Origin of the sequence: Streptosporangium sp. NPDC023963 (assembly GCF_040639135.1) — a bacterium.
Lineage (GTDB): Bacteria > Actinomycetota > Actinomycetes > Streptosporangiales > Streptosporangiaceae > Streptosporangium.
This window is the reverse complement of record NZ_JBEZZK010000009.1, coordinates 229,712-284,938: the sequence shown is the minus strand read 5'-3', so window position 1 is coordinate 284,938 and position 55,227 is coordinate 229,712. Positions and strand designations below refer to the sequence as shown.

60 protein-coding genes (2 of these 60 only partly in view) are annotated in these 55,227 nt (G+C 70.6%); 24 read left to right on the top strand and 36 right to left on the bottom strand.

The genetic code is table 11. From position 1 onward, the window contains the following. From AB0F88_RS26660 to AB0F88_RS26595, 14 genes are all read right to left on the bottom strand, one after another. Window positions 1-93, bottom strand: the start of a protein-coding gene (locus tag AB0F88_RS26660; protein ID WP_362689479.1) for an ABC transporter ATP-binding protein. The gene continues 1,818 nt to the left of window position 1, outside the view; only the first 93 of its 1,911 coding nucleotides appear in the window; it begins with the start codon at window positions 91-93; its stop codon lies off the left edge, out of view. After that, window positions 86-1,888, bottom strand: a complete 1,803-nt coding sequence (locus AB0F88_RS26655) for an ABC transporter ATP-binding protein (protein ID WP_362689476.1) — start codon at window positions 1,886-1,888, stop codon at window positions 86-88. Before AB0F88_RS26655 ends, AB0F88_RS26660 begins: the two co-directional genes overlap by 8 nt. A gap of 295 nt (window positions 1,889-2,183) precedes the next feature. Further along, window positions 2,184-3,464 carry an ATP-grasp domain-containing protein gene (locus AB0F88_RS26650; RefSeq protein ID WP_362689473.1) on the bottom strand — a complete coding sequence of 427 codons (1,281 nt, stop codon included), beginning with the start codon at window positions 3,462-3,464 and terminating at the stop codon, window positions 2,184-2,186. A 38-nt stretch (window positions 3,465-3,502) separates the two neighbouring features. Then, the gene (locus AB0F88_RS26645; RefSeq protein WP_362689470.1) at window positions 3,503-4,774 is read right to left on the bottom strand and encodes an ATP-grasp domain-containing protein; all 1,272 of its coding nucleotides are present in this window, start codon (window positions 4,772-4,774) and stop codon (window positions 3,503-3,505) included. After that, window positions 4,774-5,931, bottom strand: a complete 1,158-nt coding sequence (locus tag AB0F88_RS26640) for a GNAT family N-acetyltransferase (protein ID WP_362689467.1) — start codon at window positions 5,929-5,931, stop codon at window positions 4,774-4,776. Before AB0F88_RS26640 ends, AB0F88_RS26645 begins: the two co-directional genes overlap by 1 nt. 7 nt (window positions 5,932-5,938) lie before the next feature. Continuing rightward, entirely contained in the window at window positions 5,939-7,243 is a 1,305-nt protein-coding gene (locus tag AB0F88_RS26635) for an ATP-grasp domain-containing protein (RefSeq protein ID WP_362689464.1), read from the bottom strand. 65 nt (window positions 7,244-7,308) lie between these two features. Continuing rightward, window positions 7,309-7,656 carry a carboxymuconolactone decarboxylase family protein gene (locus AB0F88_RS26630; protein WP_362689461.1) on the bottom strand — a complete coding sequence of 116 codons (348 nt, stop codon included), beginning with the start codon at window positions 7,654-7,656 and terminating at the stop codon, window positions 7,309-7,311. A gap of 71 nt (window positions 7,657-7,727) precedes the next feature. After that, entirely contained in the window at window positions 7,728-8,990 is a 1,263-nt protein-coding gene (locus tag AB0F88_RS26625) for a M28 family metallopeptidase (RefSeq protein WP_362689458.1), read from the bottom strand. Window positions 8,991-9,056: 66 nt separating this feature from the next. Further along, window positions 9,057-9,233 carry a hypothetical protein gene (locus AB0F88_RS26620; RefSeq protein ID WP_362689455.1) on the bottom strand — a complete coding sequence of 59 codons (177 nt, stop codon included), beginning with the start codon at window positions 9,231-9,233 and terminating at the stop codon, window positions 9,057-9,059. A gap of 133 nt (window positions 9,234-9,366) precedes the next feature. Next, entirely contained in the window at window positions 9,367-10,404 is a 1,038-nt protein-coding gene (locus AB0F88_RS26615) for an inorganic phosphate transporter (protein WP_362689452.1), read from the bottom strand. After that, entirely contained in the window at window positions 10,386-11,135 is a 750-nt protein-coding gene (locus AB0F88_RS26610) for a hypothetical protein (protein WP_362689449.1), read from the bottom strand. The genes AB0F88_RS26615 and AB0F88_RS26610 overlap by 19 nt, the downstream gene beginning before the upstream one ends. A 199-nt stretch (window positions 11,136-11,334) precedes the next feature. Further along, a complete protein-coding gene (gene gpmI, locus AB0F88_RS26605; protein WP_362689446.1) occupies window positions 11,335-12,876 on the bottom strand; it encodes a 2,3-bisphosphoglycerate-independent phosphoglycerate mutase in 1,542 nt (513 codons plus the stop codon). Beyond that, window positions 12,873-14,198: a 3-phosphoshikimate 1-carboxyvinyltransferase gene (gene aroA, locus AB0F88_RS26600; protein ID WP_362689443.1), complete on the bottom strand. Its 1,326-nt coding sequence runs from the start codon at window positions 14,196-14,198 to the stop codon at window positions 12,873-12,875. Before aroA ends, gpmI begins: the two co-directional genes overlap by 4 nt. Window positions 14,199-14,293: 95 nt before the next feature. Further along, window positions 14,294-14,563, bottom strand: coding sequence for a hypothetical protein (locus AB0F88_RS26595; protein WP_362689440.1), 270 nt, complete (start codon window positions 14,561-14,563; stop codon window positions 14,294-14,296). 878 nt (window positions 14,564-15,441) lie between these two features. Between AB0F88_RS26595 and AB0F88_RS26590 the strand changes: the two genes are divergently transcribed. Both AB0F88_RS26590 and AB0F88_RS26585 read left to right on the top strand, forming a co-directional pair. Beyond that, window positions 15,442-16,404, top strand: coding sequence for a helix-turn-helix transcriptional regulator (locus tag AB0F88_RS26590; protein WP_362689437.1), 963 nt, complete (start codon window positions 15,442-15,444; stop codon window positions 16,402-16,404). A 196-nt stretch (window positions 16,405-16,600) separates the two neighbouring features. Next, complete coding sequence (locus AB0F88_RS26585) at window positions 16,601-16,957, top strand: metalloregulator ArsR/SmtB family transcription factor (protein ID WP_362689434.1); 357 nt, start codon at window positions 16,601-16,603, stop codon at window positions 16,955-16,957. A 51-nt stretch (window positions 16,958-17,008) separates the two neighbouring features. Here the strand turns inward: AB0F88_RS26585 and AB0F88_RS26580 are convergent, their stop codons facing one another. Both AB0F88_RS26580 and AB0F88_RS26575 read right to left on the bottom strand, forming a co-directional pair. Then, complete coding sequence (locus AB0F88_RS26580) at window positions 17,009-17,392, bottom strand: metalloregulator ArsR/SmtB family transcription factor (RefSeq protein WP_362689431.1); 384 nt, start codon at window positions 17,390-17,392, stop codon at window positions 17,009-17,011. A gap of 94 nt (window positions 17,393-17,486) precedes the next feature. Further along, entirely contained in the window at window positions 17,487-17,696 is a 210-nt protein-coding gene (locus AB0F88_RS26575; RefSeq protein ID WP_362689428.1) for a heavy-metal-associated domain-containing protein, read from the bottom strand. A 286-nt stretch (window positions 17,697-17,982) separates the two neighbouring features. Here AB0F88_RS26575 and AB0F88_RS26570 point away from each other — a divergent pair, with 286 nt between their 5' ends. Next, complete coding sequence (locus AB0F88_RS26570) at window positions 17,983-18,747, top strand: class I SAM-dependent methyltransferase (RefSeq protein ID WP_362689425.1); 765 nt, start codon at window positions 17,983-17,985, stop codon at window positions 18,745-18,747. A gap of 583 nt (window positions 18,748-19,330) precedes the next feature. Here the strand turns inward: AB0F88_RS26570 and rpmF are convergent. From rpmF to rpmG, 5 genes are read right to left on the bottom strand one after another with little or no spacing between them, the layout of a single operon-like run. Next, window positions 19,331-19,495, bottom strand: coding sequence for a 50S ribosomal protein L32 (gene rpmF, locus AB0F88_RS26565; RefSeq protein ID WP_362689422.1), 165 nt, complete (start codon window positions 19,493-19,495; stop codon window positions 19,331-19,333). Window positions 19,496-19,498: 3 nt separating this feature from the next. Then, window positions 19,499-19,798, bottom strand: coding sequence for a 30S ribosomal protein S14 (gene rpsN / locus AB0F88_RS26560; protein WP_362689419.1), 300 nt, complete (start codon window positions 19,796-19,798; stop codon window positions 19,499-19,501). Further along, window positions 19,798-20,034 (bottom strand): 50S ribosomal protein L28, encoded by a 237-nt coding sequence (gene rpmB, locus AB0F88_RS26555; RefSeq protein ID WP_362689416.1) that lies wholly within the window; start codon window positions 20,032-20,034, stop codon window positions 19,798-19,800. Before rpmB ends, rpsN begins: the two co-directional genes overlap by 1 nt. Next, window positions 20,034-20,273, bottom strand: coding sequence for a type B 50S ribosomal protein L31 (locus AB0F88_RS26550; RefSeq protein ID WP_362689413.1), 240 nt, complete (start codon window positions 20,271-20,273; stop codon window positions 20,034-20,036). The genes rpmB and AB0F88_RS26550 overlap by 1 nt, the downstream gene beginning before the upstream one ends. A 4-nt stretch (window positions 20,274-20,277) precedes the next feature. Next, complete coding sequence (gene rpmG, locus AB0F88_RS26545; protein ID WP_362689410.1) at window positions 20,278-20,442, bottom strand: 50S ribosomal protein L33; 165 nt, start codon at window positions 20,440-20,442, stop codon at window positions 20,278-20,280. Between the two features lie 121 nt (window positions 20,443-20,563). Here rpmG and AB0F88_RS26540 point away from each other — a divergent pair, with 121 nt between their 5' ends. Then, on the top strand, window positions 20,564-21,715 hold the full coding sequence (locus tag AB0F88_RS26540; protein ID WP_362689407.1) for a GTP-binding protein: 1,152 nt from the start codon (window positions 20,564-20,566) through the stop codon (window positions 21,713-21,715). A 120-nt stretch (window positions 21,716-21,835) separates the two neighbouring features. Further along, window positions 21,836-22,018, top strand: a complete 183-nt coding sequence (locus AB0F88_RS26535; RefSeq protein ID WP_362689404.1) for a hypothetical protein — start codon at window positions 21,836-21,838, stop codon at window positions 22,016-22,018. A 123-nt stretch (window positions 22,019-22,141) separates the two neighbouring features. On the opposite strand, the gene AB0F88_RS26530 is transcribed toward AB0F88_RS26535, so the two are convergent. Continuing rightward, window positions 22,142-22,666: a hypothetical protein gene (locus tag AB0F88_RS26530; RefSeq protein ID WP_362689401.1), complete on the bottom strand. Its 525-nt coding sequence runs from the start codon at window positions 22,664-22,666 to the stop codon at window positions 22,142-22,144. Between the two features lie 537 nt (window positions 22,667-23,203). Beyond that, window positions 23,204-24,403 carry an aromatic acid exporter family protein gene (locus AB0F88_RS26525; protein ID WP_362689398.1) on the bottom strand — a complete coding sequence of 400 codons (1,200 nt, stop codon included), beginning with the start codon at window positions 24,401-24,403 and terminating at the stop codon, window positions 23,204-23,206. Window positions 24,404-24,592: 189 nt separating this feature from the next. On the opposite strand from AB0F88_RS26525, the gene AB0F88_RS26520 reads away from it, so the two are divergent. The 7 genes from AB0F88_RS26520 (at window position 24,593) to AB0F88_RS26490 (ending at window position 30,396) form a co-directional block, all read left to right on the top strand. Next, on the top strand, window positions 24,593-25,549 hold the full coding sequence (locus AB0F88_RS26520) for a cyclase family protein (RefSeq protein ID WP_362689395.1): 957 nt from the start codon (window positions 24,593-24,595) through the stop codon (window positions 25,547-25,549). Window positions 25,550-25,655: 106 nt separating this feature from the next. Further along, window positions 25,656-26,027 carry a MerR family transcriptional regulator gene (locus tag AB0F88_RS26515; protein WP_362689392.1) on the top strand — a complete coding sequence of 124 codons (372 nt, stop codon included), beginning with the start codon at window positions 25,656-25,658 and terminating at the stop codon, window positions 26,025-26,027. 151 nt (window positions 26,028-26,178) lie between these two features. Further along, window positions 26,179-27,330: a site-specific integrase gene (locus AB0F88_RS26510; protein ID WP_362689389.1), complete on the top strand. Its 1,152-nt coding sequence runs from the start codon at window positions 26,179-26,181 to the stop codon at window positions 27,328-27,330. A 114-nt stretch (window positions 27,331-27,444) separates the two neighbouring features. Further along, window positions 27,445-27,876: an MEKHLA domain-containing protein gene (locus AB0F88_RS26505; RefSeq protein ID WP_362689386.1), complete on the top strand. Its 432-nt coding sequence runs from the start codon at window positions 27,445-27,447 to the stop codon at window positions 27,874-27,876. A 225-nt stretch (window positions 27,877-28,101) separates the two neighbouring features. After that, a complete protein-coding gene (locus AB0F88_RS26500) occupies window positions 28,102-28,806 on the top strand; it encodes a ThuA domain-containing protein (RefSeq protein WP_362689383.1) in 705 nt (234 codons plus the stop codon). After that, window positions 28,791-29,882 carry a Gfo/Idh/MocA family oxidoreductase gene (locus tag AB0F88_RS26495; protein ID WP_362689380.1) on the top strand — a complete coding sequence of 364 codons (1,092 nt, stop codon included), beginning with the start codon at window positions 28,791-28,793 and terminating at the stop codon, window positions 29,880-29,882. The genes AB0F88_RS26500 and AB0F88_RS26495 overlap by 16 nt, the downstream gene beginning before the upstream one ends. A gap of 22 nt (window positions 29,883-29,904) precedes the next feature. Beyond that, window positions 29,905-30,396 carry a hypothetical protein gene (locus tag AB0F88_RS26490; protein ID WP_362689377.1) on the top strand — a complete coding sequence of 164 codons (492 nt, stop codon included), beginning with the start codon at window positions 29,905-29,907 and terminating at the stop codon, window positions 30,394-30,396. Window positions 30,397-30,504: 108 nt separating this feature from the next. Here the strand turns inward: AB0F88_RS26490 and AB0F88_RS26485 are convergent, their stop codons facing one another. Further along, the gene (locus AB0F88_RS26485) at window positions 30,505-31,347 is read right to left on the bottom strand and encodes an alpha/beta hydrolase (RefSeq protein ID WP_362689374.1); all 843 of its coding nucleotides are present in this window, start codon (window positions 31,345-31,347) and stop codon (window positions 30,505-30,507) included. A gap of 400 nt (window positions 31,348-31,747) precedes the next feature. On the opposite strand from AB0F88_RS26485, the gene AB0F88_RS26480 reads away from it, so the two are divergent. Continuing rightward, complete coding sequence (locus AB0F88_RS26480) at window positions 31,748-32,503, top strand: helix-turn-helix domain-containing protein (RefSeq protein ID WP_362689371.1); 756 nt, start codon at window positions 31,748-31,750, stop codon at window positions 32,501-32,503. 306 nt (window positions 32,504-32,809) lie between these two features. Here the strand turns inward: AB0F88_RS26480 and AB0F88_RS26475 are convergent, their stop codons facing one another. Next, window positions 32,810-34,066: an NAD(P)/FAD-dependent oxidoreductase gene (locus AB0F88_RS26475; RefSeq protein WP_362689368.1), complete on the bottom strand. Its 1,257-nt coding sequence runs from the start codon at window positions 34,064-34,066 to the stop codon at window positions 32,810-32,812. Between the two features lie 53 nt (window positions 34,067-34,119). Here AB0F88_RS26475 and AB0F88_RS26470 point away from each other — a divergent pair, with 53 nt between their 5' ends. Continuing rightward, on the top strand, window positions 34,120-34,812 hold the full coding sequence (locus AB0F88_RS26470) for a TetR/AcrR family transcriptional regulator (RefSeq protein WP_362689365.1): 693 nt from the start codon (window positions 34,120-34,122) through the stop codon (window positions 34,810-34,812). Between the two features lie 413 nt (window positions 34,813-35,225). On the opposite strand, the gene AB0F88_RS26465 is transcribed toward AB0F88_RS26470, so the two are convergent. After that, entirely contained in the window at window positions 35,226-35,765 is a 540-nt protein-coding gene (locus AB0F88_RS26465; protein ID WP_362689362.1) for a DUF1062 domain-containing protein, read from the bottom strand. Window positions 35,766-36,234: 469 nt separating this feature from the next. Between AB0F88_RS26465 and AB0F88_RS26460 the strand changes: the two genes are divergently transcribed. Next, a complete protein-coding gene (locus AB0F88_RS26460; RefSeq protein WP_362689359.1) occupies window positions 36,235-37,041 on the top strand; it encodes an MBL fold metallo-hydrolase in 807 nt (268 codons plus the stop codon). Between the two features lie 133 nt (window positions 37,042-37,174). On the opposite strand, the gene AB0F88_RS26455 is transcribed toward AB0F88_RS26460, so the two are convergent. Further along, window positions 37,175-37,546 (bottom strand): YciI family protein, encoded by a 372-nt coding sequence (locus AB0F88_RS26455; RefSeq protein WP_362689356.1) that lies wholly within the window; start codon window positions 37,544-37,546, stop codon window positions 37,175-37,177. Window positions 37,547-37,784: 238 nt separating this feature from the next. On the opposite strand from AB0F88_RS26455, the gene AB0F88_RS26450 reads away from it, so the two are divergent. Together AB0F88_RS26450 and AB0F88_RS26445 are read left to right on the top strand one after the other, a co-directional pair. After that, the gene (locus tag AB0F88_RS26450) at window positions 37,785-38,402 is read left to right on the top strand and encodes a TetR family transcriptional regulator (RefSeq protein WP_362689353.1); all 618 of its coding nucleotides are present in this window, start codon (window positions 37,785-37,787) and stop codon (window positions 38,400-38,402) included. A gap of 108 nt (window positions 38,403-38,510) precedes the next feature. Next, the gene (locus AB0F88_RS26445; RefSeq protein ID WP_362689350.1) at window positions 38,511-40,088 is read left to right on the top strand and encodes an MDR family MFS transporter; all 1,578 of its coding nucleotides are present in this window, start codon (window positions 38,511-38,513) and stop codon (window positions 40,086-40,088) included. A gap of 328 nt (window positions 40,089-40,416) precedes the next feature. Here AB0F88_RS26445 and AB0F88_RS26440 read toward each other — a convergent pair whose 3' ends face one another. After that, entirely contained in the window at window positions 40,417-40,719 is a 303-nt protein-coding gene (locus tag AB0F88_RS26440; RefSeq protein ID WP_362689347.1) for a helix-turn-helix transcriptional regulator, read from the bottom strand. Window positions 40,720-40,939: 220 nt separating this feature from the next. Here AB0F88_RS26440 and map point away from each other — a divergent pair, with 220 nt between their 5' ends. Further along, window positions 40,940-41,722, top strand: a complete 783-nt coding sequence (map, locus tag AB0F88_RS26435) for a type I methionyl aminopeptidase (RefSeq protein WP_362689344.1) — start codon at window positions 40,940-40,942, stop codon at window positions 41,720-41,722. 58 nt (window positions 41,723-41,780) lie between these two features. Here the strand turns inward: map and AB0F88_RS26430 are convergent, their stop codons facing one another. Next, on the bottom strand, window positions 41,781-42,947 hold the full coding sequence (locus AB0F88_RS26430; RefSeq protein ID WP_362689341.1) for an erythromycin esterase family protein: 1,167 nt from the start codon (window positions 42,945-42,947) through the stop codon (window positions 41,781-41,783). A 477-nt stretch (window positions 42,948-43,424) separates the two neighbouring features. Here AB0F88_RS26430 and AB0F88_RS26425 point away from each other — a divergent pair, with 477 nt between their 5' ends. Next, window positions 43,425-43,790, top strand: a complete 366-nt coding sequence (locus AB0F88_RS26425) for a DUF4158 domain-containing protein (protein WP_362689338.1) — start codon at window positions 43,425-43,427, stop codon at window positions 43,788-43,790. A 219-nt stretch (window positions 43,791-44,009) separates the two neighbouring features. On the opposite strand, the gene AB0F88_RS26420 is transcribed toward AB0F88_RS26425, so the two are convergent. Together AB0F88_RS26420 and AB0F88_RS26415 are read right to left on the bottom strand one after the other, a co-directional pair. Further along, entirely contained in the window at window positions 44,010-44,984 is a 975-nt protein-coding gene (locus AB0F88_RS26420; protein WP_362689335.1) for an alpha/beta hydrolase, read from the bottom strand. Then, window positions 44,981-45,919: an NAD-dependent epimerase/dehydratase family protein gene (locus AB0F88_RS26415; RefSeq protein ID WP_362689332.1), complete on the bottom strand. Its 939-nt coding sequence runs from the start codon at window positions 45,917-45,919 to the stop codon at window positions 44,981-44,983. Before AB0F88_RS26415 ends, AB0F88_RS26420 begins: the two co-directional genes overlap by 4 nt. 120 nt (window positions 45,920-46,039) lie before the next feature. Between AB0F88_RS26415 and AB0F88_RS26410 the strand changes: the two genes are divergently transcribed. Then, window positions 46,040-46,612 (top strand): TetR/AcrR family transcriptional regulator, encoded by a 573-nt coding sequence (locus AB0F88_RS26410; protein WP_362689329.1) that lies wholly within the window; start codon window positions 46,040-46,042, stop codon window positions 46,610-46,612. Between the two features lie 241 nt (window positions 46,613-46,853). Here the strand turns inward: AB0F88_RS26410 and AB0F88_RS26405 are convergent, their stop codons facing one another. Then, window positions 46,854-47,963: an epoxide hydrolase family protein gene (locus tag AB0F88_RS26405; protein ID WP_362689594.1), complete on the bottom strand. Its 1,110-nt coding sequence runs from the start codon at window positions 47,961-47,963 to the stop codon at window positions 46,854-46,856. Window positions 47,964-48,076: 113 nt separating this feature from the next. On the opposite strand from AB0F88_RS26405, the gene AB0F88_RS26400 reads away from it, so the two are divergent. The 3 genes from AB0F88_RS26400 (at window position 48,077) to AB0F88_RS26390 (ending at window position 50,684) form a co-directional block, all read left to right on the top strand. Next, window positions 48,077-48,556, top strand: coding sequence for a MarR family transcriptional regulator (locus AB0F88_RS26400; RefSeq protein ID WP_362689326.1), 480 nt, complete (start codon window positions 48,077-48,079; stop codon window positions 48,554-48,556). 194 nt (window positions 48,557-48,750) lie between these two features. Next, complete coding sequence (locus AB0F88_RS26395) at window positions 48,751-49,320, top strand: WHG domain-containing protein (protein WP_362689323.1); 570 nt, start codon at window positions 48,751-48,753, stop codon at window positions 49,318-49,320. Between the two features lie 179 nt (window positions 49,321-49,499). After that, the gene (locus AB0F88_RS26390) at window positions 49,500-50,684 is read left to right on the top strand and encodes a GDSL-type esterase/lipase family protein (protein ID WP_362689320.1); all 1,185 of its coding nucleotides are present in this window, start codon (window positions 49,500-49,502) and stop codon (window positions 50,682-50,684) included. A 143-nt stretch (window positions 50,685-50,827) separates the two neighbouring features. On the opposite strand, the gene AB0F88_RS26385 is transcribed toward AB0F88_RS26390, so the two are convergent. After that, complete coding sequence (locus AB0F88_RS26385; RefSeq protein WP_362689317.1) at window positions 50,828-51,733, bottom strand: LysR family transcriptional regulator; 906 nt, start codon at window positions 51,731-51,733, stop codon at window positions 50,828-50,830. A 131-nt stretch (window positions 51,734-51,864) separates the two neighbouring features. Between AB0F88_RS26385 and AB0F88_RS26380 the strand changes: the two genes are divergently transcribed. After that, window positions 51,865-53,169: an aspartate aminotransferase family protein gene (locus AB0F88_RS26380; RefSeq protein WP_362689314.1), complete on the top strand. Its 1,305-nt coding sequence runs from the start codon at window positions 51,865-51,867 to the stop codon at window positions 53,167-53,169. Window positions 53,170-53,213: 44 nt separating this feature from the next. Here AB0F88_RS26380 and AB0F88_RS26375 read toward each other — a convergent pair whose 3' ends face one another. The 3 genes in view from AB0F88_RS26375 to AB0F88_RS26365 are tightly spaced (at most 57 nt apart) and all read right to left on the bottom strand, a layout consistent with a single transcriptional unit that may run on beyond the window. After that, entirely contained in the window at window positions 53,214-53,537 is a 324-nt protein-coding gene (locus AB0F88_RS26375) for a DUF4387 domain-containing protein (RefSeq protein ID WP_362689311.1), read from the bottom strand. Further along, window positions 53,530-54,936 (bottom strand): acyclic terpene utilization AtuA family protein, encoded by a 1,407-nt coding sequence (locus tag AB0F88_RS26370; RefSeq protein WP_362689308.1) that lies wholly within the window; start codon window positions 54,934-54,936, stop codon window positions 53,530-53,532. Before AB0F88_RS26370 ends, AB0F88_RS26375 begins: the two co-directional genes overlap by 8 nt. A 57-nt stretch (window positions 54,937-54,993) precedes the next feature. Further along, a protein-coding gene (locus tag AB0F88_RS26365; RefSeq protein ID WP_362689305.1) for an NAD(P)-dependent oxidoreductase crosses the window boundary here: on the bottom strand, window positions 54,994-55,227 show its final stretch. It continues 765 nt past the right edge of the window; 234 of the gene's 999 nt are visible here — the last part of the coding sequence; its start codon lies beyond the right edge, outside the window — the gene reads right to left on this strand; its stop codon occupies window positions 54,994-54,996.

Here is a 55,227-nt window from a genome sequence, read left to right as displayed (position 1 = left end):
GAGGTAGGGAAGGAAGCGACGCACCGCCCGGCGCAGCGTCTGGTTGACCTCGCCCGGGTCGAGGGGTGCGGGTGGGGAGGCGATCTCAGCCATTGCCCTGGGCTCCTTCCTGTACGCCGGCGGGCGTCAGCGGCCGATCCGCCGCGTCGTCGCCCGTCGTGCCGCCCGTCGTGCCGCTCGCTGTGCCGCCCGTCGTGCCGCTCGTGGAGCCGGCCCGGTCGCCGGTCGCGTCGCCGGTGAGGGACTCGGGGGGCACCAGCACGCCGTTCTTGAGCGCGATGACGCGGTCGACGTAGCGGGCGACGGCGGGTTGCTGGGTGGCGATGATGAGCGTGCGGCCCTGCCGGACCCGCACGATGGTGTCGAGCAGCTCGGCCTCGGTCTCGGCGTCGAGGTTGGCGGTGGGGTTGTCCAGCAGCAGGACGGCGGGGTCGACCAGCAGGACGCGGGCCAGGCCCACCCGCTGGCGCTCCCCGGCCGAGAGGTCCACCGCGTCGGCGGCCAGCGTCCGGGTCAGCGGGAAGTCGCCCAGACCGGCGGCGTGTGCCGCGTCGGCGATCTGCTGCGCCGTCGCATCGGGGCGGGCGAAGCCGATGTTGTCGGCGAGTGTCCCCTCGAAGATCCATTGCCGTTGCGGCAGGGACACCACCTGTCGCCGTACCGATTCCAGGTCGTAGTCGCGCACGTCGACGCCGTCGTAGGCCACGACACCGGCCTGGGTGTCGCGCAGCCGGGCGAGCACGTGCAACAAGGTCGTCTTGCCGCCGCCGGTCGGCCCGATCAGCGCGACCGCCTCGCCGGCCCGCACGGTCAGGCTGACGTCGTCCAGGACGCGCCGTTCGCCGATCTCGACGACGATTCCGGTGGCCGACAGCGCACCGTCGGGTGCCGGCATGGACCGGGTCCGCGGCTCGACGGTCAGCACGGGCCGGGCGTCGACGATCCGCAGCAGCCGCTGCGCGATGACCACCGAGCGGAAGATCCCGTTCGCGTGCATGGTCACCATGTGCATGCTCATCTGGACCATCATGATCAGCGCGGTGAGCGCGACGAGGCTGCCCACGGTGATCTGGCCGTCGACGACCGCGCTTCCCCCCAGCCACAGGGCGATGGGGGTGGGCAGCGCGCCCACGACGTTGAGGATGGCCTCCCACCGGCTGTAGGTGGTCTTCATGCTGCCCCTGCGCGCCGAGAGCTCCTCGTTGATCTTCTGGAGCCGGCCGGAGGCGGCGTCCTCGCGGCCGAAGGACTTCACCACCCCGATGTTGGACAGGGACTCCCCCACGCCGGAGAGCAGGTTGGTGAACTGCCCTTTCACCTCGCCGAACACGCGCGACAGGCGTCCCTGGACGGTCAGATTGCCGATGATCACGATCACCAGGGGGATGGAGGCGACCAGCGTGGTGCGCACGTCGATCAGCAGCGCCACCAGGTACATCACCGAGGTGACGAGGATCTGGTTGAGCAGTTCCAGGATCCCGCCGTTGGTGAGACCGCGCACGAAGACCGCGTCGGAGACCAGGCGGGTCAGCGCCCGGCCGCCGGAGGCCTCGGCCGTGTCGGCGGGCCCCAGGCGCAGGAGCTTGCGAAAGAGGTCGTGGCGCAGGTCGTTGACGGCCCTGCTCGCGACGTTGAAGCGCAACTGCTTGCCCAGGTGCAGCAGCGCGGCCGAGAGCGCGCCGACGGCGAGGATCCCCAGGGCGATCCCGAGCAGCAGGCCGGGGTCGCCGCCCAGCACTCCGGCGTCGATCGCGACGCGGATGATCAGGGGAATGGCGATGGTGCTCAGCAGCCCGGCCAGCATGGTGGCCGTGGCCACGATCATCGCGCCGCGATAACGCAGCGGGTAGCCGTAGATGAAACGTAGCGCGTGAAGTGACTCTTTCACGTTCCTCTTCCTTCTGGCCGGGCCTGCGGCGTGCGGCGCGGTCCACGCCTTACCGGGTGCGGACCGCGCCTGATCACACGTGGTGGCCGTGGCCTAGTCGCAGCACGCACAGGCGCAGCTGCATTCGGCGCCGTCTTCCGCGGCGTCCTCGATACCGCTGGTCTCACAGCAGCCCGAGCCGATCATGTCTTCTGCCATGACATCCTCCCGACTGATTTGATAATTCCAAGATTATCGAATCAGATCGCCTGTGCCCAGTCAAGGGACCGTCGCGCCCCTGCCGGGCCGGTGGTCGTCAGCAGCAGGAGGTGTGTGGCTTGTCGACCTGCTTTTCGGCGTTCTCCAGTGGCTCGACCCGCAGGTCCAGCTGTTTCATGATTCGTTCGTGGTCGCGGGCGACCTCCTCGCGGCTGGTGCCGGCCACCACGATGCGGCCGAAGGTCCCGCCGCGCGGATGGTTGATCGCCAGGACCGCCTCCCCCGGCCTGACGTCGATCTCGATCACCGGCGCCACCGGGGACTCCAGGCCCTCGACCGCGCGCAGGGCCTGCGGCCGGTACCACAGCGTCCCCTCCTGCTCGAAGACGATGCTGTGGTACATCCCGATGGCGGCCTTGGGGGGGTCGGGCTGGATGTGCCGGCCCAGGGCGGCCTCCACCGCCGCGAGCGTCAGCTCGTAACCGGTGGTCGCTGCGATCAGTGCGACGCCCTGGCCTCCGGAGACCCGCGGGTTGACCTCGACGACCTTCGGCCCGTCGTCGGTGAGGATGAACTGCAGCAGCGCCACCCAGTTGTCGAGCCCGAGGGCGGCCAGGACCCGTTCGCTGAGCTCGCCGAGCCGGGCCTGCTCCCCCTCGGCCAGGGCGCTGGGGAACCAGCCTCCCAGCTTGACGAATTTCGGCGGCGGCCCGACCTCGCCGGTGAACACGTACAAGATCTCCGTCCGGCCGCCCGCGCGGGCGGCGAACACGCCGATCTCGGGACCGACGAGGTACTCCTCGACGAGCGCGCTGTCGCGGCCGCCGTCCAGGATGTCGCTCACGGCCGCGAACACCTCGTCGGCGTCGGCGCAGTGCATGAGCCCGGCGGCGCTGGAGGCGTCCCGGGGTTTGACGATGACGGGCAGGCCGATCTCCTTGGCGGCGATCACCCCCTCCTCGGCGCCGCGGACGACGCGGTGGCGTGTCACGGCGATGCCGGCCTCGGCCAGGCAGCGGTGGGTGGCCGCCTTGTCGTTGCAGTTCCAGGCGGCCTGGCTGGTGATGCCGGTGCTCAGTCCCAGCCGCTCGCCCAGCATGCCGGCCAGCGGGACGAGGCGGTCGATCTGGCTGACCACCGCGGTGAACGGCCGCAGGGCGTGCACGCGCCGGACCTCGGCCAAGACCCCCTCCCAGTCGTCGAAGTCGACCTCGATCGGGATGTCGGCCGCCGCGAGGAGGTCGAAGGGGATGGCCTCGTCGGCGAAGCCCACCTCGTATCCGGTGCGCTCCTTGAGCATCGTGACGGTGCGCCGGCCGCCCAGGACGAGTACTCGTGTCCTGTCGCCCGGCGCGTGCGGTCCTGCGTTGTCTGACACGTGGAGGTCACCGTCCTCATATGGGGTGTCTCATGGGTCTAGGTCGTGGCCTGGTCGATGTGTGGCCGGAGGGTGTCGAGGATGCGCCGGTAGGCGGGCTCCAGCCGGGCCTCGGTGTCGGCGTAGACGACGACGCGCCCGTAGGTGCCGCCGTCGGGGTGGTCCAGGGCCAGCACCGCTTCCCCGGGGTCGACGTCCATGCTGACCACCGGCGAGGGGGCCTGCTGTCGCGCGTCGGTGAGCGCCCGCGGGTCGTAGGCGACGCGTCCGGAGGCCTCGAAGGTGACGCAGCGGTAGCGGGCGTAGCGGGCCGTCGGCGCCCGGCGGGTGACGGGCCGGCCCAGTGCCACCTCCGCCGCGGCCCGGACCATGTCCACGCCGCAGACCGCCTCGGTGATCGCGCACAGCAGCCCGCCGGGAGGACGGGCGCCGACGTTGACGACCATCGGGCCCGCAGGGCCCAGCCGGACCTGGGTGTGGGCGATCCCGTCGTCGAAGCCGAGCGCGCGCAGGGCCTTCGCGACGAAGCGGCCCAGGTCGTGTTCGCCGCGCTCGCCCAGCCCGCTGGGGAAGTCGTAGCCGACCTCCAGCGGCCGCGGCCCGGGTGCGGTGTGCTGGGAAAGGATACTGATCACCTCGGTGACACCGCCTGCGGTGACGCTCTGCACCGCGTATTCCGGCCCGTCGACGTACTCCTCGACGAGAAGGTTGGGGGAGCTCTCCTCGCGCAGTGCCGTGACCGCCTCGGCGACCTCGTCCGGGTCGCGGCACAGCCGGGTGCCCCGGCCCGCCGCCGCGGTGATCTTCTTGAGCAGCACCGGGTGGCCGATCCGCCGGGCGGCGGCGTGGGCTTCGCCCTCGTCGGCGACGACGGCGTAGGCCGGTCCCGGAATGTCCGCGGCCTGCAGGGCCAGGCGCATGCGGAGCTTGTCGTGGCAGTTCAGCGCCGCTGCCAGGGCCAGCCCGGTCACGTCCAGGCGGGCGGCGAGGAAGCTGGCCAGGGGAAGGTGTGCATCGTAGACGCTCAGCACGGCCTCGACGGGGTGGGTCGCGTGCAGCCGTCGCAGCGCGGCCTCGGCCGTCGTCCAGTCGTCGAGGTCGAGGTCCATCGGCACGTCGACGACGCAGGCGAGGTCGAGGGGGGTGGGGTCGCCGAGCAGCACCGTGCGTACGTCCAGCTGCGCCAGTACCTGCACGACGCGGCGGCCCGACACGCACACGACGCTCGGCCGGCCCTCATCGGCCCGCCCGGGCATCTGCTCGGGCACCGGCACGGGTGCCGGCGTCGGTCCTGAAATCAGCTCTGACATCAGCAGCACCTGCTCGCCACGCCGAGTTCGTGCGCCGAGGCCTGGCTGCGGGCTTCTACCTGCCGGCACCAGGCGTGCAGGAGCGCGTCGCGGCCGCGGTCGGCCGTCTTCAGGGCGAGGAAGAGGGGGGTGCCCGCCGCGCCGTAGCGGCGTTTGACCACCCCGTTGCCCCGGCCGAAGTTGAGCACGCGGGTATCGGTGGTGATCGCCACTTCGACGCTGTGGGCGATCATCGCGTGGTAGGGCTCGAAGACGGGGTAGCGGCCGGTCTGCAGGCCCGCGATCCACAGCGCCCACTCCCCGCCGAACTGCCATCCGACGAACACGGCCACCACCTCGCCCCGCTCGTCGGTGGCGGTGATCGTTCTCTCGTAAGGCCGCAGGTGATGGGCCATAGCCCGCAGGTAGTGCTCGGGCAGCACGTCGGCGGGCATGTCGTGCTCGCGCAGCACGGCGTGCGCGAGCCGGACCATCGTGGTGGCGTCCGGCTTGGCCTCGCCGATGACCAGGCCGTCGCCGCCTTGGCGCTGTTCGCGCCGCAGCCGACGCCGGCGGCGTCCGGGCAGGGTTTCCCAGTGCTGCTCGGGGCTGGTGTGGGTGGTGTCGAGCCGGTAGGTGGTGGTCATGTGCGCGGCGGCGTAGCCCTGTCCCAGCAGCCACCCGGTCAGGTCGTCGGCCGGGGCGTTGGCGATGCCCCACGCCCACGCCCCCAGCGCGGCGGCCGCGCGTTCCAGGCCGGTGACCAGGGCGTGCGCGGCGGGCCGGTGGCCGGGCAGCGCCAGCGGGCCACCGCGCAGCCCGGCGAGGCTGTGCGCGAGCAGGATGGGGCCGTCCCGGTGCAGGACGATCGGCGCGCCGAGGGTGAAGGCGTATTCCAGGCGCGGGCAGTGGTGGACCAGGTAGGCCGGGCAGACGCCTGCCAGTTCCTCTCCGTCGTAGGCGAGCAGGTGGGCGGGCTCGAAAACGCCGGGGGGTGCCTCCTCGAAGGCGGCCAGCCACTCCCAGGCGTAGAAGATCGCGCCGCCGCAGCGGTTCACCACGTCGTTCCAGGCGTCGCGGTCGATACCGGCCACGCCGCGGGCGAGTTCCACCCGGTAGCGGCCGGTTGGTCCGCCGAGCACCTGGGCGTCCATCAGCGTCGTCGTACGACTGCCCACGCTCACCTCAGCAACACGACTTGAATTCACGGCTGTCCGACTCCTTCTGCCAGGCCAGGCCCTCAAGCCGGCTCACCCGCAGTCCGAGCGCCTGCCTGATGGCGCCGACGCCGTCGGCGACCTCGGTGGCCGAGTGCCCGAAGACCACGATCCGGCCGTACACCCCGCCTTCGGGGTGGTCGGCCGGCAGTACCGGTTCGCCCGGCGCGACCTCGATCTCGACGATCGGCGGCAGGGCCCGCGCCTGGTCCGAGACGTCGATGCCGGTGCGGTAGGTCACGAAGCCGGGTTCGTCGAAGACGACGCTGCTGTACAGGGCGTGGGTGGCGCGCGGCCGGTCGGCGGTGACGGCGATCCCGAGGGCGAGCTGGGAGACCGCCTTGGTCATGTCGACGCCGCAGACGGCGTCGGTCATCTCCACCAGCCGGCCGCCCGGGCGGCGGGCGTTGACCTCCACGACGCGAAACCCGTCCGGTCCGCGGCGGACCTGGGTGTGGCTGATCCAGTCGGTCACTCCCAGGGCGCCCAGCGCCGAGGCGACGAGGTCGCCCAGCGCCGCCTCGTCGCTCTCGCCGAGCCCGCTGGGGTGCTCGTAGCCGATCTCCACGAACACCGGTGGCTCGGTCATGTGCTGGCGGAAGATGCTCAGCAGCCGGGTGCGGCCGTGCTGGGTGAGGGTCTGCACGGCGTACTCGGGTCCGTCGACGTACTCCTCGACCAGGATTCCCGTCCGGGTTCCCGATCCGGGGTCGGCCAGCACGGCTGACGCCGCCCGGTGCACCTCCTGCGGGGTGAGGCATCGCCGGACGCCGAAGGCGCCGGCTCCGTCGCGGGGTTTGACGACCACCGGCAGGCCGATGTCGCGGGCGATGCGTACGGCGTCGTCGGCGTCGCCGGCCAGGCCGAAGCCGGGCACGGCGATGCCCGCCTCGTGCAGCCGGTTGCGGGTGCGCCATTTGTCGTGGCAGTTCCACGCGGCCTCAAGGCTCAGCCCCGGCCGGTCGGCGAGCAGCCGGCCGGCCAGGTGGGCCATCAGCGGGATGCGGGGCTCCACGTGCGTCAGGACGGCCGCGGGGGCGAGCCCGCCGAGCTGGTCGTGGACCACTTTGAGCACCAGGTCCCAATCGTCGACGTCCACGTCGACCGGCACGTCGGCCCACGGCATGCAGTGCAGCGGCACGCGCCGGTCCAGGTGCAGGATGCGGTAGCCCAGGTGGTGCAAGACGGTGAACTCCCGCTGGGCCCGGCCGCCGATGAGGACGACGGTGTCCGTCGAAACAGTGCCCGCCGGGGTCGTGCCGTCGCCTGTCATCGGCGCTCCGTTCTGTGACTGGGCGCCGCTCGCTGTGCGATGCGGCCGTGGTCGGTGTGTGCTGGTCAGCAGCAGGTGTTGGCCTTCTTGGCGGGCGCGGCCGCGGCCTGGGCGGGGCGCTGCAGGGCATCGAGTTTCAGCACCTCGACGATGCCGGCGACCTGGCCGATCTCCTCGTTTCCCAGGCCGATCTGCTTGGCGGCGGCCAGGAAGGAGCGCACCGTCTCCTCCCGGCCCAGCAGCAGGGCGGCGGCCAGCGCCACCGCGGCCCGTGCCTTGGGATCGAGGGCTCCGCCGTTGAAGACGGCGTTGAAGAAACTCTGGTAGCTGTCGGAGAAGCTGGCGTGGCTGTCTCTGACCTCGGGGGCCAGTTGGATGAGCTGGCTGGAAATGCTGGGCGCCGCGGTCGCCATCGGTACTCCTTGGGGTGTCGATTTCAGGTGGTGTCGGCGTCGCGTCCCGGGCCGGGGCGGTCCGGGAGGCTTCAGGTGCCGTGGTGCGGGGGTGGGTCGAGTGCCAGGAGGGCGGCGCTGACCAGCAGCAGGCGGCCCGCCCGGCGCAGTGCGCCCGGTTCGATGCGGTCGGGGGCATCCAGCGGCGAGTGGTAGTGGGCCGCTCCCAGGCCGAGCCCCGCCACGGCCAGTCCGGCCGCGGCGTAGCGGCGGTTGTCGGAGACCACCGGCGCGAGCGCCAGCGGGACCGCCAGCGCGCGCCCGGCGCGGTCGAGGACGTCTTCGATGAGCCGGCTGCCGGGTCCCAGGTCGACCGCGACCGCGCCGTTGAACTTCCCGGCCATGTCGAGGTTGACGACGTCGGGCCGGAGTCCGGCCGCGAGCAGTTCTTCGGCGTGCCGCCGAGACCCCTGGGAGCCCGCCTCCTCGGCGTCGAGGGCGGCGAACATCAGGGGCCGGGCGGGCCTGAAGCGGTGTGCGGTGAGCGTGCGCGCGACCTCCAGTAGCACGGCGGTTCCGCTGGCGTTGTCACCGGCGCAGGGAAAGCGCCGGTCGGGGTCGTCGCCGACGCCGTCGTAGTGGGCGCTGAGCAGGACCGGCCGGGCCGCCAGGGCCGGGTCGGCGCCCGGCAGCAGGGCCAGGACGTTGGTGGCGGTGACGGTTTCGCGGCGCAGCGGCACCAGTGCCCGTACCGTGCTCGCGTCCCCGCCGGCCAGCAGGTCGGCCAGCAGGTCGGCCCGGACGGCGATCACCGGCACCTCCACCGGAACACCGGTCACCCGCTTGGTCAGGAACCCCGACCCGTCGGGCAACTGGGCGACGAGCAGGCCGACCCCGCCGCCGCGGCGGACCGCGGCGGCGAGCCGGGCGAGGTCTCCCGCGCGGGGGGCACCTTCCAGGGCGGTCCAGGCGCCGGGGCGGGGGGTGCCGTCCCAGCGCGCGACCCGTCCCTCGACGGCCTCGTCCATCGGGGCCGAGCGGGGGTGGGCGGCGTAGTCGCGCCGGTGCTCCAGCCGCCTGGACGAGACAGGGCCGTCGACGGTGAGCACCGGCGGGGCGCCCAGCCGGAGCACCCCCGGCACCGGGAAGGTGCGCCGGGTCGTCTCCAGCCCGAGGGCACCGAACGCGCCGATGAGCAACTCGGTGGCCCGATCGTGTCCCGGGGTGCCGACGGCGCGGCCGGTGAGCTCGGGCGCGCACAGTGCCCGCAGGGTCGCCATGGCCCGTGACTCCTCGAAGGCGTCGGCCGGCGCGCCGAGGCGCTCGTCGAGCTGTGGCCGGGCGGTCGTGGCCATCGGGGTGCGGACCTTTCCTCGTGCCGCCGGGGCGGCCGGATGCGACGGGCCTGTGCGAAAAGGGCGCTACCCTCCGCAGCAGCCGCTGCCGGTGTCGTCCGAGTCCAGGTCGATGAGTTCCAGCTCGGCCGGGCCCGACGCCGGCTCGCCGCAACATCCCGACGCCACCGCGGTCGCCTCCGGGGCGGGGGCGGCGATGAATCCGCCGGCCACGGTGGTGTCCTCGTCCTGTCGCGTCTGCATAACCGGTCCTCTCGATCGATTTTGATTTGAAGAATTCTTAATTAGGAGATCATCGAATCATGGGTGGTGTCAATGCGTTCGGCGCAGGCAGTCCTCACCGCGGGGCCGCCGGGTCACCCCGGCGGCCCGAGCCTCAGGAAAGCAGCAGGTACGCGCCGGCGGCGACGGCCGCGCCGACCGGCGGGGTGCAGAGCCAGGCGATCAGCAGATCGCGGACGGTCTTCTTGTTGAGCCGGGACAAATCGTTGGCCGCGATGCCGGAGATGGCACCGGCCGAGACCTGGGTGGTGGACATCGGCAGGCCCAGGGTGGCGCCCAGCCCGACGAGACTCGCGGTGGTCAGGTTCGCGGTGAACCCCTCCACATGCGGGATCTTGATGACGGAGTAGGCGAGACGGTCGGCGATACGCGACCCGGCCAGCAGACCGCCGAGCGCCATGGCGACGGTGACGGCCAGCAGCAAGGTGGTGGTCGTCATCCCGCCGATCATCGCGAAAGAGCCGATCGCCACGATCTTGGGAGCGTCGTTGAGGCCACGGGCGAAGCTGGCGAGCCCGCTGGTCATCCAGTGGCCGATCCCGATCGCCTTCTGCGCCCTGGTCAGCTCCGCCTCCACCCGCGCGGGAGCGGTGGCGGTCAGGATCGCCGAGGTGCCGGCGGGCGGCGGCTCGGCGACGGCCTTCCTCCTGGCGGCCCTGGCGACGACCCTGCGGGTGATGACCCCGAGCACCGCCGAGATCGCGTACGCCACCAGGATGCTGAGCAGCAGCGGCTGCACGACCTTGGCCAGCAGCCCGTTCCACTGGACGGCATCGGCCGCGAACAGGCTGCCGGCCCCCAGCAACGACCCGACCAGGGCGTGGGTTGTCGAGACCGGCAGCTTCAAGACGGTGGCCAGCACGACCCAGAACACCGTGCCGATCAACACCGCGGCGGCGAACTCCGCGGTCGGGGCGGCCGCGACGATGCCCTTGGAGAACAGGGCGGTCATCTTCGAGGCGAGGCTGAGCGACACCAGGCAGCCCACGGCCGTGGTGACGGTTCCCCACACGATGGCGGTACGGATCTTGGTGACGCCCGCGCCGGCGAGCGTGGCGACGCCCTTGGGGACGTCATTGGCGCCGTTCGCCGCGGCGAGCGCCACGACGAGGATCAGGACGAGGACTTCCATGGGGCAGCAGCCTCCAGCGGTGGGGTGAGGGGGGGCGTGAGGGTCGTGGCGTGCCGGATCGCGGCGTCGACGAACGCCTCGATGAGGGGGTGGACCGAGGCGGGCGTCGAGGACAGCTCGGGCTGGAAGAGGGTGCCGATGAAGAACGGGTGGTCGGCGAGCTCGACGGCCCGGGGCGCCTTTTCTGCGTCCCAGCCGCTGATCACCAGGGAACTGCGCTCGATGAGGCCGACGTAGTCGGGGTTGAGGCCGTACTTGCAGTGGAAGGTCTCGACCGTCTGGTCGGCGTGGGCGTAGACCGACGCCAGGCGGCTGCCGTCGCCCAGCAGAAGCGGGGCCTCCTCCCCCGCCAGCGAGCAGCACAGAGCGGTGATCAGGGGGGTGCCGGCGTCGGGGTCGTACTGCACGTCGTCGGCGTGCGGCAGGCCCAGCACGTTGCGCGCGTACTCGATCAGGGCGTGCTGGAACCCGCCGCACGTGCCCAGGTAGGGGATGCCACTCTCCCGGGCCAGCCGGATCGCCAGCAGCACCCCTTCCTTGGAGGCGTACGGCGAGCCGGGAATCACCCAGATGCCCGCGTACCCGGCCAGGGTCTCGGCACCGGTGACGGTCAGGGTGGGCACCCAGTCGACCTCGACCCCCAGGTGCGGGATGAGGGCCTGCAGGCGCGGGTGGGCCGGCACCGTGGAGCTGCGGTCTCCGATCAGTGCGATCCGCGGACGCTCGGTCATTGCGTGTTCTCCTCGTGAATGCCGGCGAAACAGCCGGTCCAAACGAAACCGTGCGATTCCAGACGGCAGACCACCTCGTCCGTGCCTGCCTGCGTGCTCACCGCGCCGTACAGGAACAGCAGCGGCCGCGCCCGAGGACCCCTGGCCGCCAGGTGGCCGGCGGGGGTGGACGTTCGGGGCCGATCCGGCGCGTGCGCGCTCACAGCAGCGGCCTTCCCGTCATGACCGCACCGGGCGAACGGCCCAGCAGGGCCAGCACGGTGGGCGCGACGTCGGCGAGCGTGCCGCCGGCGGGCGCTTTTCGCGCCGCCGGCCCGCCGGGCGCCGCCACCACGACGAACGGCACCGGGTTGGTGGTGTGCCCTCCGTAGGGTCGCGGGCCGCCGTCGGCACCGGGCCGCAGCATCTGCTCGGCGTTGCCGTGATCACCCACCAGCAGCACCCATCGCCCGCTCCGGCGGGCCGCCGCGCAGATGGCCTCGACCGCCTCGTCGGTGTGCTCGGCCGCGGCCACGGTGGCCTCGGCGTCGCCGGTGTGCCCGACCACGTCGATGTTGGCGAGGTTGGCCACGACCAGCGCGACGTCGGCACGGCCGGCGGCCTCGGCCACCGCCGCCACCACGCGCGGCAGGTTCATCGCCGGGGCCGACCGGTAGTCCGGCGGGCCCTCGGCGGCGATCCTCACCTGCTCCTCACCCTCGCGGACCCGGGCGTCACGGCCGTTGAGGTAGTAGGTGACGTGCTCGAACTTCTCGCTCTCGGCGATGCGCACCGAGCGCAATCCGTGACGCTCCAGCTCGTCGGCGAGCCCCCCGGAGGCGTCCGCGCGATCCACCAGCGGCGCGATCGCGGCCCGGGTGTCGTAGCGGGCCAGGCTCAGCACCGTGACAGCGCGCGACTCCAGATGCGTCACCAGGTAGTCGGCGAGCTGCTGGATGCGGTCGCTGCGGAAGTTGGTGAACAGCACCGCGTCGCCGTCGCCCATCGCCGCCAGCGGCGCCCCTGCGGCGTCGACGACCACGCTCGGCCGGACCCACACATCACCCGGCTCCGGACCCTCCAGCGCCTCGCGCGGGTGCGCCACGCCGATTCCGGTCCCGTCGGCCATCGCGAGCGCGGCCGCGCGGGTGAGCTCCAGATCTCCGCTCTTGTCCAGCGCGTAGCCGCGCCCGACCACGCTCGCCACCCGGCCGGCGCCCGCCTCGGCGGCGAGTTTCTCGACCCGTTCCAGGTAGGCGGCCGCGGTGCCGTCGGCGACGTCGCGGCCATCGGTGATCGCGTGGATCCACACCGCGCCCACCCCCTCCACGGCCGCGATCCTCAGCAGCTCGCGCAGGTGGTCGACGTGGGCGTGGATCTGGCCGTCAGAGCACAGGCCGATCAGGTGCAGGGCCCGCCCGCTCGCGGCGAGCCGCGCACAGGTCTCCTTCAGCAACGCGTTGGCCGCCAGCGCCCCGCTGTCGATCTCCTGCTGCACCAGCAGGCTGTCGTAGGGCAGCGGCCGCCCGGCGCCGATCACCATGTGCCCGATCTCGGAGTTGCCGACCGTTCCCGCCGGCAACCCGACCGCCTCACCGGAGGCCTGGAGCAACGTCGCCCCCGGGCCCGAGGTCAGCGCGTCCAGGTACGGCGTCGAGGCCCGGCTGAGCGCGTTGCCCGGCGCGGGCGGCGCGTACCCCCACCCGTCCAGCACCAGCACGACGCCTCCGGCGCCTCCCGAACCGTCTGGGACCGGGCTCATCGGGTCGACACCCCGTCGGGGTAGAGGGTGTCGAGGGTCTGCCAGAACGTCGGGAACGACTTGGCGACGCAGCCGGGTTCGCGGATCACCACCCCCTCGGTGCGCAGGCCCGCGATGGCGAAGCACATCGCGATCCGGTGGTCGTCGTAGGTGTCGATGACCGCCCCGGTCGGCGTGCCGCCGGTGATGGTCATCGCGTCCGGATACTCCTCGACCGAGATGCCCATCTTGCGGAGTTCGGTGGTCACCGCCGCGATCCGGTCGCACTCCTTGACCCGCAGGCTGGCGATGTTGCTGATGTGGGTGCGGCCCTCGGCGAAGGCCGCCACGACCGCCAGCGTGGGCACCACATCGGGCATGCTGTCCATGTCGACCTCGACGCCGCGCAGCTCGCCGCCCTTGAGCGTGATCGCGCCGTCGTCGAAGGAGGCGGTGCAGCCCATCCGCGTCAGCACCTCGACCAGGCCGACGTCCCCCTGGTGGGAGTCCGGGCCGATGCCCGGGATCGTGACCCGACCGCCGAGCACCGCCGCCGCGGCCAGAAGATAGGACATGCCGGAGGCGTCCGGTTCCACGGTGACCGGGCCGCCGCGGAAACTCTGCCCGGCGGTGACGGTGAAGCGGGTGTACCCGTCCCGCTTGACCTGCACGCCCATCTCCGCCAGCGCGGCGACGGTCATATCGACGTACGGCTTGGAGATCAGATCGTCGACGACGGTGATCTCCACATCGCTTTCGGCCGCCACCGCGTTGATCAGCAGACTGGAGGTGAACTGGCTGCTCACCGCCCCGCTGATCCGGGTGGCGCCGCCCCGAAACGACTTCCCGACGACCCTGATCGGCGGCGAGCCGTTGTCGCGGACGCTGACCGCCTCCACACCGAGCGCGGGCAGCGCGGCCAGCAGGTCACCCATGGGCCGCTCCTGCATCCGCGCGTTACCGGTGATCGTGGTCACCCCGGACGCGTGAGCGGCCATGGAGATCAGGAAGCGCAAGGGGGTTCCCGCGCCGCCCATGAAGATCTCCTCCCGTGGGGCCCTCATCGGCTCACCGGTGGGGGTGACGTGGATGCGCCCCCGCCGCTCGTCGATGTCGACGCGTACGTGGCCCAGAGCCTCGATCCCGCGGGAGAAGTACACGGTGTCGTCGGAGACCAGGGCGTTGTCCAGGGTCGTCTCCCGACCCGACAACGACGCGATCGCCAGATAGCGGTTGGTGTAGCTCTTGGAGCCGAGCACCTTCACCTCGGCGTCGACGGCGGCCAGCGGCCGCACGGTCAGTTCGGCCGCCTGGCGGCGGGGATCGGGAGCAGGTGAGGTCATCGCGTGTCTCCTTGAAGGAAATGCCGGTGCGTCCTGACACCGGTCAGCGGCATGACGGACGGGCGGCCCGGCCAGGAGGGCCACCTCGACCACGACTACCTGTGCAGCACCCAGCCGCGAAGAGCCGGGGAGTTGTCCAGCGCCCGGCGGCAGATGCGCACGGCGGCGGCGTCGGCCCGCTCCGGATCCGGGCTCCGATGAAAGAAGGTCAGGTCGATCCGCTCCGGCACGGCCCGCGAGTGAAGGTGTTCCAAATCGTCGGCCGGGACGGCCGCGGCCCACAGGATGTCGGTCACCAGAGGTGACGCGATCTGGCGTCGAGCGGCCGCGGCGGTCGCGGTCAGCGTCACCGTGGCCACGTACACGGGGTGTTCTTCGGTGTCCCGGCGATGAATGTCAACCGGCGCCGAACATCGAAGCAGTCGGGCACGTTCTCCCACCATCGAGGCGGCGAGAAGGTGAAATCGGATTCCAATGGTCACTTCCGGCAGGGACCGCTACATTCCCCACGACGGTTTCGCGGCGCACCTGGTTGAATGCGCCGAACGAGAAAGCACGGAACGCAAGGCCGGCGGCTCGCGCAAGGATCATTGCTTCCCCCCGGACCGGTCGATGTACGAACCACTTACGGTCGGCAACTTCGGGTCCATCCCGTTTCAACCACCTTCGCTGCCGCTCGCCACCACTGTCATGTTCACCAACCATTCAGGAAAGTGGTCAAGCCAGGCAGCAAGATGCCCGGCAACATGGTGCCAGTGCGGCGGAGATCGCCTTGGCCACGCCATCGGGACCGTCGGGCACCCCATGGCCAGCACATCTCGCACCCCGCAGTGACGCCGGCCCCGTCCTCGGCCAACGCCGACGAACACGCACCACAGCCGACCGAGACGGCAACGAGCCGCACGCCGAGCCCGTTATCAGAGCGCCTGTCAAGCCTTTGTCCGGTAATAGTTCTAAACCACGAGCGAAAACCAGGAATGAGGGTCTCCGTCATTTTTCCGATACGGGCACTTACCGGCGACCGACCGTCACCCCACAAGTTCACATCGCAAACCCCAGAGGGCGCCCCGCGGCAATTACCCAGTTCAGACCGTTGCGACGCGGAAGACACCTTCGGCAGCCCAGGTGACATGACAGCCACTCATACCGACCATTTGACATGGACAGTTGAAGTTTCGTGCTATTTAATGATCTCGACCACCATAGGGGGGCTTGGGGGGACACTGTGCTTCAGGAATGGGGCTTGGACAACCATGCGGACTCCATCTACCGTCTGGTACTGACCCAGAAGGAATGGGGCATCTCGGAGATCGCCGCGAAGCTCGGGATCCCCGAGACACACGTGCGAAGCACCATCGACAGACTGGTGGACCTCTCCCTCCTGCGCCGCTCGTCCGGAGCGCTGCGGCCCGGCAGCCCGAGCGTCGCCTTCCACTCCCTGCTCCAACGCCAGCGAACAGATCTGCTGCGCCGCCAGGAGGAGTTCGTCGCGGCGGAACACGCGGTCAACCGCTTGATCGACGAGTACAGCGAACTGTGCGCGGTCGGCGCCCGCGACGAATGCGACCGCCTGGAAAGCGTCGAGGCCGTCCGGGCCCGCATCGAGACGCTGGCCCGCTGGGCGAGTTCGGAATGCCTGTCCTTCATGCCCGGCGGCGCCCAGTCATCGGAAAGCCTGGAGGCCAGCAGGCCGCTGGACGACATGCTGCTGGAACGGGGGGTGGACGTCCGCACGGTCTACCTCGACAGCGCCTGCAACGACGCCTCAACACTCACCTACGCGCGCTGGCTGACCGAGCGCGGAGGAAAGGTCCGCACCGCGCCGACCCTGCCGCTGCGAATGGTGATCTTCGACCGTGGGCTGGCACTGGTCCCGCTCGACCCCCAGCACAGCGGCAAAGGCGCCGTGGAAATCTGCGGCGAGGGGATCATCACAGCGCTCATCGCGCTGTTCGAGCAGGTCTGGGCCTCGGCCACCCCCTTCGGCACTGTCCGAAACCGCTGCCAGGACGACATCACCCGACAGGAGCAGGAACTGCTCCGGCTTCTGGCCCAAGGCCTCACCGACGAGGCCGCGAGCAAGAAGCTGGGCATCGGACTACGCACCCACCGCCGCATGGTCGCCGACCTGATGGACCGGCTCGGCGCGCGAAGCCGCTTCGAAGCCGGCGTGAAGGCCACCGAGAAGGGCTGGCTCGTGTGCTGACCCGACCCCACGGCGGTCTCCCGCCGCTGCCCGGCCGGCTCCCGCGGTCCTCCGGCCGGCGCCTTCGCCGGACATGGCCCCCGCTCTCGCGACCGCGCCTCCCGCCCCCTACGCAGCGGCGATACAACGAGGACACGACTGGTCACATCGACACATCGTCATTGCAATCCGTATAGAAGCCTGTCAATATAGGCATATGTCGAAACAGGCGTGCCCGCGGATGGACATCTGCTGCTCGCCTCTGGCGGCGGCGCCCATAGACGTCGACCAGGCGGCAGAGGTCGCGACCGCCTTCAAAGCCCTGTCCGACCCGGTGCGGGTGCGACTGCTGTCACTGATCGCCTCCCACCCCGGCGGCGAAGCCTACGTGAACAACCTCATCGCGGCGTTCGACCTGACCGGCCCCACGATCTCCCACCATCTCAGGGTGCTGCGGCAGGCCGGGCTCATCGGCTGCGAACGGCGCGGGACCTGGGTCTTCTACTGGGTGGTGCCCGCCGCCCTGGAACGGCTGAGCGAGGTGCTCACCGTACCGGCCAAGACGACCCCCTGACCCCCGTCACGTCGGCCACCGGCACGTCGGCCACCGGCACGCGACGCCCGATCACCGCGCGGGCAGCGCCATGTCCGAGGCGGCCAGCAGCGCCGAGAGCTGGTACATGCGCTCACGCACCGGCCGGTAGTACACCCAGGTGCCACGCCGCTCGTGATCCACCAGCCCGGCCTCGCGCAGCAGTTTCAGGTGGTAGGAGATCGTCGGAGCCGCCACGTCGAACAGATCGGTCAGATCGCACACGCACACCTCGCCGTCGGGGTGAGCGGAGATCAGCGACAGCAGCCGCAGCCGCACCGGATCCCCCAGCGCCTTGAACATCTTGGCCATGTCGGCGGCGTGCGCGGGATCCAGCGGCACAGCCTCCAGCGGAGCGCAGCACCCCTGCGACGGCGAGACAGCCGTCGACCCTGACGTCGCTCCAACCTTAGACATGTCTCTATATTGACATCCGTCTAACTTCTAGGCAAGCCGTAGCATCGCCCACCCCGCGAGCCGTACCCGGAAGCGGCCGATCCGCCCCGCGGCCCTACCGGCCGACGAGCTCGTAGCCGGCCTCGTCCACCGCGGCACCGATGACCGCCTCGTCCACAGGCCGGTCACTGGTCACGGTCACCGCCTTGCTCTCCAGGTCGACCTGCACGCCGGTGACGCTCGCCACCTTGCTCACCTCGGCCGTGACGGCGGAAACGCAGTGACCGCAGGTCATACCCTCGACACGGTAAACGGTAGTGATCATGACAACCTTCCCTTCAGACGACGGCCGCGAAACCCGGGCCACCTGCGGACCGCCCTCGAAGACCGACACCCCGGCGGCCGGGGGCGGACCTCTTCGGCGGCGCGGTCCGGCCGGGCTCGCAGTCCGAGGGTTCACGTTCTCGCCGACCCGGCGACCGCGACGCGGCCCTTCATCGGCGATCGTTGACACCTCCCATTAATTCGATGATCATATAAATAAGATTCTCTCGAATCAAGGACCTTGTGCGCCCTCGCTGCAGACCGCCCGCCACGAAAGGGATCACACTGTGACGACCGAGGCATACGTCGACCTGCACGCCAAGATCTACGACGAGTTCTGGAGCTTCTACCCCAGCAAAATCGCCAGAGCCCTCCTGCGACTCCACCAAGCCGTCATGCCCGACACAGAGCGCCGCGTACTCGACGTGGGCTGCGGCACCGGCATCGTGGCCGGACGCTTCCTCGCCGAGGGATACCGGATCACCGGCCTGGACCTGTCGAAGGCCATGCTGGACCGCGCCCACGAACGGTTCAAGGACGCCACGGACCGGGTCACCCTGATCCACGCCGACGCCACCGACTTCACCGTGCCCGCACCGGTCCCCTTCGCCTTCTCCACCTACGACATCCCCAACCACTTCACAGACCTCGACCAGGTCGGCTCCTACCTGCGGGCCGTCCACCGTGCGGTGGAACCCGGCGGCATGTTCGCCTTCGATCTGACCACCGCCAAGGGCCTGGAGGCGGTGAACCGCATCTGGATCAAGGACGAGAAATCCGCGATGTTCCTGTTCCGCGGCGCCATGAACCAGGAGGAGGGACGCGGGTTCTTCCGGATCTCCGGAGTCGTGCGCGCCGAGGACGGCCGCTACGACCGGTTCGAATCCACGATCGTCAACACCGCCCACCCGGTCGGCGAGGTGGTCGAGCTCATGAAGGACGCCGGCTGGAGCGACTGCCGCGTCGCCACGCCCGACCGGCCGCTCACCCCGGCCGAACACCCCGAGCAGGAGGACCGGGTGCTCTTCGTGGCCCGCAAGAACCCCGCCTGAAAACGGTGAGCGAGACGGTCGGCAGCGCTTGTCGAGCATGCCTTTGCGTAAGCCGCTCAGAGCGAGCCCTGCCTGTGGTCGATGAGTCTTTAGCCCGTTGTAAATGATCTTGAAATTTCGGACATTTCCTTTACAATGTAGATTTATTACAAGATTGACGGCCGGACCTCTGTCGACATGTTGCGCAAGGACCTCCGTCCCGCAGTCGAGCACGTGCCTGCATCACCTGTCGAAGGCCCTCGCCACCCTGGATCCGGTGGCGTGCCACTCCCCGCTCGGTGACCTGGGGGCATCCTCGCGCCCCGGAGACGTCGGGCGACCAGGTCAGAGATCCAGGCCGGAGCGGCGGCCCTGATTCCGGGCACCTGCGGCCTCTCCCGCCAAACCGGCGAAGACCGCTGGAAAGGCATAAGGGGCGCTTCGCAGGCCGGTCACCCGTGCCGCCAGCGGCCCCGGGCCGCGGCCCAGGTCCAGCACGGGTGACCGGGCGCATCCGGCGAGTGCGTGGACGAACACGTCCTCGATCACGGTGAACCGTGTCCGTGCCGTCCGGGCGATTGCACCGTCACAGGTCAGGGCGCGGTCAGGGGGTGAGGAGTCCGCGCCGGTAGGCGCGAACCAGGCGGCGGGGCACCAGTGGTTCCCGCCCGTTCACGGTGATCGGCACCAAGTCGGGGGCGGTCGCCTTCCACCGGGAGCGGCGGTGGCGGGTGTTGCTGCGGGAGGTTTTGCGCTTGGGGACGGCCACGGCTCACCAGCTCGCCTTCGTGACGCCGGGCAGTTCGCCGCGGTGGGCCATCTCGCGGAAGCGGATGCGCGACAGGCCGAACTTGCCCAGGTGGCCGCGAGGACGGCCGTCGACGGAATCGCGGTTGCGCACCCGGGTGGCGGAGGCGTCGCGCGGCTGGCGGGCCAGTGCCCGTACGGCCGCCTCCCGCCGTTCGGGGGTGCCGGTGCGGACGATCTCTTTGAGCTCTGCCCGGCGCGTGGCGTGGCGGGCGACGATCGTCTTGCGGCGCTCGTTGGCTGCGATCTTGCTTTTCTTGGCCATCAGACCTTTCCTCCTCGTGCGCGGATGCGGGCCACGGCCGCCTCGATGCCGATCTTGTCGACGGTCTTGACCGCCCTGGCGCTGAGCGTGAGCCGCACGGAGCGGTTCTCGCTCGGCAACCAGTAGCGGCGGTGCTGGATGTTGGGGTTCCAGCGGCGGCGGGTGCGCCGGTGGGAGTGGGAGACGTTGTTGCCGAACACCGGTGCGGCGCCGGTCAGCTGGCAGCGGGCCGGCATCAGTTCCTCCCGTAGCGCTGGTTGAAGCGCTCGACGCGACCGGCGGCGTCCAGTACGCGGCTGCGGCCGGTATAGAAGGGGTGACCGGCCGAGGAGACGTCGACGACGGGGTAGGTGTCGCCGTCCTCCCACTCGATGGTCTTGGTGCCGGTCATGGTGGATCGGGTCAGGAACGCGAAGTCCGCGCCGGGGTCGGGGAACACCACGGGGCGGTAGTCGGGGTGGATGCCCTTCCTCACGGGGTCATCGCTCCTCTCGGAAGGGCACGTGCCGGCGGATGGTCGGGTCGTACTTGCGCAGGGTGAGGCGGTCGGGATCGTTGCGCCGGTTCTTGCGGGTGACGTAGGTGTAGCCGGTGCCCGCGCCGGATCTGAGTTTGATCACGGGGCGGAGCTCGTTTCTGGCCATAGGGGTTCCTCTCAAGCGGCCGAGACATGCAATGATAATGGGAACGGTTTTCATTTCGTCAATCGACGTCCGCCCGCGGCGCCAGGAGCGCCACCCCGCCCGCATCCGCAAAGGAGATCCCGTGTCCACCCCCGTCGTCCTCGTCGCGGGCCTGCACGCCCAGGCCCGCACCGCCGCCGTCGACCGGCTGCTGCACGACCATCCCGGCGCCGTCGCCGTCCACCACGACCTGCGCTCGGTGACCACCGGCCGCGTCGAGCGCCTCGTCCGCGACCACGGCGGCGTCCTCGACCTGGCCGAAATACGCCTCGCGCACGGCTGCGTCACCTGCGCCGTCCGCGAGGACCTGCTCCCCCAGCTCATCCGGTACGCCGCCACCGCCCGCCTGCTGGTGGTGGATCTGTGGGACTCGGTCGAGCCCCGGCCGGTGGCCGAGGCGATCGACTCCGAGCAGGCCCGCGGTCTGCTGCACCTGACGTCGGTGCTCACCGCGCTGGACGCCGGGCACATGCCGGTCGACATCACCCGCGGTGACCGCCTCACCGAGACCGGCCGGCCGGCGGCCCGCGGCGACGAGCGCCACCTGGCCGAGGTGCTGGCCCGGCAGATCGAGTACGCCACCGGCCTGGTCCTGCACGGCGGTGACGACGGGGACGACGAGGACGACGAGCTGGCCCGCGCCGTGCTCGGCCACCTCGCGCCCATCACCCCGATCTTCGGTGCCGGCACCCTGCCCGAGGTGACCGGCGCCGCCCTGTGCGCCGGCACGCTGGCCGAGCGCGTCGACCCGGCGACCGCCCAGCTGCCCGTCGACGCCCGCACCGACGAGATCACCACCGTGGTCTGGCATCGGCTGCGCCCGCTGCATCCGGCCCGCCTTTTCGACGCCGTGGACGAGCTGGCCACCACCTCGGTCCGCTCCCGCGGCCGGTTCTGGCTGGCCACCCGCCCCGAACGCCTGCTGGCCTGGGACGCGGTGGCAGGCGCCGTCTCGGTGGAGGACACCGGACCGTGGCTCGCCGCGCTGCCCGAAGCCGCCTGGGAGATGGTCTCCCCCGCCCGCCGCAGCGCTGCCGCCCTCGACTGGGACGCCATCACCGGCGACCGGGTGCAGCACCTGGTCTTCACCGGCCCCGACCTCGACCGTGAACGCCTGCACGCCCTGCTCGACTCCTGCCTGCTCACCCAGGAGGAGACGCTGGCCGGCTCTGACGCCTGGACCGGCTACGACGACCCGTTCGCCCACATCCTTGACCTGGAGGAGATCGCATGAAAGCCCGCACGCCCCGCAAGAGGATCAACCCGCTGCACGCCACCGGGAACTTCGGCAGTGCCGCCGTCGCGGTCGCCCTGGCCATGGGGGCGGGCCTCGTGATCGCGCCCGCCGTGGGTCATGAGGAACGACATCACGATCCGCGGACAGTGGATGTACCCCCGCGAGGCCGACGTCCAGCTCATCCGGCTGGCCCGGACGGGGCTGCTGGATCTCCGTCAATTCGACGTCACGACCTTCGACCTCGACGGTGCCGATGCGGCTCTCGCGCACGCGGCCACCGCCGGGGGCGCTTCAGCCTGACGGTCATTCGGCCGGCCACACCAGGCCCGGCCACACCAGGCTGAGCGCCATCGTCACCCCGATCCCGCTCCCGCACTCCGCCGGCGATGCCCCCGTCCTCCCGGCCGGTGGGTTCGGGAGCGGTCAGCTCAGCCTGAACGAGCTCGCACGTTTGTAGCAGCCGTAGTGGCCGAGGTGCCCGTACCTGTCGATCCACCGCTTGCCGGCGCAGTCCCGTACGAGGTCTATGTCGGTGTGGAAGAACACGTCGCAGTGCGTGCCGTTGCCCAGCCTGGTGTTCACCGAGCTGACCCGGTCGCCCCAGCCCATGTGGTCCAGCCTCTTGAACTCGTAGTCGGCCTTGCCGGACGTGCTCCTGCTGCAGTCGCGGGGGACGGAGATGGTCACGGTGTCGCCGCGGGAGTTGTAGTTGATCCAGTCGTAGAGCACGGCCACCGCGTAGCCGGCCGCGTTGGCGACCCGGATCGCCCGCGACAGGCTGCTGTAGCAACCCAGCCCTTTCCCGTGCCTGTCGGCCACACAGTGGCTGGCCGCCGCGGTGCCGGAGGGTACCGAGGCCGGCGTGGCCGCCAGCGCCGTGCCGGATGCGGGCATGATGCCGGCGCCCACGGCGAGCAGGCAGGTGAGCCGAACGGCGAGCTTCCTCATGCGGATCCCTTCGTGGAACGTCCGGCGCCCTCTCTGTCGTGAGGGCGGTTTCATCGTTTCCCTGTTTCGGATACCGGGAGTTGTTCCTGTGGCGGGGTCCACGGTTTCGGATCGCTCACACCGTCCACAAGGAAATCTTGTTGTCAGCCTGTTCGACGGGCTCCCCTTACAGGCGCACACGCCGCCTGACAGGTGGTCCGGCGACGTAGGCCGGCGCGGCCGGCGCCGGCTCGCCCCTGCCGGCCGTACCGGGTCTTCGGCGCGTGCTCGCGCCGCCGAGGGTGTAGCGGCGCACGAGGAGCGGCCGATGCCGGAGAAAGGTTCGGTCAAGGTCGCCTCCGGCGCGCCCAGGACCGCGGAACGCGGCCGGGAGCGCAGGCGCCGGGTTCGCCGGAGATGCGGGGCGATGCGGAACGTCACCGACGGCGGCGCCGGCTCAGGATTCCCGAAGTTCCGCGGCGTCGCGGCCGGCCGGTCGTGCCCCGGTCGGACACCCCCGTGGCAGGACACGGTCCCACTTGAGCGGGACGGCCGGCCTCACACCACGGCATCGGCGGCATCGGCGGCCTCGGGGGCCTCGGCGATTTCGGCGGTGGCGTGCAGGGCGGTCAGGATGGTCAGGATCCGCTCGGCGTCGGTGAGCAGGCTTCCGGTCACGGCCCAGCCGTGCGGCTGGTCCAGCCGGCCGGTGCGGATCTCTTCGGTCATCTGTTCCTGGATCGCGCCGGCCCGCTCCAGCGCGGCGGAGATCACCGCGCTCAGCCTCGCGGGCTCGTCGGCGGTGCGCATCTGCGCCTGGAGCGCCTGGGCGAGCAGGTCCAGCAGTGCGGCGTAGTCACGGGCGAACTCGTCGCTGATCCACGGCGGACCGCCGGCGTGGCGGCGCTGGCGCTGGGCGGCGTAGGCCAGCGCCCGCACCAGGGCGTGCAGGTGCACGCCGATCTCGCTCATCGCCTCCAGCAGCCCTTCGTGATCGTCGTTCGTCTCGGGGACGCGGGTGCGGCGCAGGTTGTAGCGGCGGCTTTCCGCGCCGTCGGCGATGGCCGCGCTCGCCCGGGCCAGGTGGGCGTCCAGCCGGGCGGCGTGGCGCTGCCAGCCGGGCAGATCCGACAGATCACAGCGCTCGCGCAACCCGCCCGCCACGGCCTCCAGCAGTTCGGCGGCCTCCTGGCTCAACCGGCGCACCGCCTCATAGGGGCGGCGCTGGTACAGCGGCGGAAACACCATCGCGTTGACCAGGGCGCCCGACAGCGCGCCGATGCCGGTGGCCACCACGTAGGCCAGCAGGTAGCGCTCCTGGGAGCCGGCGCCGAACGACAGCATCAGCACCGCGGTGGTCGCCACGTCCGTGCCGTGCCGGCCCATCCGCCGCCAGCGCGCGGCCACCAGCGCCGGCGGCACGACCAACACCAGGCTGAAGGCGTTGAGGCCGATCAGGTGGCCGACACTGCCGGCCAGGATGACACCGGCGGCCACCGCGCACACCCGCCGTACCCCGTTGGTCAGCGTCTGGTACACCGTCGCGTGCACCATGATCACAGCAGTGGCCGGCGCGATCCACACCGTCTCGCGCGGCAGCAGCCGATCGGCCAGGAACCAGGCGAGCGCCGCGGCCAGGGTCGCCTTGGCGATCTGACGCACCTCGAAGCGCTGCTCGGAACCTCGCCGGCCCAGCCCGGCCACCTGACCACGTAGATACCGCACCTCACGGCGGATCGTTTTCCGCACCCAGCTCATGTCCCGGTTAATCACCATGTGGCATTTACCTGATGTTGTGACCGGAAACCTACGTCGGGCTCGCGACGATGGAAGCGCTCTGCCTCGCCGTCTCGATCGAACGGATCAGACGGCCGGTGACGGAGGGAGAGGGCGGGATACCCTGCCTGCGGTGCCTCGAACCACGTGACCGGAGGAGTCGATGCTGGAATGACGGCAGAGCGACCGACGCCCACACAGGACGACGTGCTCGGCTACTTCGAAACGCTGTCGAACTGGGGACGGTGGGGCGACGACGACGAGCTCGGCACTCTGAACCACATCACCGACGACGTCCGGCTGGCGGCGGCGCGGGCCGTGCGCCACGGCAGGAACGTGTCGTGCGCGTGGGAGGTCGCCGTGCCGGAGGACATGGAGCGGTCGACGACGACGTGCCCGTGCGCCGCCGACATGCCGGGTGCCGAGAACATGCCGGCGCCCGGATTCCGCAACGACCGGCGCTGGGGCTTCTCGTCCGAGCGGCTCGGCGTCACCTTCCACGGCAACACCCTCACCCACGTCGACTCGCCGTGCCACATCTTCTGGGACGGCAAGATGTACAACGGGCGACCGCACTCGCTGGTCGACGCCGCGACGGGATCGGCGTGGGCGTCCGTCACGGCGGCGGCGAACGGGATCGTCACGCGTGGTGTCCTGCTGGACGTCGCGAGCGTGCGGGACGTGCCGTGGCTGGAACCGGGGCAGGGTGTGTATCCCGACGATCTCGAGGAGGCCGAGCGTCGCCAGGGAGTGCGGGTGCGATCGGGCGACGCGGTGCTCCTGCGGACCGGCAATGGCCGCGTCCGGCACGAGACCGGCGCGGCCGGCGGTTTCACGCAGGCCGGGTGGCACGCGTCCTGCCTGCCGTGGCTGCATGAACGGGAGGTCGCGCTGATCGGCGCCGACACCCCCCAGGACGTTCAGCCGTCGGGGTACGAAGACGTGTTGATGCCGGTTCACGCCGTGAGCCTCGTCGCGATGGGTCTGTGGATGCTCGACAACTGCGACCTGGAGGCGTGCGCGAGGACGGCCGCCGAGCTCGGCCAGTGGGACTTCCACCTCGCGGTCGCGCCGGTCCGCTTCGCCGGTACGTCCGGCAGCCCGGTCAACCCGATCGCCACGTTCTGACGAACGGGGATCACGAGGAGCCTCCTGCTGGTCTCACGGTGGGAACGCCTCACGGTAAAGGGTGGAGTACGCTCCAAGGTCAAGTCCCGGAACTCGACGGAGGGTCATGCGCATCGGAGAGCCGGCCGCGCAGGCGGGCATGACCAGGGACACCATCCGCTTCTACGAGAAGGTGGGTCTCGTCGCGGGCCGGCGGCCGGCCAACGGCTATCGCGACTTTCCCCCCGAGACGGTGGCCTGGCTGCACTACGTCCGCACGGCGCAGACGCTCGGATTCTCGCTGGCGGAGATCGCACGGCACGGCGAGAAACTGAACGACGCGCCGGACGCCGCGGAAGCGTTGTCCGCGCTGCTCGAGGAGAAGATCCGGGTCGTCGACGCGCGCATGGCCGAGCTCACCACCCTGCGGGCCGAGCTCACCGCGCGCGTCGGCACCGGATGTCCGTTGCGGGCGACCGGCCAGGCCGGCCGAGCATGACGGCCGCTGAGCCGGGCGGACCCGACTCCACCGTCATGTCCACGTCCACGTCCACGTCACCGCTCACCGGGAGCGGTTCGTGTCCTTGGCCTGGCCGGCTTCACCCTGCACTGCTGCCGCCCGCGGATCCGCGGCCGGCGGGGACGGTCGGATGAACCCGGAACGCCCAGACGACGACGATGGCGCCGGGGTGGAGGCGTTCCCCGAAGAGCCCGGCTCGTCCGGGACCGTGCTCGCCCGGCGCGCTCCGGCCGACGGCGCGACACCTGCGGACGACGCGGTCGTCCTGGACGGGGTGACGGTCGCCGGCGCTCGGCGCCCGGCCGACGAGTACGTGACCGAGGAGGCGGCGCGGCTGATCGCGGCGGCTCCGGCGGCCAACACCACCCGCGCCTACGCCCGCATCTGGGCCGGCTACCTGTCCTGGTGCACCGCCACCGGCCGCACCCCGCTGCCGGCCACCGGAGCCACCCTGGCCAGTTTCGTCGCCGAGCTGGCCGGGCGCGGCCTGGCCCCGGCCAGCATCGACCAGGCGCTGGCCTGCGTGTCGTCCGCGCACGGCAAGGCCGGCCTGACCAGGCCGCACACCAGCGCCGCCCGCGACGCGTTGCGCGCCTACCGCCGTGACTGGAGCACCAAGGGCGGCAACACGGTGCGCAAGGCCCCGCCGATCACCGTCGACATCCTGCGCCGCCTCGTCGAGCACACCCCCGACGACACCCCCACCGGGATCCGGGACCGGGCTGTGCTGGTGCTCGGCTTCGCGCTGATGGGCCGGCGCAGCGAGCTCGCCGCCCTCGACTGCGAGCATCTCACCTTCCCTCGTCAGGGCCTGGAGGTGTTCATCCCCGTCAGCAAGACCGACCAGGACGCCGCCGGGCAGACCGTCGCGGTCCCCTACGGCTCGCGTCTGGACACCTGCCCGGTGCGCTCGGTGCAGGCCTGGCTCGCCGTGCTGCGCGAGTGCGGCATCACCACCGGGGCGCTGCTGCGGCCCGTCGACCGCTTCGGCCGCATCGGCGGCACCCCGGGCTGGGCCGGCCGCGGCGGCCTGCGGCTGTCGGGCGTCACGCTGAACACCATCGTCAAGGACGCCGCCCTGCGCGCCGGCCTGGCCGACGCCGAACGCTACAGCGCGCACGGGCTACGCGCCGGCGGCGCCACCACCCTGGCCGACGCGAACGTGCCCACCGGCAAGATCGCCGAACAGGGCCGCTGGAAGCCCACCTCCCCCACCGTGCACGGCTACGTCCGCGCCGTCGACCGCTGGAAGGACAACCCCATGGGCAAAGCCGGCCTGTGACGGAACCAGCTTCATCCACTGCGATCGGCAAGATCACCACCTACCGCCCACAATGGGCGTTTTCGGGTGTTTTATCCTTTAACGTGGCAAACAGGAACTTCGAACGGTTGCTACGTGAATCCCGACATCTTCGACCTGCTGGCAGGCAGCCATCTGCGCCTCGTCGGCACCCCGCTGGCCGGCCCCGAGATCACGGCGCGCTGGCTGTACGAGGACGCGCCCTTCGGCGTGCTCGCGCATGACGCGGCGGACGACCCCCGCTTCACCTATGCGAACGTCACCGCCCAGCGATGCTTCGAGTACGACTACGGGGAGTTCGTCGGCCTGCCCTCCCGGCTCTCGGCGGAACCTGACCGCCGCGAGGACCGCCGGCGGCTCCTGGACGCCGTGCATCGGGACGGCTTCGCGACGGGCTACCGGGGACGGCGCATCGCCAAGTCCGGCCGCCGCTTCTGGATCGAGGACGTGACGATGTGGAACCTGGTGGACGGGAACGGCGCGCTCGTGGGCCAGGCGGCGACCTTCCGGCGCTGGCGAGACACCTGAGGTCCGGTACGGCGGAAACCGGCCGGGAGGTGGAGTTCGCCACCGAGCGGGCACCGAGCGGGCACCGAGCCGCCAGATGCCCGTAGGGCCTGCACCGAACCCGGATCGCCTCAGCCGGCCCGGGCCGCCCGACTCGCGGGTGACCAATGGTGCTGGAGTATTAGTGATCCTGGCCGCGAAATGTGAAGATTGCAGTCGTTTGCCCACCGATCGATAGGTGAAAGCATGACAGGCGATCACGCGCGCAGAGCTCTGGTGGTCCGGGGCGGCTGGGAAGGGCACGACCCGGTGGCCGCCACCGAACTCTTCGTTCCCTTTCTCCAGAAGCACGGATTCGAGGTGCATCGGGCGGACTCCCCCGCGCCGTACGCCGACGCAGCGTTCATGTCCGATGTCGACCTCATCGTGCAGTGCTACACCATGGGCACGATCGAGCCGGCCGAGCTGCGCGGGCTCGAGGCCGCGATCCGCGCCGGTACCGGAATGGCCGGCTGGCACGGCGGCATCGCCGACGCCTTCCGCGGCTCCTCCGACTACCTGCACCTCATCGGCGGGCAGTTCGCCTGCCATCCCGGCAAGGACCCGGCCGAGCGGGACGGCTCCCAGGCCGACAACTTCATCCCGTACACCGTCACCATGCTGCCCGAGGCCGCGACCCACCCGATCACCGCGGGCATCGCCGACTTCGATCTCGTCACCGAGCAGTACTGGGTGCTGGCCGACGACTACGTCGACGTACTGGCCACCACGACCCAGAAGGTCCGCCCGTGGGACCCCTGGCACAGGGAGGTCACCTCACCGGCGATCTGGACCCGCGGCTGGGGCGAAGGAAAGATCTTCGTCGCGACGCCTGGACACGACCTCGGCGTCCTGCGCGACGACAGCGTGCGCACCGTCATCGAAAGGGGAATGCTGTGGGCCAGCCGGTGAACGTCGGCGTCGTCGGGTGCGGGTTCATCTTCGGCCAGTACCTCCGGAGCATCGAACGGCTCCCCGAACTGCGGCTCGTCGCCGTGGCCGATCTGGACCCCGGACGGGCCAGGGAGGCGGTGCGGGGATGTCCGGACGTCGAGGTGCTGGGCGTGGCGGAGCTCATGGCCGATCCGCGCGTCGACGTCGTACTGAACCTGACCGTCCCCGCCGCGCACGCCGAGATCACGCTGCAGGCCATCGCGGCCGGCAAGGACGTCTACTCGGAAAAGCCCCTCGCCGCGACCACCGCCGACGCCGCGCGGGTGCTGCGCGCGGCCGCCGACGCCGGGGTACGGGTGGGCTGCGCGCCGGACACCGTGCTCGGCACCGGCACACAGACCGCACGCCAGGCGATCGACGACGGCCTGATCGGCAGGCCGGTCGCGGCGACCGCGACCATGATGACGCCCGGCCACGAGCGCTGGCACCCCAATCCCGACTTCTACTACGCCCCCGGCGGCGGCCCGCTCATGGACATGGGCCCGTACTACGTCACCAGCCTGGTCACGCTGCTCGGGCCGGTGACGACGGTCATCGGCGCCGCCAGCCGCACCCGGGCCGGGCGGACCATCGCCACCGGCCCCCGCCGAGGCGAGGAGATCCCGGTCGCCGTCGACACCCACGTCACCGGCGTGCTGATCCACGCGTCGGGGGCGCTGTCAACGCTGGTGATGGGCTTCGAGGGAGCGGCCACCGGTGCGCCCTCCATCGAGGTGCACGGGGAACGAGGCTCGCTCTCCGTCCCCGACCCGAACCACTTCGACGGTCCCGTGCTGCTGGCGAGGATGGGCGAAGAGGACTGGGAGACCCTCCCCGCCACGGCCGGCCACGTCGAGGCCGGGCGCGGCGTGGGTCTCGCCGACCTCGCCACGACCCCGGCGGGCCAGGAGTCCCGCGCGGGCGGAACGCTGGCGTACCACGTGCTCGACATCATGGAGTCCCTGCTGTCCTCGGCGCACTCCGGAACGGCGGTGACCGTCGCCAGCACCTGCGAGCGGCCCCGGCCCGTGACCTTCCGCCCGGCCCTGCGATGAGCCGCGCCTTCAGCTGCTCTTGGTGTCGGAGACGGGTGGGGGATGGGCGTTGGTTTACTACATTCAGTTCGAAGATGAGTTGCCTGCTGTCGATCTACGGCGGTTTCTCAAGGAGAGCTACGGCATCGCGCCGGAGGCGATCTACGTCGGGCGGATCAGGGACCGTTCGGCTGACGACCCTCGGCCGGTCGCCATGTTCACCCCTCCTGACGACGGCGAGGAGTTCGGCTGGATGCTGATCGGTGACACCGAACTCGCCGACGCCACCGGCCAGGGGGAACGGGAACTGGCCGCCGCCTTGACCCGCGCTTTCGGAGTCCGGGCGCTGGTCGACGACGGTAGCCTTTTCCCCGACACGTGGCTGCTGGTCAGCACCGATGGCAGTAGTGGCCGGGTCCTCGTGGATGAGGACGCCGCAGCCGACGGTGACCTGCGGATCGTGCACGCACTCGAACCGATCAGGGGTGAACCCCAGCTCACCGTCGTATCGCCACCGGACTGGGCCCGTGACTGATGAGTGACCAGGCGATGACGACCCGTCGGCTCCCAGACGAGTAAGTCCGAAGTCCGGTCAGTGATCGTAGGCGATCGCCCTTATACCTGGCGGTACCTGCTCTTCGCTTTAGGACTTACTCGTCTGGCTGCCGAGGAATCCCTCGATCGCCTCGGCGAAGGTTTCCGGAGCGGTGACCCAGGGATAGTGAGCCCCGGGAAGCACGATGCCGGTCCCGCGCGGGAAGATCCCGGCCAGCTCGGCCGCGTGCGAGGGCAACGGTCCTGGATCCCGCTCTCCCGCGACCACCAGGACCGGCGTGGTGACCTTCGCCAGGCCCGCCCGGATCTTCTCGGCAGCGGGCAGGTCGGTGTGGAAGCGCTTCGCCGCCTCGGCCGAGCGTTCGGCGAACCGTGTGGCGTGCGCTTCGGCGGTCTCGTTCCAGGGACTGTAGAAGAACGGCTGCGCCCTCAGGCGCCGGCTCTCATCGCCCGCGTCCCACGCCTTGAGGTCCGGCAGCCTGCTCTCGTACCAGCTCTCGTCGGCTCGGCGCTCGATCTGGGCGTACCACTGCTCGTCGGTTATCTCGATCCCCACCGGGTGCACGCTCGGTGTGACCAGCACCAGGTGCCCTATCCGTTCGGGATACCGGGCCGCGTACAGCAACGCCAGCCCTCCGGCCGCCGAATGCCCGAGCAGGTCCATCCGCTCGAACCCCAGACGCACACGCAGCGCCTCGACATCCGCGACCATGCGGTCCATCGCATACGTGTCCGGATCGAGTGGCGCCGCGGATTCGCCGGTTCCTCGATTGTCCAGCAGGAAGAGCCGACGCTTGGCCGCCAGACCGCCGAGATCTCCCAGGTATCGCGAGGACCGCCCCGGCCCGCCCGGCAAGCAGACCAGCGCCGGTCCTTCTCCCCGCTCATGACAGACGAGCACGGTCCCGTCGTATGAAGTGAAACTGATCATCCCTCCATCCTCGCATCGCAGCCCCCGGCAGCCGTCACGCCATGATCTCGATCTCCAGCCCGGAGCCGGCCGGATGACCGCCTGCGCGCCTCGCCGCCATCGCGCCGCGGTTGCCGCTCGACCTCCTGACCTACGCCGAACGCCGTACGACGAGCCCGTCCTGCTCGCGATCCGCCACGGAACGGGAGCGTTCGGCGACACCCTCGCCTTGGACCCGTCGCGTCGGCTCGAGCGCCGCCGGTCGCCGAACTGCCCGGCATGACCGGCACGATGTTGTCCGGGGCCGACGACCTATCGCTTTGTTCGTGGGCTTGCCGGCGGTGAGGTATGGACCTTGCCCCTGGGTGAAGGCACAGCATCGTGACGCCGGTCGTCCTGGCCGATGCGAGGAGGGTTGGGTGTGGGGCTGCCGACGATCGGGGCGTTCGCCCAGGCTGCGCGATTGTCGCCGAAAGCGTTGCGGCTGTACGACGAGCTCGGGCTGCTGCGGCCGGCCGCGGTGGACGGGGAGTCGGGGTACCGCTTCTATGATCCGACACAGTTGGAGCGGGCCCGGTTGATCGCGTGGTTACGGCGTCTGGGCATGCCGCCGGCCCGCATCCGCCGGGTGTGCGACCTGGAGCCGGAGGCGGCGGCCGAGCAGGTCGCCGGCTACTGGGCGCAGGTCATGGCCGACACCGCCGCACGCGGCCAACTCGCCACCTTCCTCGTCGACTACCTGTCAGGAAGGGGTAGCGCTGTGGAAGACGCGGAAACCATGATCGGGATTCGCTATGCGGCACGGTCGGAGTCGGGGCTGGTTCGCACGAGCAACGAGGACGTCGCCTACGCCGGCGCCCGGCTGCCGGCGGTGGCCGACGGAGCGCGCGGGCCGGGCGGGAATCTCGCGAGCGCGGCGGCCATCGACGCGCTCAAGCCGCTGGAGGCGAGGGCCATACCCGCCGGCGACCTTCTCGGTGCGCGCCGGCCGTACGTTCTTCGGGCAGGTACACGCTCGACCGGCGCCCCCTGGCCATTCCCGCCTATCGGCGGCTGTGGGTCGACGACGCCATGCGTGGCCGGATCCAGGGATCACTCACCGTCGTCCTGTTCGGAGGCCCGCAGCTCGCCAACCCGCTGCACGGGATGGCCGCGGCGGCGTACGGCCCTCAGGTGACGATCTGCATCGGTGGACTGCTCACCGTGACGACCATCGCAATGATCGTGCGGACGGCACCTCAGCTGTGGCACTACACCGCCCCGAGAGCGGATCGCCGATGAGAACCGGGCCGGAGCCGCCCGCCGATGAGAACCGGGCCGGAGCCGTCCGCGGATGGGAACCGGGCCGGGCAGCGCGGCTGAACGCGCGCAGGCGGCCCCTGAAACGAGGGGGCATGACCCGAGATAGGCCGCCGGGGAGGATCGGTCCGGATTGTGGCGGTGGGACTGGACGCCCTGGTGTTCCAGCAGCCGTGCCCGGCAGTCAGGATGGCTGAACTTCGTCGAAGAGGGCGAGGGCTTCGGCGGGGTCCGGGCTCACGAGGCGTTCCAGGCCGGCCGTCGTGATCTCCGCCCACCTGCCGGCCCGTGCCCACATCCGTTCCTCGAAGGCGCGGACGGCCTCGTCCAGATCGCCGGGGCCGGGGGCGGCGGCGACGGACTCGGCGAGTTCGGCGCCTTCCAGCATCGCGAGGTTCGCGCCCACCCCCAACGGGGGCATCAGGTGGGCGGCGTCGCCCAGTAGCGTCACCCCGGGGACGTGGGCCCAGGTGTGGGACACGGGCAGGACGTGGAGGGGGCGGTGGACGAAAGCGGTGCCGTGGCGGAGGAGGTCGAGGACGGGAGCGGCCCAGCCGTCGAACAGGGCCGTCAGGATCGATCGCACGGCCTCGACGTCGGTCAGGTCCAGGCCCGCTTTCATGCCTGCGTCCAGGCTCGCCTCCATGCCTGCGCCCAGGCCCGCTTCCGTGCCCGCTTCCAGGCCCGCTTCCAGGCCCGCTTCCGTGCCCGCGCGCCGGTTCAGGCCCATATGCCGGTCCAGGTTCGTGTGCCAGTCCAGCGGCGCGCGGAACTGGGCGTACACCTTGACGTGACCGCCGCTGTTGCGCTGGGCGACGAGGGCGCGGTTAACGCCGTACACGGCCACGGAACCGTCGCCGACCAGCCGGGCGAGGTCGGGGTGGCGGGTGTCGACGTCGTCCAGGGAGGTCTCGACCAAGGTGACGCCGGTGTAGTGCGGCGTCGCGGACGAGATCGCCGGGCGGACCCGGGACCAGGCGCCGTCCGCGCCGACCACGAGGTCGAACGTCTCCTGCCGCCCGTCCGCGAAACGGACCAGCACGCCGTCCCGGGTCCCCGGCACCACCTCCGTCACATCCCGCCCCCACCGAACGTCGAGGGGGCCGAGCAGCAGGTCGCGGAGTTGTCCCCGGTCGATCTCGGGATTCGCCCGGTCACCCGGACGGGGTCGCCAGTCGCGAAGGACGGTCCCGTCCGCGTCCAGGATGCGCATGGCCTGCCCCTCGGGACGGGACAGCGCCTGGAACCCCGCCAGCAGCCCCGCCTTGCCCAGCGCGAGCTGGCCCATCCCTTCGTGCAGGTCCAGCGTGCCGCCCGGAGGGCGGGCGTCGGGGGCGGGATCGCGTTCGAGGACGGTGACGGGGTGACCGTGGCGCTGCAGGACGCGGGCGAAGGTGAGGCCGGCGGGGCCGGCCCCGACCACGGCGATACGATGTCTCATGTCGATACACTGTATTTTACCATTACGATGTATCGCAACAGTACGATGTACCCATGACCGTGTGGGACCGCCCGGAGCCGCCGACCCGCCCCGTGCCGCTCGACCGGGAGCGAATCGTCGCCGCCGCCATCGCGCTGGCCGACGAGGGCGGGCTGGAGGCGGTGTCGTTGCGTAAGGTCGCCGCCCGGCTGGACGCCGGCCCGATGCGGCTGTACGGATACATCTCCACCAAGGAGGAGCTGTTCGACCTCATGGTGGACGAGGTCCACGCCGAGATCCTCCCCGAGGAGCGGCCCGGCGACTGGCGGGAGGCGCTGCGCGTCCACGCCCACCGCACCAGGCGGGCCACCCTCCGTCACGAATGGCTGGCCGACCTGCTCGGCGGCCGTCCGAACCTGGGACCGAACGCCCTCGCCGTGACCGAGACCACGCTGGCCGCCCTCGACGGCCTCGCCGACCTCGACACCGTCCTGCGCGCCGTGGAGACCGTCAGCGCCTACTTCACCGGCGCGATCAGGCGCGAGATCGCGAACCTGCGCGCCGAGCGCGCCACGGGCCTGTCCAAGCACGACTGGCAGCGAGCCTCCGGCCCGCATGTGGAAAAGATGCTGGCCACGGGCCGCTTCCCGACTCTGGCCAAGGTCGTGTACGACGGCACGGAGGTGGACGCCGAGGCGTCCTTCGCGACCGGCCTGGACTGGGTACTCGACGCCGTGGCCGCCAAACTCGCCCGGCCGCCGGCGTGACGCCCAGGATTTCCAGGCGATGTCCGTTTCCGGGTGATGTCCGTTTCCAGGTGACGCCCGCGGCACCGCATGACGCCGCCAGACTGCGCACCTGTTTGCTCGACCGGTTATCGACCGGTTAGAGGCAGGCCCTGACGCCGGACGACCGGACGGCGCTGGAAGGGCTGCGCCATCCGCGACGGTACGCGGGCTCCTGCGCTCATGTCCATGGCCGGGCGAGGGTGATGGACGAGGAGGCGTCGGCGCACGAGCGGAGGTGTGGGCGGTCGCGATCCGGTACGAGCGGAGATGTGGTGCGGTCGCGATCCGGTACGACCGCACCACCGGCCGGCCCGTCGCCCGGTCAGTGATCGCCTACGACCACTGACCGGACTTCGAACTTCCTCGTCTAGTTCCCGGCCATCACGGTTCGTCTAGTTCCTGGCCATCACGGTGAAGGTGAACCCGGCGCTCGTCGTACGGCGCAGCGGAATGTCGCACTTGATCCGGCGCCGCACCTCGTTCCTGCTGAAGCCGAGCCCGTGTGCGATGAGCCGCTCCGGGCGCACCGGCACCGGATCGTCGAAGACGATCTCCACCTGGACCGGCCACGCCTCATCGAGCCATGCCGAGGGGGTGTCCAGCCGCCAGGCCCCCCTCCAGTCCAGGGTGAAGCGGTTGCGCCGGGCGAGCAGCGGATCCAGCAGCCTGGACGCCACCAGCTCCGGATCGTTGGCGTGGTAGCCGTCGAGCTCGGCCGGATCGAAGGACCTGACCGGCGCCCGCTCGTGCACGGTGAGCTTGCTCGTCCGATCGCAGGACACGCAGCGGACCAGCAGCCACACGTCCAGCAGGTTGCCGTTGGCGTTGACGCGGAACCTGCCCTCGCCGGTGGTGGCCGACTCCGACCGGCAGTCCACGCACCGCAACGACAGCAGGGGCAGCCTGGTCCGACGAACGACCCAGGGCAGCACGATATGAGGTTGTGAAGACATGATCTCTCTAGACCTGACACGAGGCCGATTGCGCGCGGCCTCAAACGCTGTATGACCGGGCGCGCGCGGGCAGCCCGGCAGAGCCGGCGGGAAGGCCGGCTTGAAGGTGAGCGGAAGAAGGTGTCAGGTCTAAAGAGCAGGCGGGGTCACGCGGTTCGTCCTCTGTCCTCACTGCGACGGGGTCGCAGGCAACATACAAAAACACGGGAGGAAGGCTCAAACGGTTTTCCGGCGACGCTGGTCCCGCCGCCGGCTCAGGCGTCGCCGGTGCCCGGGGCCGGTGTCCGGGGCGAGGGCCGCAATCCGAACAGGTCGCGATGCCATGCCGCCGGTCCGATGCCCGCGCGCATCGGGGAACCGCCCGCCTCCACCACTGCCGATCACGTACGGGTGCGGCCCGCCGGTGTGTCGCCCGGGGAAACGCCTCACGGGGTTGCAGCATGGACCCGTGAGTGATCAGGAACTGCCCCGGCAGGACTGCGCCGCGACGGTGCTGGGCGGTCCCACGACCGTCATCGACGCCGGTGGCCTGCGCGTCGTCGTGGACCCGACCTTCGACGACCCCGGCCCGCACGGCTACCTGACCAAGACGCTCGGCCCGGCGTTGACCGAGGACCGACTGGGGGCCGTCGACCTGGTGCTGGTCAGCCACGACGCCCATCCGGACAACCTCGACGACCGGGGCCGCGCCTTCGCAAGGGCGGCTCACCTGACGCTCACCGTGCCCGGCGCGGCCGACCGGCTCGGCGCGCCGGCGGTGGGCCTGGCCCCCTGGGCGACCTTCGTGCTGCCCCGCCCTGACGGCGGCGGCGACCTGAGTGTCCTGGCCGTCCCCGCCGTGCACGGCCCCGAGGACGGCGAGCGGGACCCGGAGGGCAACATCAACTGCGAGGTCACCGGCTTCGTGTTGTCGGGCCGGGGCCTGCCCACCGTGTACGTCAGCGGCGACAACGCCTCCATGCGCGCCGTGGCCGCGATCGCCCGGCACGTGCCGGAGATCGACGCGGCGGTGCTGAACGCCGGGGCGGCCCGCGTACCGGGCAAGTTCCGGCGACGTCCGGTGTCGATGGACGGCCACCGGGCCGCGGCCGCCGCCGCGGTGCTGGGTGTCACGGTCGTGATCCCGGCCCACTACGACGGATGGACGCACTTCTCCGAAGGGCGCGCGGAGCTGGAGACGGCCTTCGACGAGGCCGGCCTGTCGGCCCTGCTGCGCCTGGCCGACCACGGGTCCTGGTCGGCGCTGCGCGGCTGACGCCGTAATGGGAACGTCTCAGCGGAGCGGGAAACGGCAGCGCGACGGCCGGCGTCCACTCCGTGTGAACCACCGACGCTCCGTGTGAACCACCGACGCTCCGTGTGAACCACCGACGCCTCCTTCGCGTGACTCATGCCTCGAAGCCGGACAGCGCCGTCACCGGCCTCACCTCGACCAGGCCCATCGCCGCTTCGGGAATGCGGGCGGCGATCTCAAGTGCACGGTCGATGCCGTCGCACTCGACGAGGTAGAAACCGGCCATGAGTTCCTTGGCCTCGGCGAAGGGGCCGTCGGTCGCGGTTGCCAGCCCCGACTCCACGCGAACCCGCCTTCCCGCGGCCGGGTCGGCGAGAGCCTCCGCGACGATCAGTTCGCCGGTCGCGGTCAGCGCCTCGTTGAGGGCGGTGTACGCCTCGAGCCCTTCACGGCGCTGCTCGGCGGGAAGCCGGCTCCACAACTGCCGGGACTCCGGGTTGCTGTAGATCAGGATCACGTATTTCACGGCAGGTTCCCGGTCCGAGATTCTCTGGTGTGGCGTGTCGAGGATAGTCGCACTGCTCCGACGTCTCCGGTGAGAGCCGATCGGCTTCCCCTGCGTGCCGCTGACCGGCTCGGTGCTGCACGAGAAGGTTCCATGGCGGCCGGCCGCCGTCCCACCGGCTCCCCTCCCCATGTGATCTTCCGCACTTCAGAATATGAAACATTGCAGAATCTGCAAGTTCTTCCCTACAGTTGGCACCGTGACCCCCGTAGAGAGCGCCCACTACGAGCTCGGCCGTAGAGATCGGAAGAAGCTCGAGACCCGCGCGGCCTTGGAGCACGCCGCGTTGACGCTGGTGGCCGAGCGCGGTCTGGCGAGTGTCACGGTGGAGGACATCGCCGAGGCGGTTGACCTCTCCTCCCGCACGTTCTTCAACTACTTCCCGTCCAAGGAGGACGCGCTCGTCGGCGCGAGCCCGGCGTCCGCCGCCGAGCTGCGCGAGAGGCTGGAGGCCGTGCCCGCGGAGGTGCCGGTCCTGGAGGCGCTGCGTCTGATGTCGCGGGTCGAGGCCGAGCGCGTCCAGCAACAGCGCGAGCAATGGCTGCTGCGGCTGAAGGTGTTCGAGCAGAACCCGTCGCTCCTTCCACGGCTGGTCGCCGGCGGCACCGAGACCGAGCGTGCCGTGTCGGCCGCCGTCGCGCACCGGGCCGGCGTCGCCCTGGGCACGAGCGGCTATCCCGAGCTGGCCACCGCGGTGGCCATGGCGGCCTTCCGGGCGGCGATGATGCGCTGGAGTGCCGCGGACGGCCGGCCGGCGCTGGCCGACCTGGTCGACGAGGCCTTCTCCCAGCTCGCCGCAGGCCTGCCCAATCCGTGACCGCCCCGGTCACCACCCTTTTTCGATCACCCCGTGAACGTTCCCGTTCCGCCGGCGTCCGCAGGAATCTCGCGGAGCGCCGATCCCCACCTGAGAAATCGAGGAAAGATGACATCCACCAGCGCGCAGCCCGAGGCAGTGGCCGCGGCGCCCACCTCCAGGAGAAAGGTCCTGCAGGCGCTGTCGGGGCTGATGGTGGGCATGTTCGTATCCATCCTGGCCTCGACCGTCGTGGCCAATGCCCTGCCCCGCATCATCACCGACCTGCAGGGCTCGCAGACCATCTACACCTGGATCGTCACCTCGGAGCTGCTGGCCATGACGGCCACGGTGCCGCTCTGGGGCAAGATGGCCGACCTCTACAACAAGAAGCTGCTGATCCAGCTCTCGCTGGGACTGTTCGTGGCGGGCTCGCTGATCGCGGGCCTCACGCCGAACGTGGAGATCCTCATTGTCAGCCGCGTCGTGCAGGGCGTCGGCGCCGGCGGCATGACCGCGCTCGCGATGATCGTGATGGCGGCCATGATCCCGCCGCGTGAGCTCGGCCGCTACGCCGGCATCTTCGGCGCCGTGTTCGGCGTCGGCACCGTGGCGGGCCCGCTCATCGGCGGCGTGCTCGTGGACACCTCCTGGCTCGGCTGGCGCTGGTGCTTCCTCATCGGCGTGCCGTTCACGATCCTGGCCATCGTCCTGCTGCAGCGCACGCTCGACCTGCCGGTGGTACGCAAGGACGTGAAGATCGACTATCTGGGCGCCCTGCTGATCACGACGGGCGTGTCCACGCTGCTGATCTGGTCGTCGCTGGCGGGCAACCAGTTCGAGTGGGGCTCCTGGTGGACCGCCGCCCTCGTCGGCGGCGGCGTGCTCATCCTCGCGCTGGCCGTCTGGGTGGAGTCGCGGGCGGCTGAGCCGATCATTCCCCTGACCATCTTCAAGAACCGCACCGTCGCCCTCGCCACCGTGGCGAGTGTGCTGGTCGGCGTGGCCATGTTCGGCGGCACGGTCTTCCTGTCACAGTACTTCCAGGTGGCGCTCGGCAAGTCGCCGACGGTCGCCGGCCTGATGAGCCTGCCGATGGTGTTCGGCCTGCTGGTCTCCTCCACCGTGGCCGGGCAGCTCATCACCAAGTGGGGCCGATGGAAGGGCTTCCTGGTGGCCGGCGGCATCGTCATGCTCGCCGGGATGGGCCTGCTCAGCACCATCGACGGCCAGACCGGCACGGTACTGCTCGGGCTCTACATGGCGGTGCTCGGCGTCGGCGTCGGCATGCTCATGCAGAACCTGGTCCTGGCCGCCCAGAACGACGTACCCGCCCACGACCTGGGGGCCACCACCTCGGTGCTGACCTTCTTTCGCAGCATGGGCGGCGCCGTCGGCGTCAGCGCCCTGGGCGCGGTGCTGGCCAACCGGATCACCACGCTCATGACGGAGAAGCTCGGCCCGATGGCCGCCGGCGGCGCGGGCGGCGACAGCGACGCCGTACCCGACATCTCCAAACTGCCCGCTCCCGTCGTCCGCGTCATCCAGGACGTGTACGCGACGGCCACCGCCGACCTGTTCCTCATCGGCGTGCCGCTCACCGCGCTCGCGCTGGTGGCGGTCCTGTTCATCAAGGAGAAGCCGCTCAACACGCTGTCAGGCGAGGAGCGGCTGGCCCGGGAGCACGCCACGGCCGCCGATCACTGAGCGGTTCCCGGCCGGGTCGCGCCCGAGACGCGGCGCGAAGGAGAACGAGCGCGAGACGCGGCGCGAAGGAGAACGAGCGCGGGTTGCCGGGTTGAACCGGCCGGGGTTCGCACGCGACAGAACCTGCGCTCGTGGCGCGCGCCACCGCCCGCCGGGACAACGCGAACCGGGCCGCGCCGAGCTCGGCGCGGCCCGGTTCGCGTGGCGGCGGCGGGCGTGGACGTGCGGTTCGGGGATCTCCGGCGGGGCGTCCGGCACCACGGTGCCCGACTTCACCGGCCGTTGCGAAGCTTCACCGGCCGTTGCGAAGCGGTTGCGGGCTCGAGGCTTACGAGGCCAGCCGTTCACGTGCGTTACGCCCTGACCGTGTGGGTTCGACCCCGCCGTCAGGCTGGTTGATCTCGGCCCACACCGCGTCGAGGGAAAGACCGAGGACCTCGGCGATCGCCGCGATGGTCGGGAAGGCGGGGGTCGCCACGCGGCCCGACTCGATCTTTCGAAGGGTCTCCGGCGAGACACCCGCGTCCAGCGCGGTCTCGAGCATCGAGCGCTCCCCCCTGGCGCGACGCAACAGGGCACCGAGGCGCTGTCCGCGCTCGACCTCCGCGGGTGTGAGCGGCAACCTGACCATGGCTCCGATTCTAGGGCCTGCACAAGGTTGGGATCAGAGGGATCCGCTTTCGGCAGGACCCCGGCAGCCACCTCGCGGACCCTCATCCACACGGAATCCACACGGAGCCGTCTTGCGGGTCCGAAGCCGTCAGCCCACGTGAAGATCCGAGGTCCGCACCGGCCCCAGCACCGGGATAATATGGCCGGGATAGTTATTGGTTGCGCGAGAAGGGCGCCGCATGATCGAAATCTTGAACCCCACCGAAGTCACCCGGGCAAGGGAGGCAGGCGCCCTGGTCGCCGACATCCTGCAGACGCTGAAAAGTCGCAGCACGGTCGGCACGAGCCTCCTGGACATCGACCGGTGGGCCAAGACCATGATCGTCGAGGCTGGCGCGCTGTCCTGTTACGTCGACTACGAGCCGTCCTTCGGACGCGGGCCGTTCGGCCACTACATCTGCACGTCGGTCAACGACGCCGTGCTCCACGGGCTGCCGTACGACTACGCGCTCGCCGACGGCGATCTGCTGACACTCGACCTCGCCGTCTCCAAGGGTGGAGTCGCCGCAGACGCCGCCGTCAGCTTCGTCGTGGGCGAGTCAAGGCCCCCGGAGAGCGTCGCGATGATCAGCGCGACCGAACGCGCGCTGAGCGCGGGGATAGCCGCGGCCGGACCCGGGGCTCGCATCGGTGACATCTCCCATGCCATCGGCTCGGTCCTCAGCCAGGCGGGGTACCCGATCAACACCGAGTTCGGAGGTCACGGCATCGGATCGACGATGCACCAGGGCCCGCACGTTTCGAACACCGGACGGCCCGGCCGCGGGTACCAACTGCGCCCCGGCCTGCTGCTGGCACTGGAGCCGTGGGTCATGGCGGACACCGACCAGCTCGTCACCGACGCCGACGGGTGGACGCTCCGAAGCGCGACAGGCTGCCGGACGGCACACAGCGAGCACACGATCGCCATCACCGACGACGGGGCCGAGATCCTCACCTTGCCGAAGCAGGCGCGACCGTGAGGTCGACGGTGTGATCGATGCGCGTGCGCGTCAGCACGGCCTGGCGCGCACGCGCCCGTCAACCCAGCTTTTTCAGCCGGACGGCCTGCTTGAGGAAGACGATGCCGTCGATCATGCCGAGCTGGGCCGGGTCCAGCGGGAAATAGGCGAAATCGTGGGAGGTGCGCGGGGCGGGCTTCGTGACGGCCTCGGCCAGGCGGCGGGCGTCGAGGAGGGAGTGCTCCCACGGGAGCGTCGACAGGAGGCCCTCGACGGTGTCCGGGGACGGGGTGTCGTCGCCGACCGTGCCGAAGGCCGAGGCCAGGAAGGCGTACCGGTCCCCCAGGTGCGTCGCGGTGATCGCCCCCGCGCTCCACCACTCCAGCGTCTGGTCGCCGAACCGCATGAGGCTCTCGTTCCGCTGCAGGTGGAGGTTGGAGGCGAAGACCAGGGCCGGGCCGTGCTCGGCGACGGTACGCAGGTTGGCGGCCATCATCGCGTCCCGCAGGGCCGACAGGCGGCCCCACCGCGCCGGGGACGCGTCGGCCATCCAGTAGTGGTAACGGAGCAGGCCGACGGCGGTGCGCCCGTACAGTGCCGCCCGCTCCCTGTCCTCGGCGTCCAGCCGCGGCACCTGCGTGTCGAGCAGTGCCACCAGGTCGTCGGCGATCAGCCGCAGCCGCTGGGCGTCGGCGGACCGGCCGATCGACTGGGACGGATCCATGGCCGAGGCCTCGTTCGCCCACCGCTCGTCCGGGCCCAGCAGCGTGTCGAGGGTCTCCCCGGTACAGGGCAGCGGGCCTTCGAGGAGGTCGTGCAGGGCGGTGAGCGCCTGGCGGGGGCTCGCCGCCCAATATTCCAGGGGGCCGTCGAACCCGAAGAACCGGAGCTTTTCGTCATGCTCCTCGTTGTACGCCCGCATCCAGCGTACGAGCTCGCGGTTGGCCGGGAAGGTGCCGAAGTCGTGGCTGAAACCGCGTTCCATGACGTCGTCGAGCGTGCCCGCGCCCGTCGTGAGGTAGTCGTCGACCACGAGGCCCATGAGGCAGTCGCTCTCGATGGCGAACGACCGGTAGCCCTCCTGCTCGACCAGATGCCGGAAGATCTCGTTGCGCAACTCGCCCAGCTCCCCCACGAAGTGCCTGGCCTCGCCCAGGCCGAGCAGCAGGGGTTTGGCGGGAAGCGACCGCAGGAACGCCGAGACGCCCTCGCCATCGAGCGGCAGGGCCATGTCCTTGATATCCATGGCTTCAACGGTATCGTTGAACACTCGATGTAAACTTTTCACCGAAAATCGCCGCTTCCACCGTGACGAACCTTCAATCGGTGATGTATCCATGAGGCCCGGAGGGCCCGGCGCGCGAGCATGACCTGTCCCCCGGGCGATCAGGAACCTCGGGGACGCCGGCATCGCGCCCGCCGCCGACCGCGCCGTCCACGGCTGTCGCACCTGGACGAGTAAGTCGGCACCGACCTCGTCGTGGCGGATGTACTCCTGCACCTCGGCCCAGGAGTTCGGGGTCGAAGTGCAGCGGAACGAAAACGTACGCTAAGCCCGTTCGCGCAGGTCAGCCATGACGGCTGCATGCGGGATCCGGAGAGGCTTGGCGTATGTTCCCGCTCCATCGCACAGGCCGCGGTGCGCTGTCCGGCGGCGGGTCCCTCCGTACGTTGAGTGATCGCGATGTAACTGTTTAACCACTTCGATGACGGCGCGTATGGGGTGCCGACCGAGGTCCTGGACTGCCTGGCCGAGCAGCTGGGGATCTCCGGTGCGTCGTGCGTGAAGACCTACGCGCAGCGCGAGAGCACCCGTCTCGAGCACGCGGGGCAGATTCAGATGGCGCATCGGCTGCGGGAGTTCGCCGATGGCGAGGCCGAGTTGGTGTCGGTGCTGGCGGCGCACGCGTGGAACTCCGGCGACGGCCCCATTGCGTTGTTTCAGTGGGCGGTGCGTGTTCGGCGGGGCGACCTTCACCAGCGACGCCTGGTTCGCCAGGGCGACCTTCACCAGCCACGCCCTGTTCGACGGGGCGACAGGGTTGAAGCGGGCGCGGCTGGACGAAGTGCGGGTGGCGCCGGCGGCTGAGCGCGAGCGGCGGGTATGGCCGCCGGCCTGGCGGATGGAGGCGGGCGCGGACGGGTGGGCGACGCTGCACCTGGCGTCGCCCGGCGATGACGCGGGAGGCGAGACGGCGCAGGAGCCAGACCCGAAGCCGGAAGGGTTGACATAAGACTCCTAAGCGTTAGCGAACAACGTGGCCTGCGGAAACGTATGAGATCGCGTTATCACGCCGGATTCATCCCGTCATGTTCGAGCTGAATCTCCCGTCCTGCGCGGGGGCTTGGCGGCCCCTTTCCACCGCATTCCGGCCGCACCCCCGGTGGGATCCGAGTTGGGCCGGCCGGGCCGCTCGGTACGCGCGCCTCGCAGAAGGGCAATGACGTCTCCGGCCGTCCGACGGCCCTCCGGGGTCGGCATGATCGGCCAGTCATGGATCATTCCCTCGCCGATGTGCAGGTGAAGATCGGTTCCGGCCATGTTTTCGCTCCGGTCCCGGAGCAGGACGGCGTCGGGGAAGAGGACGTCGCGAGTCCCGGCGTACACGTGGACGAGTCCGAGGTGGTCCAGGTGGCCGTTCAGAGGACTGGCCTGCGGGTTTGAAGGGTCGGCTGGGACTGCCCAGCGGGCCGCGAGAACTCGGATGTGCTCGAGATTCAGCAACGGGTCACGTGATGCGATGTCGGCGATCTTCGGATTGGTGAAGGTCAGGTCGAGGGCAGGTGAGATGAGAACGGTGATATCCGGGCGCTCGCCTTGCGGGGTCAGGGCCTGGAGCACGGACAAAGCGATGTTCGCGCCCGCTGAATCGCCGATCAGAGCGGTCGGTCCCTGCTTCTGGACGTGCTGAAACAGACCCAGCATGACCGGAAGGACGTCGGCGTGGGTAGCGGTGGGCAGACGCGGATAGAGGGGCAGGGCGACTTCGCGGCCGGATTCAACGGCGATCCGGGCGGCCAGGCGCCAGTGCTGCGTGGTGATTGGGGCGGCCCAGGCGCCGCCGTGGATGTAGAGGGCGTAGTGCTTCACCGGATTGACGGGCGTCAGCCGATAGACCGGCCAGCCTTCGACCTCTTCCCGCCGGACCGTGACACCCGGCAGGCGCGGCGGGGACGGGTTAGCCACTTCGGTAAGGAAACGGCTGGGCTTGAACTGGCGCTTCTTCACTCCTGTTACACGCAGCAGACCGACGATGGCGTGGCTGGCCAGGCTGGGGCTCACGGGTTCACAACCTGGTAGGAGCCGGAGCGCACGTCGTCCAGTAGGGCGGGACCGCTCGTGCTCCACCCGAACGTCTCGTGCGCCTTCCGGGAAGGTGTGCGCGCCGAGGATTGAAGCAGCGCGGCCATCGGCCCCATGGCGCTCTCGGCCTGTTCGGCGGTGATCGAGGTCGCGGTGGTTCCGGTCAGATCCGCGATCGCCTCGGCAAGTTCGCGGAAGGTGAACTGCTGCGGTCCGGACGCGTTGTAGATGCCCGCCACCGGATGCTCCAGGGCCCTCAGGTACAGGCGGGCGAGATCGTCCGCGTGCACCGGGGTCCACTCGTTGTCGCCGGAGCCGATGTAGGTGGCAGCGCCCGAGCGGGTCGCGGCGCCGATCAGACTGGTCAGCAGCATGGTGCCGCCTCGACCGTAGACCAGACTCGCACGGATGATGATGCCGTTCAGGCCCGCCGCCTCGCGCACCAAGCGCTCGCCGACGAGCTTGGACGGCAGCAGACCCGGCTCCGGCAGTTCTGCGTCTTCGTCGCGGGAATGGGCGGGGTCGAGCCCGTAGACCAGGTTCGTGCTGGTGTAGATGAACGGTTTGCCAGTACCCGCCTTTCCCGCCCCACGGGTCAGCGCCTCCACAGCAGCGGCTTCTGCCGTGACCGCATCATCGCCGCCGGCATAGTCGACTGCGGTGTGCACCACGGCATCGGCTTGTGTTGCAGCCCTTTCCAGGAGCGCGGTGTCGGTCAGGCTGCCGAGCAGAGGACGCGCGCCCGCCTGGGTCGCTTTCGCTGCTGATTCCGGAGACCGGGTCAGCGCCACTACTTCGTGGCCTGCTGCGAGGAAGTGGTCGACGAGCACCGAGCCCAAGTAGCCGGTGCCCCCGGTGATGAGGATCTGCATGTTCTCTCCAGAACCGAACGGGCAGCGAAACGGATGGATCATCCGGTTTCCTTACCTTAGCACTAAACGGATGAACCATCCGCTTCATTGTCCGAGTCGACCGCCCGGAGACTCCGAGCCCAGGCGGGACAAGTGGAGCTGCTATCCGTTTATGCTGGAGAAGTGACCGCTTCCCCGCTCCGTAAGGACGCAGCACGCAACCGTCAGCGAATCATCGAGATCGGCCGGAAGCTGGTCGCGGACGGCACCCCCATTCAGCTGAACGAGGTGGCCCGCGCGGTCGGCGTCGGCGTCGCCACGGTGTACCGGCACTTCCCAACGCCTCAGGCGTTGATCGAGGCGGTGGCGGTGGACGGACTGGAGGCGCTGATCCAGGCCGCCGAACGGGCCGTGGAGCAGGACGACCCTTGGACGGCCTTTCGCGATTTCCTGGTCAGGATCGTAGACGCGCAACTAAGTGACGCCGCCCTGTCCCCCGTACTGTCCGCACCCACGACCGCCCTACCTGGCACAGCGCATCTGCTCGATCAGTTGTCCTCGCTGTTCACTCAACTATTCGAACGGGCCGAGGCCGCAGGGCGGCTGGCGCCCGGCATCACGCTCGCCGACATGACGCCATTGATCTGTGGAATCGCCTTCTCAGCCAGGATGCATCCAGCCGTCGATCCGCAGGAGCAAGCCGCAGTCGGCCGCCACTACCTCGATGTTGTACTGAACGGGCTGCGGGCCCGCTGAGCGCCTCGGGTATCGAGACCCAGACCAACTAGACGAGTAAGTCCCAAAGCGAAGAGCAGGTACGGCCAGGTGCAGCGGCTGATGAGCTCGCCCGTGAGGCGCGTCGGTGGTAGGCCGGGCGTTGCCCACCCGGGCTGCGCCTCACGACAGACGAATCTGTCCCCACAACCGCGCCACCGGCCAGCCCATCACCCGGTCACTGATCGCCTACGATCACTGACCGGACTTCGGACTTACTCGTCTAGCCGATGGCGACGTGCCGGTCGTGCTCGAGGCGGGTGAGGAAGAAGTCCCGGACGTCCCCGGCGAGCAGGTCGGGCACCTCCATCGCGGCGAAGTGGCCACCTCGCTCGAACTCCGACCAGTGCCTGATGTCGTACAGCCGCTCGGCCAGCGGTCGCACCGACTGTGTGATGTCGTGCGCGAACACCGCCACGCCGACCGGCACCTGGCACGGCACGGGCTGCCCCCGCGGAACATCGTGGTGCAGCCGCGCCGAGGAGGCCGCGGTGGCGGTCAGCCAGTACAGCGAGACGCCGGTGAGCATCCGATCGTCACCGATCCGCGAGCGGGGGTCCGTCCAGTGCGCGAAGCGCTCGGCGATCCAGACCAGCTGGCCGACCGGCGAGTCGGTCAGCGCGTAGCCGATGGTCTGGGGGGTGAGGGCCTGCAGCGCCTGGTACGGCGGACGATTCGCCATCAGCTGCCTGACCTTGTCCAGCCGGGCCTCGTCCGTTGCGGACAGCTGGATGTCGGCGTCCGGGACCGGGCGGGTCGGCAGGTAGTTGACGTGCACCCCGATGACCCGTTCGGGTGCCGCCGCACCGAGCGCCAGGGAGATGCCCGCGCCGAAGTCGCCGCCCTGCGCGCCGTAGCGCTCGTACCCGAGACGGCGCATCAGCTCGGCCCAGGCCCGCGCGATCCGGACGGCGTCCCAGCCGCGCTCGTGGGTCGGCCCGGAGAAGCCGTACCCCGGGATGGACGGGATCACCAGGTGGAAATCGCGCGACAGCGGCTCGACGACGTCGAGGAACTCCAGGAACGAGCCGGGCCAGCCGTGGGTGAGGATCAGCGCGAGCGCGTCCGGCTTCGCGGACCGGACGTGGACGAAGTGGATGTTCTGGCCGTCGATCTCGGTGGTGAAGTGCGGGAGCTCGTTGAGCCCGGCCTCGTGCTCGCGCCAGTCGTAGCGGGTGCGCCAGTGCTCGGCGAGCTCCTTCAGCCGCGCCAGCGGGAAGCCGTAGTCCCACCCGGCGTCGGCGACCTCGTTGGGCCAGCGAGTGCGGGCGAGCCGGTCGGCCAGGTCGTCGAGGTCGGCCTGGGCGATGTCGATGCGGAACGGCTTGATCATGGTCTCAACTCCGGGGAGGTTCATTTGCCGACTAAACGTTCAGATAGCTAACGTTTACTCCACGAACGATAACACAATCATTAGTGCGCCGAACGACTTGCTAGACTCGTCGCATGGAGAACCCGCCCGAGGAGGCGCCCGCCCAGTGGGAGAGCCTGCCCAGCTGGCTGCTCGGCCAGACCGCCCACCACTCGCACCGCCTGGTGAGCGACGGCTTCTCCTCCGTCGGCGCCCGCGGCTACCACTACCGCCTGCTGGCGACGCTGGAGAGGTCCGGCCCGGCCAGCCAGGCCACACTGGGCCGCCGCAGCGGCATCCACCTCAGCGACATGGTCGCGACGATCAACGAACTCGCCGAGCGCGCGCTGGTCGAGCGTGCCCCGGACCCCTCCGACCGGCGGCGCAACGTCATCTCGCTCACCTCGGCGGGCAAGCGGCAGCTGCGGCGGCTGGAGAAGCGACTGGCCGAATGCCAGGACGAGCTGCTGGCTCCCCTCTCGCCCGAGGAGCGAGAGGGGCTGACCGAGTTGCTGTCCAAACTGCTGGATCACCACAACCGGCGAACCGGCACCCCCGAAGAACCGTGGCGCTGACCGGACCCCGAGTCCCGGCCCCGTCACCGGCCCCGGCCGCTCCGGCCAGGTGACCGGACACCGTCCGAGGCCGGGCAGGACCCTCGAGGTTCCCGTCGATGCGGTCTTCGGCGCTCAACCCCTAAAAGCAAGGTCGATTTGCCTAAAGGTATTAGGCATATGCATAATCGACTATGCCGAATGAGGGGAAGGCCATGGCACGCGCAGGACTGACCGCCGAACGCCTGACCCGGGCCGGGGCGGAACTGGCCGACGAGGTCGGCTTCGACCAGGTGACCGTCTCCGAGCTCGCCAGGCGGTTCGACGTCAAGGTGGCGAGCCTGTACTCGCATCTGAGGAACTCCCAGGAGCTCAAGACCAGGATCGCCCTGTTCGCCCTGGAGGAACTCGCCGACCGGGTCGCCGCCGCCCTGGCCGGGCGGGCCGGCAAGGACGCCCTGGCCGCCTTCGCCAACGTCTACCGCGACTACGCCCGGGAGCATCCCGGCCGCTACGCCGCCACCCAGCTGAGGCTGACTCCCGAGGAGGCGGCCGCCAGTGCCGGCGGCAGGCACGCACAGATGACGCGAGCGGTCCTGCGCGGCTACGACCTGGGGGAACCGGACCAGACGCACGCGGTCCGGCTGCTGGGCAGCGTCTTCCACGGCTACGTCAGCCTGGAGATGGGGGGCGGGTTCAGCCACAGCGCGCCCGACACGCAGGAAACCTGGTCACGAGTCCTGGACGCCCTCGACGCCCTGCTGCGGAACTGGCCCGCGCCCTGACCCTGGCTTCCCCGCCCGCCCTGACCCGGGCTCCCCCGCCCGCCCTGACCCTGGCTCCCCCGCCCGCCCTGACCCTGGCTCCCCCGCCCGGGTGCCGCCGCCCGCGCGGCGAACCGGCGAATCCCGACAATTCCGACAATCCTGATAATCCGAAAACTTCGATCAACAGGCTGAGACCCATGCACACCACACCCGAATGGATCACCACGCCCATCACCGCGGACCTCCTGCGCGGCGCGCTCGACCTGCAGGACACCGCGCACGGTGTGCTGCCGCACCGGCTGCCCGCCCGTGCCCGCGCCCAGTACGCCGACGGGCAACTCGCCATGGCGGAGTCCCAGCCCTCCGGGGTACGGCTGGTCTTCCGCACCCGGGCCACCGCCGTCGAACTGGACACGCTGCCCACCAAACGGGCCTACGTCGGTGCCCCGCCCCGCCCGGACGGCGTGTACGACCTGCTCGTCGACGGCCGCCTGGCCGGCCAGGCCGGCGTGACCGGCGGCAACACCCTGACCGTGGACATGACCACCGGGACCGTCGAGCACCGGCCAGGCCCGGCCGGCACCCTCCGCTTCACCGGCCTGCCCGACCGGGTGAAGGACGTCGAGATCTGGCTGCCGCACAACGAGACCACCGAACTCATCGCCCTGCGCGTCGACGCCCCCGTCGAGCCCGCACCGGACCGGGGCCGCAAGGTTTGGCTGCACCACGGCAGCTCGATCAGCCACGGCTCCGACGCCGCGAGCCCCACCACCACCTGGCCCGCGCTCGCCGCCTCCCTCGGCGGCGTGGAACTGATCAACCTGGGCCTGAGCGGCAGCGCCCTGCTCGACCCGTTCACCGCCCGCGCCATGCGCGACACCCCCGCCGACCTGATCAGCCTCAAGATCGGCATCAATCTGGTCAACACCGACCTGATGCGCCTGCGCGCCTTCACCCCGGCCGTCCACGGTTTCCTCGACACCATCCGCGACGGCCACCCCGGCACACCGCTGCTGGTCGTCTCGCCCATCCACTGCCCCATCCACGAGGACACACCCGGTCCCAGCGCCCTGGACTTCACCGACCTCGGCGCCGGGCGGCTGCGGTTCCGGGCCACGGGCGACCCGGCGGAGCGCGCGAGCGGGAAACTGACCCTGGGCGTCATCCGGGACGAGCTGGCCCGGATCGTGGAGCGACGGGCGGCCGAGGACCCGAATCTGCACTACCTCGACGGCCGCGACCTCTACGGGGAGGCCGACTTCGCCGAGCTGCCGCTGCCCGACGAACTCCATCCGGACGCCGCCACCCACCGCCGCATCGGCGAGCGCTTCGCCAAGCTCGCCTTCACCGCCGGCGGCCCCTTCACCGACCACCGCTCCTGAACCTTCACCGATCACCGCTCCTGAACCTTCACCGGTCACCGTTCCTGAACCGGCGGTTTTCGCCGCGCCGGCGTACCCCGAGCCCGCGGGAGCCGGCCCGGCCGGCTCCCGCGTGGAACGGGAGGCGGCAGGAGGCGGCCGCGCTACGCCGGTTCCGCCTCCTGGGCGCTGTCGCGAAGCTGTGCCACCGCGCGGGCGACGAGGTCGCCGCGGCGCCGATCCCGGTGGGCGTGGACGACGACGCGCCGCAGGACGGCGGGGCGGACCACGGGCCTGGCGACGACTCCGCCGGGGAGCTCGGCGACGGCCAGGCGCGGCAGGACGGTGACGCCGATGCCCGCCTCCACCAGCCGCAGCGCCGCCCGGTGATCGTCCAGGCGGGCGGCGTAGCGCGGCGTGAATCCGGCGGCCCCGCAGGCGGTCAAGATGATCTGCCCGATCGGGCTGTCGTAGATGTCGTGATCTATCCAGGGCTCGCCTTCGAGGTCCCGGAGGGCGACTTCGCCGGCGCCGGCGAGAGGGTGGGCGCCGGGGAGCACGGCGAGGAGCTCCTCGACGAGGAGTTCGTGACGCAGGTAGCCGTCGAGGTGCACTCCGGCTCCGCCCGCGGGCTCGGTGCGGATGTCGAGGTCCGGGCGTCGGCGGCCACGCCCGTCGACAGGTTCGTTGAGGCTGATCTCGACGGTGAGGTTCGGCTGGTGGCGGCGAACGGTCCGCACGACCTCCGGGATCCACCGCTCGGCCGCGGAGGCGAAACAGGCGATCGCCAGATGCTGTGCCTGACCGCCCCGGAGGTCTGCGACGACTCGTTCGAGGCGTCCGAAGTCGGCCAGGAGCGACTGAGCCTGATCCGCCAGGTGCCGTGCGGCGTCGGTGGGGGTGATGCCGCGTCCCTGCTTCTCGAACAGGACCAGCCCGGTCTCCCTCGCCAGGGTGGTCATGTGCTGGCTGATCGTCGCGGGAGAGTAGCCGAGGTTCCGCGCCGCTCTGCCGATCGACCCGGCTGCCAGGACCGCGCGCAGGATCGCGAGACGTTGCGGGTTGAGCATGGCACCAAAGGTAAGGCAATGCCGAACGATGAGCCGCATTTGTTTGCTTGTTCCGAGCTTTGCCGACGGTAAAGGATGGCATCGAGCAGGACATCCGGCGTCGTCTCGGGCGCGGTGAGAGAGGGTTGGCGATGGACACGACGTTCTGGGACGAGGCGGACCGCCTCCTGATCCGCTACGGAGCCGGTTTCACCCCGCGGGTCATCGAACGCGCCCGTGGCGCGTACGTCTTCGATCACCGGGGCACGCCGATCCTCGACTTCACCTCGGGGCAGATGAGTTCCATCCTCGGCCATGGGCACCCCGACATCGTGGCGACGGTCTCGTCCGCGGTCGCGTCGCTGGACCACCTCTTCAGCGGCATGCTCAGCGCTCCCGTGCTGGAGCTCGCCCGCAGGCTCACCGCCACCCTGCCCCCGCAGCTCGGCAAGATGCTGCTGCTCACCACGGGAGCCGAGGCGAACGAGGCCGCGATCAAGATGGCCAAGCTCGCCACCGGCCGCTTCGAGATCGTCTCCTTCGACCGCTCCTGGCACGGCATGACCCAGGGGGCCGCCGCCGCGACCTTCTCCGCCGGGCGGCGCGGCTACGGTCCCCCGATGCCGGGAAACCTCGCGCTGCCCACGCCGAACGCCTATCGTTCGCCGTTCCGGTCCCGCGACGGCTCCCACGACTGGGAGGCCGAGCTCGACTACGGCTTCGCCCTGGTCGACCGGCAGTCCGCCGGGAGTCTCGCCGCCTGCCTCATCGAGCCCATCCTGTCCTCAGGCGGGCTCATCGACCTGCCGCCCGGGTATCTGCGGCGCCTCAAGGCGATGTGCGACGAACGCGGCATGCTGCTCATCCTGGACGAGGCGCAGACCGGTCTCGGCCGCACCGGCACGATGTACGCGTTCGAACGCGACGGGGTCGCCCCCGACATCCTGACGCTGTCGAAGACCCTGGGAGCCGGGTTGCCGGTGGCGGCCGTCGTCACGACCGCCGAGATCGAGCAGGTCTGCCACGACCGGGGTTTCCTCTTCTACACCACCCACGTCTCCGACCCCCTGGCGGCCGCCGTCGCGCTGACGGTCCTCGACGTCATCGACCGCGAGAACCTCACCCGGCGTGCCGCGACGCTGGGCGATCAGCTCACCGGCCGGCTGCTGGCGCTTCGCGACGACTACGAGGTCGTCGGTGACGTCCGCGGCCGTGGCCTGCTCCAGGGCGTCGAGCTCGTCAGGGACAAGAAGAGCAAGGCGCCCGCCGACGCGCTGGGCAACGCGATCACCTCGGCCTGTCTCGAACGGGGCCTGCACATGAACATCGTCCAGCTACCCGGGATGGGCGGCATCTTCCGCATCGCCCCGCCCCTCACGATCGGGGAGGACGAGCTGCACGCCGGCGTGGACATCCTCGAGGCGTCCCTCAAAGCCGTGCTCGCCGCCGCCGGGTGACGCCGCACCGGCGGGTGCCGCCGATGGCGCCACCGTGCGGGCTCTCACCCGGGCACGAGCGCCGCCAGGGGGACGTGGTGCTGGCCCGCGTGGATGTCCCGGTCGCGCAGGCTGCCCTGGGCCACCGGCCGGGGAAACGAGATCTTCACGACGTTGAGGGCGGGGATGCGGAAGATCTGGATGTTCGCCGGGTCCAGGTCGTACAGCCGCGCGACGACCTCCTCGTTGATGAAGTCCTCGTCGGCGACGGTCGCGTAGTCCTCCGCCGTGCGCATGAACAGCTCCATGGTGACCCAGAACGGGCCGGCGTTCTTCGAACGGACCTCCAGGGCCAGTTCGCCCAGCGTGGGCCTGCGGTCGTCAGTCACGGGAGCCGTCCTCGGCGATCTCGATGCGGAACATGTCGGTGGGCTCGTCGACGTCCACGACGTGGTTGAGCACGAACTGGTAGGCGGGGCCGCGCTCGCTCTCGGCCGGCGAGGTGGCGAAGGCCAGGCTGGGCAGGTAGTTCATGTCGGGAGTCGGGAGATGCAGCATCAGCGGATTCGCGATCTTGGCGATCGCGGTGGCCGTGGCCTGGTCCGGGGCGTTGACCAGCATCATCACCCCGACCTCCCGGGGCGGCCCGGACGCCGGGTCGATGCTCCCCAGCACGGCGTTGTAGCCGTAGGGGCGGATGTCCACGGCGTACTCGCAGGGTTCGAGATCCAGCGTCTGCCGCACGCGCCCGGCGAGGATCTCGTACATCAGCGCGACCCACTCCTCGATCCGGGCGAGGATGTGCGGATCCCGGATGGCGGTGAAGGACATGGTCTCGTAGCCGGTGACGCGGGCTCCCTCGAGTTTGATCGTGTACTGGTCGGCGAGCTCGAAGCGTGACCCCTCGACGCGCACCCGGCGCTCGTCCAGCGGGGTGTAGACGGCGTCGGAGACGACCAGCGTGCCCGCCGGCTCCCGCATCTCGAACGGGTCGACCGTCTCGTAGAGCATGTGCGCCGCCACCGACGTCGGGGTGCACGCGGCGGCCGGGTCCAGCGGCTCGACGGTGAAGCCGTCCTGGTCGACGGTGGCCAGGACACCGCCGGTGCGCGGGTTGGTGGTGCACTGCCCGCCACACTCGATGATCTTGGACGCGTGCCAGGTGGGGCCCGCCGGCATGCCCTTCATCAGCGGGTACGCGGCGGCGACGGCGGTGTCGGTGGCCCGGCCGGCGAGCACCACGTCGGCCCCGGCCTCCAGGGCCGCCACGATGGGTTCGTGGCCCATCATGCCGACGATGTGGCTGCAGCCGTCCAGCGTGGCGGCGTCCAGTTCGCCCATCGGCGCCAGGGGGTGGATCCGTCCCTCGTTGAGCTTCTCCTTCAGGGCGGCGGCCGTCTGCTCGCTGTAGATGCGGGCGACCCTCAGCTCCAGGCCCTCCTCCCGCAGGATCCCGTCGACGATTCCGGCGACCCAGTCGACGCCGGAGTCGGTGCCGCTCGTGCCGCACGAGCCGACGATCAGCGGGATGCCGGAGCCGGCCGAGGCCCGCAGCAGGATCCGCAGGTCACGGGCGACGGCCGCGGCGGTCGTCTTCGCCGTCCCCGAGCCCAGGTAGTACGGCCCGGAGTCGGTGGAACCGCCGTCGACGGCGATCACGTCGGCCCCGAGCGCGACCCCCCGGTCGACCGTCTCCGGCGGGAACCCCGCCCCGAGCATCCCGCTGGGAACCAGGATCCTGACCGCCTCCCTCGGAACGCGATCCCCGGCCGCGAACGTCCTCGTCATGTCGTCCTCATCTCTTTGGTGATCACTGGTCGTACCGCCGGTCCCGCGGCGCGCGGGTCACGCCGCCCCGGGCCGTACGGGCGGGAGCAGGTGTGCGTTGAGCGAGGAGCGGGGACGTCCCCGCAGGGCGGCCACCAGCTCGCGGGCGCCTTCGAGGCCGGCGGCCCGCCGGGCCTCGGCGGTCTGCCCGGCCAGGTGGGAGTAGACCGTGATGCCGGGGACGTCGCGCAGCGGGCTGCCGGACGGGAGCGGCTCGGTGCCGGTGACGTCGAGGGCGGCACCGGCGAGCCG

Coding starts and splice junctions, on each gene's coding strand:
- AB0F88_RS26430 (WP_362689341.1), bottom strand. CDS start 42,947: ATGGATATCAAGGACATGGCCCTGCCGCTCGATGGCGAGGGCGTCTCG.
- AB0F88_RS26470 (WP_362689365.1), top strand. CDS start 34,120: ATGACCGTGTGGGACCGCCCGGAGCCGCCGACCCGCCCCGTGCCGCTC.
- AB0F88_RS26385 (WP_362689317.1), bottom strand. CDS start 51,733: ATGCTCAACCCGCAACGTCTCGCGATCCTGCGCGCGGTCCTGGCAGCC.
- AB0F88_RS26610 (WP_362689449.1), bottom strand. CDS start 11,135: ATGACCGAGCGTCCGCGGATCGCACTGATCGGAGACCGCAGCTCCACG.
- AB0F88_RS26530 (WP_362689401.1), bottom strand. CDS start 22,666: ATGAGGAAGCTCGCCGTTCGGCTCACCTGCCTGCTCGCCGTGGGCGCC.
- AB0F88_RS26535 (WP_362689404.1), top strand. CDS start 21,836: ATGAGGAACGACATCACGATCCGCGGACAGTGGATGTACCCCCGCGAG.
- AB0F88_RS26390 (WP_362689320.1), top strand. CDS start 49,500: ATGCACACCACACCCGAATGGATCACCACGCCCATCACCGCGGACCTC.
- aroA (WP_362689443.1), bottom strand. CDS start 14,198: ATGACCTCACCTGCTCCCGATCCCCGCCGCCAGGCGGCCGAACTGACC.
- rpsN (WP_362689419.1), bottom strand. CDS start 19,798: ATGGCCAAGAAAAGCAAGATCGCAGCCAACGAGCGCCGCAAGACGATC.
- rpmG (WP_362689410.1), bottom strand. CDS start 20,442: ATGGCCAGAAACGAGCTCCGCCCCGTGATCAAACTCAGATCCGGCGCG.
- AB0F88_RS26515 (WP_362689392.1), top strand. CDS start 25,656: ATGCGCATCGGAGAGCCGGCCGCGCAGGCGGGCATGACCAGGGACACC.
- AB0F88_RS26370 (WP_362689308.1), bottom strand. CDS start 54,936: ATGACGAGGACGTTCGCGGCCGGGGATCGCGTTCCGAGGGAGGCGGTC.
- AB0F88_RS26635 (WP_362689464.1), bottom strand. CDS start 7,243: ATGACAGGCGACGGCACGACCCCGGCGGGCACTGTTTCGACGGACACC.
- AB0F88_RS26525 (WP_362689398.1), bottom strand. CDS start 24,403: ATGAGCTGGGTGCGGAAAACGATCCGCCGTGAGGTGCGGTATCTACGT.
- AB0F88_RS26380 (WP_362689314.1), top strand. CDS start 51,865: ATGGACACGACGTTCTGGGACGAGGCGGACCGCCTCCTGATCCGCTAC.
- AB0F88_RS26500 (WP_362689383.1), top strand. CDS start 28,102: ATGACAGGCGATCACGCGCGCAGAGCTCTGGTGGTCCGGGGCGGCTGG.
- AB0F88_RS26585 (WP_362689434.1), top strand. CDS start 16,601: ATGTCGAAACAGGCGTGCCCGCGGATGGACATCTGCTGCTCGCCTCTG.
- AB0F88_RS26475 (WP_362689368.1), bottom strand. CDS start 34,066: ATGAGACATCGTATCGCCGTGGTCGGGGCCGGCCCCGCCGGCCTCACC.
- AB0F88_RS26415 (WP_362689332.1), bottom strand. CDS start 45,919: ATGATCCATCCGTTTCGCTGCCCGTTCGGTTCTGGAGAGAACATGCAG.
- AB0F88_RS26485 (WP_362689374.1), bottom strand. CDS start 31,347: ATGATCAGTTTCACTTCATACGACGGGACCGTGCTCGTCTGTCATGAG.
- AB0F88_RS26615 (WP_362689452.1), bottom strand. CDS start 10,404: ATGGAAGTCCTCGTCCTGATCCTCGTCGTGGCGCTCGCCGCGGCGAAC.
- AB0F88_RS26620 (WP_362689455.1), bottom strand. CDS start 9,233: ATGCAGACGCGACAGGACGAGGACACCACCGTGGCCGGCGGATTCATC.
- map (WP_362689344.1), top strand. CDS start 40,940: ATGATCGAAATCTTGAACCCCACCGAAGTCACCCGGGCAAGGGAGGCA.
- AB0F88_RS26645 (WP_362689470.1), bottom strand. CDS start 4,774: ATGTCAGAGCTGATTTCAGGACCGACGCCGGCACCCGTGCCGGTGCCC.
- AB0F88_RS26445 (WP_362689350.1), top strand. CDS start 38,511: ATGACATCCACCAGCGCGCAGCCCGAGGCAGTGGCCGCGGCGCCCACC.
- AB0F88_RS26400 (WP_362689326.1), top strand. CDS start 48,077: ATGGAGAACCCGCCCGAGGAGGCGCCCGCCCAGTGGGAGAGCCTGCCC.
- AB0F88_RS26625 (WP_362689458.1), bottom strand. CDS start 8,990: ATGGCCACGACCGCCCGGCCACAGCTCGACGAGCGCCTCGGCGCGCCG.
- AB0F88_RS26520 (WP_362689395.1), top strand. CDS start 24,593: ATGACGGCAGAGCGACCGACGCCCACACAGGACGACGTGCTCGGCTAC.
- AB0F88_RS26575 (WP_362689428.1), bottom strand. CDS start 17,696: ATGATCACTACCGTTTACCGTGTCGAGGGTATGACCTGCGGTCACTGC.
- AB0F88_RS26395 (WP_362689323.1), top strand. CDS start 48,751: ATGGCACGCGCAGGACTGACCGCCGAACGCCTGACCCGGGCCGGGGCG.
- AB0F88_RS26510 (WP_362689389.1), top strand. CDS start 26,179: ATGAACCCGGAACGCCCAGACGACGACGATGGCGCCGGGGTGGAGGCG.
- gpmI (WP_362689446.1), bottom strand. CDS start 12,876: ATGAGCCCGGTCCCAGACGGTTCGGGAGGCGCCGGAGGCGTCGTGCTG.
- AB0F88_RS26630 (WP_362689461.1), bottom strand. CDS start 7,656: ATGGCGACCGCGGCGCCCAGCATTTCCAGCCAGCTCATCCAACTGGCC.
- AB0F88_RS26580 (WP_362689431.1), bottom strand. CDS start 17,392: ATGTCTAAGGTTGGAGCGACGTCAGGGTCGACGGCTGTCTCGCCGTCG.
- AB0F88_RS26405 (WP_362689594.1), bottom strand. CDS start 47,963: ATGATCAAGCCGTTCCGCATCGACATCGCCCAGGCCGACCTCGACGAC.
- rpmB (WP_362689416.1), bottom strand. CDS start 20,034: ATGCCGGCCCGCTGCCAGCTGACCGGCGCCGCACCGGTGTTCGGCAAC.
- AB0F88_RS26440 (WP_362689347.1), bottom strand. CDS start 40,719: ATGGTCAGGTTGCCGCTCACACCCGCGGAGGTCGAGCGCGGACAGCGC.